The organism is Paenibacillus sp. FSL R10-2788, from assembly GCF_038003885.1.
Taxonomy (GTDB): domain Bacteria; phylum Bacillota; class Bacilli; order Paenibacillales; family Paenibacillaceae; genus Paenibacillus_AQ; species Paenibacillus_AQ odorifer.
Genome location: NZ_JBBOQA010000001.1, coordinates 3,921,092 through 3,978,762, shown reverse-complemented (window position 1 = coordinate 3,978,762; position 57,671 = coordinate 3,921,092). Strand labels below are relative to the sequence as shown.

Genomic DNA, 57,671 nt, shown 5'->3' with positions numbered 1-57,671 from the left:
CTATGATCAAGTGGATGATTATTTGCAGTGGCTGCGAAGACAAACTAATGCTAACTCGGATATCACTGATTTAGGCCTTGATTGCAACGCCTCAACGGTTGCCCGCCCCTGGCACTTGCCGGAAGCGATGCATCCCACGAATTGGTGCGTGACCGAGTCGCTAGACTTTTTGCGAAGAAGTGACCCTGGGAAACCATTTTTCTTATGGTCTTCCTTCGTTCGCCCGCATTCCCCATTGGATCCGCCACAATGTTATCTAGATATGTACAAGGACTTGGAATTTCCCGATCCTCCAATCGGAGACTGGGTGGACGAGAGTGCGGCCTTAACCGGAGCTAAGGATCCAACTTCTTCGTTCACTAATTTGCCAAAGCGCAGATTGGATCGTGCCCGTGCGGCGTATTACGCGCTAATTACGCATCTTGACGACCAAATTGGGAGGTTGATCAATGGGCTGCAGGAGTATGGAGTTTTAAATGAAACTTTGATTCTATTTACTTCTGATCATGGTGAAATGATGGGGGATCACCATTACTTCCGCAAATCTCTTCCTTATGAAGGAAGTGCTAAGATTCCTTTCATAGTGTTTGATCCGGGAGAAACGCTTGGACTTCTTGCAGGCTCCCGGCCTGATTCCATTGTAGAGCTTCGCGATATTATGCCCACATTTCTTGAAGCTGCTGGCGTCCAAATACCAGTTCCAGTAGAAGGGCAAAGTGTGTTGCCGCTGTGCAGGGGAGATCAGACATTATGGCGATCTTATATTCATGGGGAACAAGCCTATGGAGAAAAGTCCCACCACTTCTTAACGGATGGAAGAGAGAAATTTATTTGGTATTCTCAGACAGGGGAAGAGCAGTATTTTGATCTAGCGGCAGACCCCTCAGAGAAGATTAATGCGATAGGCTGTACTGATAAATTTGAGCGTATAAAAGAGTGGAGAGAGCGTCTTATTCACGAGCTGGAGGGACGAGAGGAAGGGTTTGTAAACAACGGCGAATGGATTGCCGGACGCCCAATATCTCATATTCTAAAGGCATCCCAATTGGGGAAATAATCATAACATAGGGCAACCAGAACTCACAGGTTGCCCTACGTCTGTTACGGATATAAAGAAAGGTTAGTGAATTTACCAGCTACTCCGGCGTTCAGGCAAAGGGTCCTGATCTTGAATCATTCGATGGACGAGCAATTCAACCATCGAATGGCGAATATCACTATAATCGGGATCTTCAAAACGATTGGAGTTTTCATGAGGATCCTCTTTCAAATCATACAATTCGCCGTAGGTCTCACCTGCGAAAATCACCAGCTTATAACGTGTTGTACGCAAACACTTAGCGTTAATGCCGCGGTCATGAGCAATATAAGCGGTCAGGGCAGAATTGCGCACATGGGACTCTCTTCCAGCCAGCACCTCCATCTGTGACACACCTTGAATTCCGTAGGGAGTTTTGAGACCTGCGGCTGCAAGCAGTGTGGGGACAATATCAACATGTTCCATCAAAGCAGGGACCCGTTGCCCGGAAGCAATCCCAGGACCGCGTACGATCATCGGGATTCGTGTTAACCCTTCATAAAACCATGGCCCCTTGTAAATTAGTCCATGGTCACCGAGCAGTTCTCCATGATCGCTGGTAAAGAGGATGACTACATCATCGTACATTTCTTTTTGACGCCAAGCTTTTATAATACGTCCGATCTGCGCATCAATGAAGGTAATCATCGCATAATAATTTCGGGTGAGCCGTTTCATATGCGCTTCATCAAGAGAATGCTCCTCACCGCCACCAGGCCAATATCCTCCCTGACTCTGACGCAGCAGATGTGGAGGACGAAGATGCACGTCATCTGCTTCTCTGGCTGGAGATGGAATGTCAGTGTCAGCGTACATATCCGCGTAAGCTTTTGGAGGGTCAAAGGGGTGATGTGGATCGACGAAACTGGTCCATAAAAATAGCGGTTGCTCGGTTTTGTGGGCGAGGATAGCATCGATACTCCGTTCAGCAATCCAATAAGTCTGATGCAGCTCCGGAGGGAGTTCGCTCTCCCACACATCGTTTTGAGCATTAGAAGCTCTGTAATGGTCCTTGCTGAAACGCTCTGCCACTTCAGGGTTACGCTGTCTAAGCCACTCCATATATTCCCCGATACAATTATCTTCCGTAATATGATGTTCATCAAATCCGTAGTACGTTCCATCGGAAGCTCTTCCGCGGTCACGATAAGCAGGCTCTTCATATTCTTGTGAAAAGTTCCCCTTCATCTGAGGGCGGAAATGCATCTTTCCTATACCGATGGTTTCATAATCCGCTTTCTTTAAATGATCGCATAAGGTAAGTTCGTCTTCTCTGAGTGTGGTACCGATGTTCCAGGCACCATGAACATGCGGATACCTGCCTGTAAAAATGGAAGAACGTGAAGGCGTGCAAACGGGACTAGCGCAGTAAGCGCCAGTGAAGAGTGTGCCTTCCGAAGCAAGCTGGTCAAGTTCAGGTGTCAGTACGGAAGCGTTTTCGATACCTAGTGCGTCCGCGCGCATTTGATCTGTGGTAATTAACCAAATATGAGTTCTTTTTGACATCCGTAATAACCCCCTATGAATATAGTGTATAGCATCACAAAAGCCCCTAGCAACCAATGAATTCTCCATATATTTCATTAGAATCGTCCATATGGGTTGATATTTTTATTACCTATAATTAAATAGTCTATCTCAATGTTGGAGGAGAAATTATATGCGGAAGTTATCCATATCAGGGGATCATTTTATATTGGACGAACAACCCATCCGGTTGCTTTCTGGTGCGCTTCATTATTTCCGGATCGTTCCGGAATATTGGCAGGATCGTTTGCTGAAGCTGAAGGCTTGTGGATTGAATACTGTTGAAACCTATATTCCTTGGAATTTACACGAACCAGAGGAGGGGAACTTCAACTTTGCTGGATTTGCTGACATCGAGGCTTTCGTTAGACTTGCCGGAGAGCTTGGTTTGCACGTGATTTTGCGGCCAAGTCCTTATATTTGTGCGGAATGGGAATTCGGTGGATTGCCAGCTTGGTTACTTGCGGACAATAACATACAACTGCGTTGTAATGATAACGTCTATTTATCTAAGTTGGATGCCTATTTCGATGAGTTGCTTCCACGTCTGCGGCCCTTGTTAAGCACTAACGGTGGGCCTGTGCTTGCCCTTCAAGTAGAGAACGAATATGGAAGCTTTGGTAGTGATAAGACTTACCTGAATGATCTAAAAGCAGGAATAATCGCCCGCGGCATGGACGTTTTGCTGTTTACTTCAGATGGAGCTGAAGATCATATGCTCCAAGGCGGTATGATTGACGGAGTGTTCGCCACTGTAAATTTTGGTTCACGGGCAAAGGAAGCCTTTGCTAAACTACGTGAATATCAGCCTACGGGACCGTTGATGTGTATGGAATTCTGGAATGGATGGTTTGACCACTGGATGAAACCGCATAATACACGCCCCGAATCTGAAGTAGCGGAGACTTTGGATGAAATGCTGGCTTTAGGAGCCTCTGTTAACTTCTATATGTTCCATGGGGGGACGAATTTTGGATTTATGAATGGGGCAAATCTTTTTGACAAATATGAGCCCATCGTAACCAGCTACGATTATGATACGCTGCTGGACGAATCCGGTAAGCCAACTGCAAAATTCTATGCAGCACGAAAAATAATTGAGAAATACGTAACGTTACCGCCACTGGAATTACCGCCGTTATTAAAGTCACAAGCTTATGGTAAAGTGTTGATGACAGAAGCAGCACCACTGTTCACTCAGTTAGACGTTTTGTCTACCCCAGAACATAGAGCATGTCCCGAGCCAATGGAGAAACTGGGTCAGAATCATGGGTTCATCTTATATTCGACGAGGATCAGTGGACCCCGCAGCAGTATGGAGCTCGTCCTTCAAGAAGTACGTGATCGTGCGCTTGTATTCGCGAATGGGGCCTTTGTCGGTACAGTTGAACGCTGGGATCCGCGAGGAATTCCATTAGAGGTTCCAACGGAGGGACTGCAGATCGACATCCTTGTGGAGAATATGGGGCGTGTAAATTATGGCCCGCTGCTTTGTGATCCAAAAGGCATAACCTGTGGCGTTAGACTCGGCTATCAATTCCTGCATGATTGGACCATTCATTCTTTGCCTTTAACCAATCTTAAGGGATTATCATTCACACCGATAGATTGCGAGCAACGTCAGCAGCCTACTTTTTACCGGGGGAGCTTTCAAGTCAGTAAGTCTGAGGATACTTTTTTGCGGCTGGACGGATGGAGTAAAGGTCAGGTTTTCATAAACGGCTTTAATTTAGGGCGCTACTGGGAGCAGGGTCCAACTAAAACACTATACTTACCAGCGCCGCTTCTGCGTCAAGGTGATAACGAGCTTATCTTATTCGAACTACATGGCGTAATGGAGCCAGTGGTTACTTTTGTAGATACACCGGAGCTCACATGATATTTAACGGTTGAGTAAGTATCATGATTCTATAGTACGGGTCTGATGATTTTTAATATATAATCAAAACAGCCCAACAATTTATAGGAACTGAAAATGCACGATTAGGGTGGGTTAGAGGAGGATTTTAAATGAGCTATGATTTGATGGCATTTGAGACGTCTAAAGCACCGCAAGAGAGAGCAACGTTTATGGAGTGGTATGAGCAGCAAGTGCAGTGGTCGGAAGACCATGCCTATAACGATCCATCGGTTTTATCGGAGGCGCTGCAACGCTTTTATAGTGAGTTGTCTGAGCAATTTCCTAATATGAATGTAGAGGACGAGATTTTTGAGGCGATGGAGGAAGCCGGAACGGATAACCGGTTAACTGACTACTCGCTTGGCTCATCCGTCATCTATGCGGCTTTTGCGTATTCCGTAGCTGACGAAGCTTATACGGCGATGCGGGAGTTGGCTATAAAACATAAAGTTGGATTTTTTGATGTAAGCAGCAACGAAGGTGATATTATTTTTCCTTGAAGCAATATGATTTAGAGTGTAGACAACTGGTTGCTCTCCTAGTTGTGAATGAAGGGGCAACCAGCATGTTTTTTATCTTCTTTACTCTACTACAGACGGAATAATACACTCCTTAATCAGAGGCCAGCGGTCACGAGGCTGAAGTGTGAATTCTGAGGCGATGGTTACGACAAGATCCTTTTCTGGAATGCAGCAAATGACATTACCACCATCACCTAACGCTGAGTAGGTGTAAACCCCGTCTTCTTCGCGTAGCCACCACAAGTAACCGTAATGATTAGGGTTCATCGCTGTTGATTCCTCAATCCATGTCTCCGAAATGATCTGATTTTGCTCCCATTGTCCACGGTTCAAATATAATAAACCAAAACGCGCCATATCGCGTGGAGACAACGTAAGTCCCCATCCTCCTGTGGTGATACGATTTGGGTCTTCCACCCACCCCTTCACATTTACCCCAAACAAATCATCGAACCCAAATGAGCTCATCTCATAATCCGGGATTTCATTCATTCCGATAGGTTTAAATAAACGTTCGTTGGCGAACTCACGGGCACTTTGTCCAGTGCTGCGCGTGATGATGGCAGAAAGCAGATGTGCTCCAGCGGTAGAATATTTGAAATCCCCAATTGTTCCTTGTTGGCCTAGCATATCCAGCGTATATTTTACCCAGTCAGGCTGCATACACATTTGCTCCAGCGGTTCGTGCCAATCTGCAAAAGCATAAGGTGCGGTCATCGTAAGGAGATGGTGCAAGGTGATTTCTTGTTTTTGCGGATCTTGAGCAGCGTTTGGAACATAGTCCGGGAAAAACTCCAGTACCTTTTGATCTGCATTGTTAATAAAGCCAGCATCTATGGCAATGCCTATGAGCGCGGATATGATACTTTTTGTTACAGAGGCCACATGATGTGTGTCATTCGGGCCAGCGCCATTATAATATTTTTCATAAGCGATAGTTCCACTTCTTATCACAACAATCCCGTTGATATTGCTATACTCGGATTTGATCCTTGATTCTAGTTCTGAAAGCAAATCAGCATCCATTCCCAAGTTTGCGGGGGCTGAGATTTGCCAATCTGAAGTTGGATAATTGTTTTTGAGCATGAAAGTAACTCCTTTATGAATTTTTTTTCTTTACTGGAAAATAGACCTCGGTAACCAGATCCTCAGGCACAGCGGCTTGTATCGGGTCCGTTACATATATTTCATAGGGCGAATTCACCATTTCATAACCTTCATTTTCTATCCATTCTCTCAGCTTTGCATAGACCGAGGTCAATTCTGAATAGGCGCCTTTAAGAACAGATCTCGCACAAAGAGCATCAGGCAAATCTCTTGTACCTTTTACAACCTCTTTTATGGGGAGAGCAAACTCTGTATCATTTCCGGCTGGATTATATTCACGGCTGTGATAAATTGTTATTGGCGTACCGAGCAAAGTGAGTTTTTCAGTGGCGATTTTTTCATAAAGCCCGCTAAAATAATGTCCATAACCTAGCGCATAGTCATCACTGCTCAACATCTGACGCGTAAAAAGAATATTCATAGGCTGAGTTTCAACAAGCTCTACTTTTATCTCATTCAGGTAGGACATCATGGGGATACCTTTCTCCAAATTTAATACATCAATATTGATTTGTTTTAAGGTGTATTCATAAGAACTTATTTTCTCCTGTATTTCTTTTTTCTTCAGATTAAGGGCTGAGTAGAGCTTCTCTTCTGAATGATCCTGTTCCCATTGCAAAATGTCTCTGATTTCTTCCAGCGAGAAATAATAAGCTTTTAGACGATTGATAAAAAGCATTTTTTTAAGTTGTTTGATGGAGTAATACCTATAACCGTTCTCAGGGTTAATCTCATCGGGATGAATTAATCCGATCTCATCATAATATCGAAGCGTCTTCGTAGAAACTTCGCATATCTTCGAGAATTCTCCAATCGACAGCAAAAAGTCATCTCCTTTTTTCGTTTGAATTAAGCTTCCAAGCTAAAACATCGATGTTTGGTTCTAGATCTACTTAACACCTTACCCTAAGGTCAAAGTCAACAGCAAAATAGTGAACCGATTCCAAGGTTACGACAATATATAGGTAAATGGCCATTCAGAAAGGAGTAGCCAACGGGGCTACCCTTATTTATTAGAGTGTATCATTTTAGCTAAAGCCTTCAAATATTTCCCATAAAACTTCTAGAACATGTTAAGATTTTCACAAGAAAAGATTATAGGAATGGAGAGGAGAACATTTTGTCTAGAAAAAAATACGTATCTTTATTCGTTTTGTTTATCGTCCTGTTATCGGGTTGCGAAAAAAACAATGCCGATATATCCAATAATACAGATGTAGATGTAACTGATGATCAAGAATATAACTTGCTGATTACGAATAACAGTCCGTTATTTTTAAAAAGTGTAGTTGTTACCGTTGATGAAGGAAATGACGTTCAAATTAACTCTTTGATCGACAGTAATATTAAGCATGGTGGGGTAGCAAAGTTCCCCATAGATAATGGAAAGCATTTATTTAAGGTTACACTCAATCCGAAAGATAATTACTCGGTCAGTAAAGAATTTAAGGAAGAATTTAAAGCAGGAGAGATTGTTGAATATCAGATCCTAATAGAACAAAACGAAGTATCTATTCAAAAGATTAAGGATATTAAATAGCAGACTCAATTATAGCAATGAAAAAGCAGGTGGACTAGCCACCTGCTTTACCGATCACCACACTTTAATATAATTTTTGCCCTTATTCAAAAGTGTAAGAGGTCCTAAAGTGCTTTTATTCTCTTTCTTGTTATCCAGAAAATCTGTATCCAGAATTATATTGCTGCCATCCGGATTCTCAAACTCGGCATCCACGATGCGCACCCGCGGCAAAGTCTCAGTTGAATGTACCTCACCTAAGAAGTTAACGAAGCTTTCAGGCAGATCAATAGAAAGGAATCCTTCATCTCCTTGATCTACAATAAAGAAGTCTGGACCAAAGCTTTCCTCAACCAGCTTTACATTCTCTCTTTCGAAAGGCTCAGCACCGTTTAAATAAGCGTTGTTATTAATGAACATAGGCTGTTCAGCGAGTTCAAACTCCTCAAGATCACCGTGTAACTTATGGACATTCTCGATATACTCCGCCAAAGAGGTGGTGTAGTTATTGAAATGTGACGTTCCCACGCCTGTCCATCCGTCTTTTCCAACAATGATATTGTTGTAGAACCGATCGTCCCCACCATAAATAAGTGAGAAACCGGCAATTTTTGTACTATGCGGAAGATGATATTGCGTGGACCGGTTTAGTACCTTTCGATGAACCATCCTGCCGCCGATCAGATTGTTGATATAGGCTCCACCTTGGGCTACATTCTCCAAAGCATGTTTAGCTGTCAAGATATTATGGTCAACAATGTAAGGGCCATGGCTTACTTCTATAAACAAATCCCGGTGATTTTGATAGAACAGATTTTTACTGATTCTTGTCCCTTGGGTCTGCCAATCCAGCCATAAACCTAAAGTACAATCGTGAATCCGGTTATGGTGGATGTGAGTATCGATCGGTGCGTGAAGCTTGATCCCGGCAATTTCGTGGCCCCAGAATTCCCGTTTTATCGCAATGTTGTAAATATGGTTATGATGAATTTCGCTGAAAATACAACCTAAGTGGCCGACGATGGCATTTTGGCCGCAATCATAAATGGTATTATGGCGGATAAGATGTGAACCGATCGATTCTTTGCTCCAGCCCTGACGCTCAGCAGTAAAGACGGATTCAAGCTGATATTGATATCCGGGTTTGTCTTTTCGAATGGTACGGTAATTATGGCCTGTGGAAGCTTCTTTGCCGATACTGATAGCGCTGCATTTGGCATCGTGAATGATATTATTTTCAATAATCCAGCCTTTGCTCCAGTTAGTGCCCAGCAGTCCGGGCTGGTCTGCCGTTGGAGGTGCCCAAGGTGTTGCCGCATGCGCCATTTCAAAACCTTTTACAGTAATATAATCAATCCCGGTTTCTTCAGGGTAGAAACAAGATCTGCGTACATTGATTTCTACCAGTTCTTTGTTCGGGTTGGCACCTTGGAAATTAGCGTAAATCGTGGTGTGGTCAGGGCTTACTTTGGCAAACCAAACATAGGTCGTCTGTTTTGGATTTTGGACCGGAACCATCTCATGTGTCCAGAGATCCTTGAACTCCAGCTTTTCGACGGGAGCTGCCAGTTGATCATACTGACTGACCTCATAAAAAGACATGCCATTTAGATATACATCGCCTAAGTGTCTTGTCTCCTCTATAGTGACGAGCCAATCGCCAGACACTTCCTCAACATACGGATTAAAGCTGCCAAAAAACGTGTTCGGCAAGATCACTTTCCAAATATGATTCTCAACCTGCTGCCAATCTTGTATATGTTCAGAGCCTTTTATGACAACCTGCTCGTCTTCAGCGGCTTGATAAATAATTCTTCTTTGTTCGCTTAATCCTTTGTATCTCGGTTTTACCCATTCGCGATATATCCCTTCATGAACGATAACCTTATCCCCAGCCACAGCTGCTGAAGCCGCTTTATTGATGGTTAAAAAAGGATCATGTTGAGTACCTTGACCTTGATCTGAACCAGTTTTTGATACGTGATATTCCATTGTCCTATAACCTCCGCTTAGTTGACTTTATCCAATATTATAGGAAATAACGTTGTTAGTTCTATACTTTATATAGTACACTTTAAGACAAAATTAGTGTTTTCGTGAAGGAGAATCTACTTGTGGCCCTTTTTTGAAAAACATGGTGTCGGCGAAAAAGATTACTTTAAACTCATTCCCTTGAAAAACTATCATTTTCCACTTCATTTTCATCGGGCATTTGAGATTATTTATGTCAACGACGGGCAGTTATCTATCACCATTGATGGGAAAAGCTATCAGGTGCAGAAAAATGATCTGGTTTTTATTTTTCCTAATCAGATGCATGAATTTGAGACGATTGATTTTTCGGAGATTATGGTGATCCTTTTTTCCACAGAATTGATAGGTGATTTTCACATGAATTATAAAAGCTTTATTCCAACTGACAATGTCCTCCATGCTGTGAATGAACCTGATTGTTCAAAGCTGGATTCGATTTATAGCCAGAAAAGTTTCCTGTATGGTGTATGCGCGGGGTTGATCTGTCAGACATCATTTGCTCCGGTCAAACAGTCCCCGCAAACAAAGGTGCTCTATAAAATCCTGCTTTTTGTAGAACAAAATTATTCTGCCGATTGCACATTAAAAGCTGTAGCAAAACATCTGCAATATGATTACCCGTATTTATCAAAGCTGTTTGTCCAGCTGATGAAAATACCCTTCACAGATTACTTGAATCACTATCGGATCTCACACGCATGTTATATATTAAAAAACTCGAATGTGACTATTGGTGAAGTCGCCAACCTTTGCGGCTATAGCAACTTACGGTCATTTCATCGGAATTTTCAGAAAATCACCCATCAATCGCCGAAAGGGTATCGGGTTTCCAATCCGCCTGATAAGAAAATGAACTAGAAGACTTTAAGACGGTAGGGAAGAGGATAAAAAGAACTCCAAAACCACGAGTATAGTGGTCTTGGAGTTCTTCTTTTTTTATTGTTGCATCATAATTCTGTAAATCAGCATGGCTGCTTCGGCACGTGTGGAATGGGCAGTTGGTGTAAGCTGCTGCTGAGAGTCTCCTTTAATGAGACCTGCTGATACCAGCGCCGCAATATCATTTGCCGCATAATTAGAAATTTGATTATGGTCAGTGTAGCCGTCTAATGCAGAGGAAGAGGTCGTATTCGATTTCCATACCTCTGCAGCCTTCAATGCCCTAGCTGCCATAACAAACATCTCTTGTCTGGAGATGGAATCATGAGGGTGGTAAAGACCGTCGGTTTGGCCCGTAACGACCCCTAATTTCTGAGCAGTCATAAGTCCCTCATAAAAATAATCGTTAGGTGACACATCAGCAAAGCTATTTCCTTCTGCTGCGGATAGACCTATAGCTCTAACTAATAAAAGTGCGAAATCTGCACGTGTAATAGTCTGTTCGGGTCTAAACTCTGTTTCCGTTACACCATTAATGACACCTTTTGATGTTAGTACTTCTACAATAAACTTCGCCCAATGAGAATCTGTTATATCCCTGAACGTTTTGTGATTGTAAACGGCGGCGTATTGTCCAGATGAATTTGTTGTTGAGAAAATAGCTTGCTTCTTATCTGAATCATAATTCCCGCCTAATACCGGTTGGATGACTCCGTACTCATTGACGTTCCACACTACAATAAAGGTGTTGCTCAATGGAGGTACAGCTTCTAGATAAGGAAGCCCAATTTGTATGGCTGAATTTAAGCTCTCTAATTGAACTGTTGTACCATCCAAAAGTAGCTCGTAATCAATAAGCAAACGTTCACCCAATCGCTTCTTTAAACTTCCTGTTGTATCGACAGATTTGAGGAGCAAAGTAACTGTCTTCACATTGTCCAGTGTCTTCGCCGGGAATAGATTATCCGGAAGTACAAAGGTAGCTAGTGTTGTATTGATCTCAAGCTGCAATGTGGAAGTTCCAACAAGAAATGCAGCGGCAGGGAGAGTGACTTCAAATGAGCCAACATTTGAGAATTGTTCCTCTACGAGCTGAATTCTTAGGATTTTGTGGCCTGCGGAATTAGGTTTGGCTAAATTGATAATCTTTTGTAAGGAAGATTCAGTCAATATTGCGCTAGCTTTTTCTCCATTCATAGTAGTAGGTATCTCAATCCTTACGCTACCGTCCAAATGGAGTATAGTAGTGGCCGAATCTCCAACCGATGATCCGGAACTGCCTGAGCTCACGGCAGCCGTCGGACTCGGAGAAGCCGTTGGACTCGGTGAGGCAGTCGGACTCGGAGAAGCCGTCGGACTCGGTGAGGCAGTCGGACTTGGAGAAGCCGTCGGGCTCGGAGAAGCGGTCGGGCTCGGAGAAGCGGTCGGACTTGGAGAAGCCGTCGGACTTGGTTCCGGTCCATCAAAAGGAATGAACTTCAAGAAATCGCCCCAGATTATATTCCCGTCAGCATCCCGAGAGTAATTGACTACAGGATTTAAGCTGACAAAGTTAGAATCGGTCAGTTCTAAACCTGATTTATTCGCCGATCGCGTACCGTCAAACATGAAATTATTGTCCGCAGCTAAAGAAGCTGGATATTGGTCTATTGCAATGTTGGCAGTTCGGTAAGATAAGAAACCGTCAATCGTAAAGTCAGCAGTAATGTGATCATAAGTGGTGAAGCTTATATTACCACGCATATTGTTAAATCCGATGTTGTTGATGGCGATCACACCTGGATTACTATTGCTTGTAAAACCATAAGCGCCATTACCAAAGGCGATTGAATCGCGAATGGTATGTGTGACATGAATGCCTTCGCCACCAAGCTTGAAGCCATTTTTATCACCGGCACCTACGGTTCCGTCTGTTAAGAACCCATTGTTGAAGGCGGCGCTGTGCTCAATCAGCACTGAACCTATCGCTCCTGAGCCTGCTTTCGTATATAAGTCCCAGCCATCGTCGATATTGTTATGCGCCAGACAACCTCTAAAAATATTACCAACACCCGCAGTCAATTTTGCCGCAAAGCCATCGGCATTATTGTCGGATGGATCACGGTTGTCGAAAGAGGTACTGTTGAGAATTAAGTTGTAGGAAGCCCATTCACTGATTTCTATCGCGGTACCATCTGTTCGGCTGATTTGTAAACCAGTGTCACCATTCGCATAGAAACGGCTATTTTCAACGATGTTATAATTGCCTCCCACTGTAAAGCCCTTGGTATTCCCAGCTGAGCGAGTGAAATCAAGTCCCTTCACATGCCAATAGTTTCCGCTCAAGAGAACGCCTTCTGTTTTTTTGTCAAAATCAAAGATAGGTCTTGCTCCTGGTGCTGCTTCTATATACTTTTTGGCGGAGGCTTTACCAACATTGTACTTTTTAATCTCAAGTGGTGATTTCCGCACATAACGACCCTCAAGCACAATAATATGCTGACCTGGTTTAACGAAATCAATCGCAGTATCGATATCAAGTGGGAGATTGATCGTTCCATCTCCGGAGCTTGATCCGGTGGGCGATACGTAGATCTCATCATCTTCGTTATAACTTTTTAGGGTGACGGTAAAGTTGCTGATAATCTTCTCATAAGAGGTCAAATACTGAGTATCATCTGGTAAAAAAGTAATGCTAAAGTTCGTATCTCCTTGATCAAGAAGTCTCGTGGGAATAGAAAGACGTTTACCAGCTATTGCCTCGATATCCTGAGCGATGATCGTAGAACCTTGCTTCAACGTCACCGTTCCGTTGACATTAGAGCGCACAATCATTTGGTAAGCTGGATCTGAGGTTTTACTTAGTGAAAGTATATTTAAGCTAGGTGTGACGGGAGTCGCAGGTGGTTCTATTTTAGGAGAATCTGTAGCTGCTGAAGTGACTGTTAATTGAATATTGCTTACATTAATTGTGGCTAAACGAGCGGCATAGAATCCGACGTACATTTTTGAATCCTGTACGCTAAGAATGTCTGGTGTGAAATGAATAGCTTGCTGGCCATTATTGAGCTGTCCTGTAAAACCACTATTCGTCTTTGCTAACGTTAAATGGTAAGGTGCTGCAGGAACAGTATTGGCAGGTGCCGGACGTTCTTTTTGAAGCATGATGGTTTGAATCCCTTTACTGCCAGTCCCATCCGTTTTTTCAACTCCAGTGCGGACAAAAAGCTGTGTGCCCAGATCGCTTTTCGTCCCACCGCTATAACCACCGAGGGCAGCTATATTGGATGCAAAGACGCTAGAATTTCCTTGTGTGCCGATGACGTCACGTGCCATAATGCCAAAAGATTCTTGCCCGTCATATGGATTTTTTGCAAAAGCCAACACTTGGACATCCGCAGACAGCACGAAATTATCTTCCGAAGCATCTAGCTCGGTGTAATAGAAGGTAATGCCGTCATGATCTTCGGTGACTTTACCGCCGCCTTCCAAAGCGATCAGCTGGGCGGATCCATCCTCGTTGACAATCGTCTGATTGTTAGCAGCTGAAGTGGACTGACCGAATTGAATGCTTTTCCAAATGGGATCCATCTTTTCTTTTACTGTAACGGAATACGTAATGGGCTTAATAGAAGAATCGGTAGGGAGTATACCAATTTCATACAATCCAGCTGCCTGATTGTCGAACTTGGAAGTGTCGAGCGTATAGCTGTTTAGCTTCTCTCTATCTGAATTATCATACACTTTGGATACGAGCAGATTTTTGCTGTCAAAGTTGTCGTTAATAAAAAAGGTAGTTTTAGGATAGCTGGTGACTTCGATGCCTACTAGTTTTTTAACGTTGACCTTAACTTGAAAAGAGGTTATTAAGCCTTTATGCGCAATTGTGATTTTTTTATCGCCAGAGTCGTGGTGTCGAGAGGAGAGACTTTGTATTCATTGTTCAACAGCCGAATCTGTGTACCATCACTGTAATGAGCATAAACCACAAGTCCTTCTAGTTTGAGGGAGTCACCGATATAGTAGAGTGTTTGTTTAGGTTCATTTCGAATTTCTAAAGCGGATAACGTCGCTGCTTTTACTTCCACATTAAAGGTCGTTGTGATTGCCGGCGCCTCTGTTGAAGTAACGGATACCGCTGTGGAGCCTGATTGCGTAAATAGATACGGTAATAAATCGCTGACCGGTTGTCCGTTAATGGAGAGGGAATAAAGATCACTGGTCAGTTCTTTGGTCAAGAAGCCGTCATTATAATTGGCAACAAGAACAAGACCTTCTGGATCGAACGTATCCCCTGGATAATATACGGTTTTAGCTGGATAATACTTCACTGATAATGAGGTCATAGATAATGGAACGATTTGCAAAGGAATGCTCACGAAAGCACCGTTGTAGTTAATGGTTATGATATTTTCTCCAACCTTGCTGCTATCAAAGCCTGTAACAATATAATCCGTAGAAGACAAAACGGCCTCACTCTCATCAGAAAAAATAGCCTTAACGACTAATCCAGTCAAATCAAGGGATTCACCAACCAGATAAGTGGTTTTCGTCATTGCGCTGGTATCAGCGGTTAAGCTGGTTACGATTTTGGATTCAAGCTGGATGTCTATGTCACTGAAAGTAACAGTTGCATCTCTAGCTACATAGATTCCGGCAAAAAGAGTATCTGTGAACGTATCGTCCAGTGTTATGATTTCGGTCTGATCACCCACACTTAATCGATAAGTATCTCCTGATTTTTTAATACTTAGCGAATATACAGCTCCTGCGGACGGGGCTTGGATATCGCTAAAAGGATTTAACTTCACTTGGGTGTCTTTTTTATAAAAACCTTTCATTACCTGATCCAAAGCACCCACCGCCGCATAGTTAGAAGTGGTTGTGCTTGTATCTCCGTTCGTCCTAATACTGTCGCGGAGCATAAGACCGAAGGATTTCTGGTTAGGTGTGCTGACAGTGCTATTGCTATTAAAAGCAATCACTGAAGCGGTCGCTTTCAGTTCAAAGTTCGCATCCACAGGAATCTCTTTCGAATAAAAAGATATTCCCTCATCGCTGCTGGAGATTTTGCCACCGTAGGTCGTCATCGTTACAGAGGTTGGACTTTCAATTATAGGTTCGGGGTTCTTAGCTGGACTAGTATTGCCTCCAAAGGTGCTGAAGCCCCAAGGTCCTAGCTCGATTTGACCTTCTTGACTGAATTGAATATTACGGAACGTAACCGTAGTATTTCTAGCGGTGTAAAGGCCCGCATATTGAATGGAGCCGTCAAAGCTTTCGATCGTTTTGGTTTCATTGCCGATGCGGACAATATACAGATTTCCGGTCTTTTTGATGCTTAATTCGTAATTCTCTCCTTGGGCAGGGCGATTAACGTTATCAAACACGTACCCAAGTTTCTGTAGGCTTGTATTTTGCAATTTGTGAAACGCTTTCATTTCTTGATCCAAAGCACCCACGCCGACGTAATCTCCAGAGTAGGCTCCGAATTGGTTATCCCACACATTGCCGCGCAGCATTATTCCGAAGGAAACTTGGTTATTGGCTGTCCAAGCATCCACGTGAGCCGTTGCCTTCAACTCAAAATTAACACTTGGATCAACCTCTTTAAAGTAATAAGCGATACCTTCCGTGCTGCCCGATACTTTGCCTCTATCGTTCGAGCTTCGCAGTGTAGCTGATCCATCCGTGTTCTCCGTAATGCCAAAGTTGGCTGCAGTAATCTTGTCTTGCCCCCCAACATCACCAAATACGCTGCCTTGCCATTCACTTTGAATGTTAATCATTCCTTCATAAGGATCAGGTGCTTCCTCTGCAAACATCGATAACGGAAAAGAGGAACACAAAAGCAGGAAGGTTACGAGCATGGCTAACAAACGTTGTTGTTTTCTCAATGATTAAAACCTCTCCTTATATGATCGATTTTGACCAAAGCTAAGCTTGATCATCCGAAATTATACGTTATCACTAAAGCGTACAGCTATAATCAATACGCCATATAACGCTGTTTATGCAGTAGGAGAGGGAGAATCTGAGTTAATGACACCCGGTTTATGCCTTTGCTTCTGCTACTTATGTGGAGTTTTCGGAGCTTGGTGTTGGTGGTTAGCACGCTGGCGTGGTGTTTACGGGCGCCGAAACTGCCGATAAGTACGTTCGCAGTGGAAGTCCGTGACCTTTTGAGCCTAAATTACTTCCGCGGTTGTCGTTACGGACCGTAATGCAGCTATTTCGCATAATTCGCTCATTTTCCCTGAGTTTCGGACTGCATAGCTCTTAATGAGCTGAAAAAGTGTATCTGAAGGGTGCTTTTGAGTAAATAGCTGCAACTGAGTCCGATAGCGTGGTGAAATCGAAGATAATTGGCAAATAGGGGCTATACGGTCCGAACGTAGGGAGTTGAGTGGTTACAGACTTAGGTATTCTACAAAATGCTTAGTTTGTGGAAAAATCAAAGCCAAAATACGGGCTTGGCTGTGGGTAATTCCTTCCGCGGTTGTCGTTACGGACCGTAATGCAGCTATTTCTGCTAATTCGCTCATTTTCCCTGAGTTTCGGACTGCATAGCTCTTAATGAGCTGAAAAAGTGGATTTGAGGGGTGCTTTAGATTAAATAGCTGCAACGGAGTCCGATAGTGTGGTGAAAACGAAGAAAATTGGCAGATAGGGGCTATACGGTCCGAACGTAGGGAGTTCAACTGGCGAGAGTGTATTAATGGATGGCAAACAGATTAAAACTGGCTTACGAAGTGAACCAAATCATCTAAATATTGCTCAACAACAATATGTCGTGGGAAAAAGACTGCGGTCAAATATGTTCTTAATGGTGATGAGGCATTCTTTTTTGAGAGCATAGAGTGATCAGCATCAGGAAGATAGAAGACGGAGAGTAGGTTTTTAGGAATTTTTTCACGGTAAATACGTTCGGTTTCCTCAACATCTACATTTATATCTTGCCCGCCAAGAACTAAGTGGACAGGAGTAGTGAAGTTTTTTAAATCCTCACTCGCATCTGACTGATAATTTTTAGAGAAAAAACCCCATTTTTCTTTGGAAATTAAATCGTCCGATTGTGCAATTCGCAAGTAACTTTCATATGACGCCTGTTCCTTAAGTAGCAGTAGGATTTGCGCGTTATAATCTTCTCTCTTTTTTATCTCCTTTTCCGAAAAACCTTCTAAAATCATCTCTTGTCTGGTATTGTATTGTCCTTGAGAAATCCATTGAATGGCGGGGGATACAAGAATACTGAAGGCGAGATCAGGCACTTTTTTAACAATCTTGGGAATCACCCAGCCCGCCTGACTTGCTCCCCACAAACCAATAGCTTGGGCATCAATCATAGGTAAGGCTTTAGCCCAGTTAATCGCATATATAGTTTCTTGTGCTCTATCCTCCATGCTTTGCTCTAGCCAGTTCCCTGAGGAACCCCCAATACCTGGTTTGTTAAGAGATAAGGAAGCATATCCGGCAGAGGCGAGCTTTTCCCACAAAGGTTTATATCCATCATCGTAAGTATCATTAACTGGGCCATCCCCATGAACAAAAACTACCAGTCCGACGGTTCCAGAGTAGCTTTCGGGCAGAACTAAGGTTCCTGTTAGTTGACCTTGAGGCGTATCAATTTCAATTTTTTGCTCAGTCATTGAGAAAGAATGTTGCTGTAGTACGAACAAGACCGCTGCAATTAACAACGAAATGGTAATCATCCAGACAGTTAGCTTAATTTTCTTTTTCATTCATTGATCCCCCAGATTGTAGCGATGTTTTTCTTGTCATGTAATGCCAAATAGGCTCTTTAAAAAGTAAATGTCTTACCGCGCTATAGTTAGATTTATGGATCTCAAAGTTCAACTGCTGGTACATATTAATGGCTCGTTTATTCTTGTTAGCAACATGTAGCGTTAATTTTTCAACCTTAGAATGACTGTTTACAAAATCCGCCGCCCAACCCAGCAACTCTTTGCCAATTCCCTTATTGCGGTGACTGGACCGAACAGCCAAATGAGCCACATAACACTCTTTTGCTCTAGGTTGATAATCCAAAAAATATAACCCAAGGATTAACTTACAAACATTTAAGTATCCAAATTTCTTGAATAGCTGCAAAAAGGGAGCCCGATTTAGTGGTTTAATTGATCCTTTTTTAAGGGAGAGCGTATCCTGCCATTTTAAGTAGATAGTGCCAACCACTTCTCCGTTTTCATAAGCGATTATTTGTTTAGATGATAAGGAAGAAGAATCTTGTTCCCAAAGTCTTATAAGTAGATCAGCAATTTCATTGTCCTCGAGAGAGAGGAGAGAGTGAAATTTCCCGTGAAATGCATCTACCAATAGCCTGCTTACAGCCTCACGATCTTGTTCCTGGTAATGGGCGATGATAACCTCGTTTGTACTCATTTAGTAGTATCAGCTAGGGCATGCTCGATTTGAATTTGAAGCTCATAATGAAGCTTGTCGTTGTTAAACATGGATAGGTACGATTTTTCCAGAATGATGATTGGTCCCAATACCATGTAGTGATGCCCATTTAAAAAGTGTTCCAGCTTGGCAATTTCATGATCTACATCCTGATCGTCTGTTACAAAAAATGCTTTATAGAGATAGCACCCTTTTTCTAAAAAAATGTCAGGGGCGGGAGTGGTTTCAATGGTTTCAAAGCATAAGGTTACTTGTTCAGAATCGTATACATAATGCAAATCTGTTTCAAATAAATGATGGTTCTGCGGTCTTTTTTCATATAAACTTCGTGCAGTTAGTGTTTCGTTATCCTCTAGCACCAACCACTTTTTCAGATAACGATTGTCCACATGTTTAATTTGATAATCCCCCTCCATGTTGCCATAATCTGCATGTTCTTTTAGTACCTTTTGTATAAATTGTTGCAGCATTATTAATTGGTTTATTTCTGAGTTGATTTTGTTTAGCGATTTCTCTAACAGCTGTTGGTAGTCATTCGTTGCGGATTTATTCATACTTTGGTTAATGGTACTGACAGGGATGTTTAATTTGCGGAGCAACAGGATATGTGCCAATTGATAGATCTCATCGATGCCGTACATCCGGTACTGATTATTGTCTATATAGGATGGAAACAGGATTTCTTTTTCTTCAAAATATCGAATCTGGTGGATAGATACATTCATAAGTTTTGATAGTTCTCCAATTGTAAGGTACGGATTCAAGGGCGGTGCTCCTAACTGTAAGTTATTTGATAAAATAACTATAAACCTTAGGTCAGACCTAAGGTCAAGCGTCGATTAAAATACGGGATAAGCAGAGCACTTTTTTTCTAAATAATGATTAGTAATAGTAATGGGTGGTATTGAAAAAGACTTAGATTTTGGAAGGACAATGCGGGGGTGCAACGGATTAGATTCATGATCATTTTTTTGTATGAGCCTTGCTGGTATGACCTTAGAGTTGCCATTACGGACCGTAATGCAGCTATTCGTACATTTCCGCTCGTATTCCAAAAGTTAGGGACTGCATAGCTCTTATTAGCTGCAAATCGACTCAAAATGGGGTGGTTATGAGCATATAGTTGCAACTGAGTCCGATAGCGTGGCGAAAACGAAGATAATTGGGAAATAAGAGCTATACGGTCCGAACGTAACTTTGTTAATCAAACCAAACTAATCAAAACAAACTAATCAAATCAAATCATCACATTCTAAGCTGATAGCTTCGATTCCGTTCTTTTCCACCGACGATCTCTAGTAGCTGCTGTTCAACTAACTCATGTAAAACACGTCGGGCATGACGATTAGTGACTCTAAGATGATGGGTGAGTTCAACAGGTGTGAAAGGACGCAGAAGACGTCTTGCGAAACGAAGTGTTTCAGCTTCTAACCAAGTTAATGAAGAGGGCACGTCTGAAGCCATGAATTTGCCGATGAATGCGAGTACTAGTTGTTGACATAGCTGAGGCTCGTCCGTGATTGAGGGATAGGCGATGGATAGGAAGGTCCAACCGTCTAGCGATAATAAGGAATGGCGTCTACATAAATCTTTGAATCGTCGTACATCAAGATCTCTAGCATGCGGACCGTAGCCTTGAATCTCAATTCCGCCCTTTGCTCCACCTGGCATATAGGCCAGATCAAGATAACGATAACCATTGTTGAAATCGCGCACTTCCCATTCGGGGAACAAGTAGTTGAAGTTTCCTACAGCAGGAAACCATACCGCACGTAGAAATTCGACTGTTCCATAGCCCAACCCTTTTGCAAGAAGCTCCTGTCTGCGGGGATTGTTCTCCTTATCCAAGTTGATCTGTAACCATTCCTCTAGTTGCTGTTCGAATCTGGACATTTTGTGTATCCTCCTTAAGTAATTTTTTTTGAAAAAAGAAAAAGCCGCTCCCATACAATTCCTCCTGAGCTTACCCAGGATAGAGATTGTATAAAAGCGGCGTGTTCTTCACGACCTATAGTTGCTATTATAACGAGTGCTGAGGATTTCTTCAATGAGTTACTGTGTATAAGGATGACGAATCCAAATAGGTTTTAGATGAAGGAAGCTAGCAGGGTGAACGAGCTGAATTTGCTGAAGTTAATAGTTACTCTAAAAGCGGATTCTTCCCCCGCGCGGCCGCATGGCTTTTCTAGGACGATCATCATGTGGTAACTGATCCGCAAAAATGGATTACGTGCTCTGCGCAATATCATTATTCATTTTCGAACGTTGCGGACCGTATTGCAGCTATTCGTACATTTTCGCTCGTATTCCAAAAGTTACGGACTGCATAGCTCTTATTAGCTGCAAATCGACTCAAAATGGGGTAGTTATGAGCGAATAGTTGCAACTGAGTCCGATAGCGTGGCAAAAACCTCATTTTTCAGCAAATAAGGTCTCCTGAGTCCGCATGCGCGCGGTGTAAGTATTCAGAGTTCCCAACGACGTCAGAATTGTCTATCTAGTCCAAGTCGTCAGATTATCATTGTGTCCATGTCTTCCATGTCCCAAAGTCGTGTAACTCCAGCATGAACGGACCGTATTGCAGCTATTCGTACATTTTCGCTCGTATTCCAAAAGTTACGGACTGCAAAGCTCTTATTAGCTGCAAATCGACTCAAAATGGGGTAGTTATGAGCGAATAGTTGCAACTGAGTCCGATAGCGTGGCAAAAACCTCATTTTTCAGCAAATAAGGTCTCCTGAGTCCGCAAGCGCCCGGCAGATACATTCGAGTTGCCAAAGTAGCACAAGTCGCCCAACTGGTCCTTTCATTTCGTCAATTAAACTCATCATGCTCATACCGTCGTCCTACTCATCGTGCTCATTTCGTCATCCTACTCATCGTGCTCACACCGTCATCCTACTCATCATGGTCATATCAGACCATCTTTTCATACAAGTCCCGCTTTTTCAGAAAAAAATCCTAATAAAGGCCCATTACTTTGTCGAATTGTGAAGGAAATCAGAAAATTTTATAGAATTATCTATGTTCATCTAAACTTTTTACTCTTCAACACGTGTTGCAGGATGGCCCTGGTGATTGCTGCAGCTTTACTCTTCCATAAAAGGGGCCGATACGATGCTCAAAAGGACATTACTTATCTATCTGATTGGTTTAATTTTATTATCTGCGATTCCTCTATCCATTCTTATGGGTCACGATAAACAAGGGAGTCACCTGCAAGTGCAGCATGGAGTCATGGATCTCGCAAATTGGGATTACGAACAGGATAAGATTATCAAGTTAGACGGTGAATGGGAGTTTTATTGGAATCACTTATTAACTCCTGAGCATTTTAGGGCGGGTAGCGCAGATATACCTGCTTCTTCAGCTTGGATGGAGGTGCCCTCCCGGTGGAACGGCAACATCGTTAATGGAAGCCCTTTACCCGCCTTCGGTTCCGCCACCTATCGGATGGTTCTAAAAAACCTGCCCGTAAGTGGGGTATTCGCCTTGAAAAAAACAAATATCCGCTTTTCAAGCAGGATTTTTGTTAATGGACAGTCAGTTATTGAGGATGGTAATCCTGCTGCTAATGAAGCTGATTATCGGTCAGGAAATATCCCGCAGATTGGGCTTTTTTCGTCTGATAAGGGAGATGTAGAAATCATAATTCAAGTCTCCAACTTCGATTATGTAAATGGGGGCATTCCGGTTTCTTTATCCTTTGGTGAGGAAGCAGCAATGATGGAGGTTCAGCAGAAGAGTACGGCCCGTGAATTTAGCACCGTTGCTATTTTAGGCACACTTGCCCTTATCTTTTTTATCTGCTTTGGGGCAGCGTCCTTATACCGTAAGCAGGATTACTCTTTACTTGTGTTTGCGACTATTTGTTTGCTGTTTGCGATATATCATGGGTTGATCGGTGAGCGTTCACTCTTACTCTTTTTCCCTAAACTTTCGTTCATAATGCTCTACAAAGTAAAGGATATAAGCTCCATCTCCTGCTTTATTGTGCTCGCAATATTTTTTTACCAAATGCACAAAAGCATAATATCTTTAAAATTTACTCAAGCCATAACGATTGTTTTAGGCAGCTTTATAATTCTGGTCGCCATCCTGCCGATTCGTTCTTACACGGTCATTTATCCGTATGTGATTATTTTATATGAGCTGATGTTAATTTGGATGTTATGTAGAGTGGCCACCCTGTATATCAGAAGCGCAGAAGTAAATAGAATCAAATTGCTGCTGATGTTTATGGCGATTCTAGCTATTAATCTATATTCCATAGATATTATTCTGTTTGCTCTATCTATAAAAGAGAACCTTTGGCTCGGACAGTTTTACATTGTGGCTTTTAATATCATCATGATCGTGCTGATTGTTCTACGTTTTTTTGAAGCCTACCATACCATAGACGAGATGAAAAACCAGTTGATTGGGCTGGATAAAATTAAAGATGAATTCCTTTCCAACACCTCACATGAACTAAAAACACCTCTAAATGCCATAGTGAACATTACAGCTACGCTGCTGGATGGGGTTGAGGGTCCAGTTAATGAAAAACAAGCGCAGAATCTAGCGATCGTAATCGGGAGCGGCAGAAGATTAACACATATGGTAAATGAACTACTCGATTATTCCAAAATGAAGTACGGAGACATCACATTATACAAAAGCAAACTGGATTTGAAAGCCGTTGTTGATTCCGTCATTGGCATTCATTCTTTTCTGCTCGGAGAAAAGTCGATCCTGCTCGTTAACAGAGTCGCTTCGAATTTCCCTATGGTGAATGCAGATGGCAATCGCCTGATTCAAGTTTTCCACAACTTGGTTGATAATGCGATTAAATTTACGGAACAGGGTGAAATAGAGATTAGTGCCAGAGTTATTCAGGAGTGGGTGGAAGTACGTGTGGCAGACACAGGTTTGGGAATCTCACCGGAAATGCAGGAGCGTATTTTCAAAGCTTTTGAGCAGGTGGATGAGGCGGAGATTCATAGTCATGGTGGAACAGGACTCGGATTAAGTATTACTAAGAAGCTAGTAGAACTGCATGGCGGGAACATAGCTGTGGAATCTACAGTGGGAAAAGGTTCGGTGTTTATTTTTACACTTCCACGGTGGGATAAAGCGGTTAAGCCAATCACGAGACCTACCCTTAAGGCGGTACATTCTTATAAAGAATTAAGTTTCTCCCATGGTGGTTATCCCCTTTATATCAAAGGCGAGATCGATGAGCCCATTTTAGTAGTGGACGATGATTTTGCCAATCTGCAATCTATGATCAATCTGTTTAAGCTAGAGAAATATTCTATTGTGGTTGTTAATCGCGGGCAGATGGCACTTGAGGAGCTAGCGAAAAACACAGATTTTTTTCTGGTGGTACTGGATATTACCATGCCGGACATTTCGGGTTACGAGGTTCTGCAAAAGATTAGAGAGAGATTTACTCCTTTTGAGCTGCCTGTGTTAATGTTGACGGCCAAGAACAGGGTGAGCGATATGAAGATGTCCATGGATAACGGTGCAAATGACTATGTGGGAAAACCTTTTGAAGCTGAAGAGCTAATGGCACGTGTTAAAAGTCTGACCCGATTGAGAGCTTCCGTGAAGACTGCCAAAGACGCCGAAATAGCTTTTTTACGATCCCAGATCAAACCTCATTTCTTATACAATGCTCTGAATTCAATTGCTGAACTATGTGTGGAAGAACCTGAGAAGGCCGAAGAGTTGACACTGCAGCTGTCACAGTATTTGCGAAGCAGCTTTGATTTCAAACAACTGGATTCACTAACGAGTCTGGAGAATGAGATTGAGCTGGTAGAGGCTTATATCAATATTGAAAAAGCACGCTTCGGTGCCAGATTAAATGTGGAATATGATGTGAGAGTTAATACGGATTACCGGATTCCTCCGCTGATTCTACAGCCTTTGGTCGAAAATGCAATAAGGCATGGCCTAATGTCCAATTTGCGGGGTGGCACGGTAAATATATCTGTAAAAGAATTAGAGAATTCGGTGATTAGCTTTATTGTGGAGGATAATGGATCTGGAATGAGTGAGCATAAATTGAAAGAAGTAATGAAGTCAGATGTAGATAAAAGAGGGGTGGGGCTGTGGAATATCAGTCAGCGCATCAAGCTATTATATGGAAAAAATATTCATATTCAAAGTGCTGAAGGATTAGGCACAACGGTATCTTTTGAAATTCCAATACAGCAGCTTAAGCGGATGGGAGGTTAAGGCATGCTGCGAGCGATTATTGTAGATGATGAGGAGTTATCGGTAAAACGCCTGAAGCGGATCTTATCGCAGAGCGGAGAGATTGAAGTCTATGAGACGTTTTTGGATCCAGCGGAAGCCTATGCTTTTGCGAAGGCCAATCCGATAGATGTAGCTTTTTTGGATATTTCTATGCCTGAGACGAATGGGATGAAGCTTTCTAGCCTTTTGCATGAATTGGATGAATCGATAGATGTGGTTTTTGTAACCGGATTTGATGAGTATGCGCTGCAGGCTTTTGACCTAAGTGCAGTGGATTATCTTTTGAAGCCTGTAACTGCGGAGCGGTTGTCTAAGACGTTAGAGAAACTCAAAAAAATGAATCGAAATACAACGGCTGAGCCTACGTTAGAAGTTTTTTTGTTTAATGGTTTAAAAGTGTATCGCAGAACGCAGAACAGAGAGCTAATCAAGCTGAGAAGTCCAAAAACAGAAGAATTGTTTGCTTTTCTGGTTAGTAAAGGAACGGTTAGCCGGGAGGAAATTATCGACACGTTGTGGAGCGGATTGGAGCCTGAAAAAGCATGGAAGAATCTGAACTCGACGCTGTATTATATTCGAAAAGCAATCGGCGCCAATTATATAAAAGCAAGCAGGAACGAAATTCATGTAGTAGAGAGCAGCATTTATTGTGATCTGTATGAATTTGAGCGATTGTTAAAGCAAATCAGGCAAACCTCTGAAAGACATGTTGAATGGATGATTCAAGCAGAAGTTTTATACTCAGGAGCATTACTCAAAGGAAAAGCCTATGAATGGGCTAGTAGCAGGACCCGGAGACTCGAGCATGAATATATAGGATTGCTGGAGCTGGCTGCAAGATTTCATTTAGAGCAGAATCAGCAGCATCAAGCACTACATTATTTTGGAGAAATATTAAAATTAGATTCCTTGCGAGAGGACATCTATCATGAAATCATCAACTTATTAATTGAATTAGGGCGAATGAATGAAGCACAGCGGAAATTTGGCCAATTGGAAGAGATGTTGCAGCAAGAGCTCGGAACAACACCTGATCCTAAACTCAAAGCGTTAATGAAACAGAAGTTATTGTAATGGAAGGAACCTTCGAATGGATGGTTATCGAGGGTTCTTTTTTTGTTTATTTTTTGTTTATCTTAATTTTGTATAATACTCTCGATTATTGTCGAATTAATGACATGATTTATGCTAGAGGGGGAAATAGAGTTTGAAGCCATCATTTATGAAAATAGGCATTAGTATTTCTTTATGTACTGGACTTGTGGTGCAGGGGGTGGGTCCTATGCAAACTCCAATCATAAGTGCAAAAGCTAGTTTCGGTTGGATCGAGAATAGCCCAGCTATAATAACGTCCATCAATGAAGATGACTATTCCAACGCAGGGGTTGAGGTAGCCAGCTTTTTGACAGGAAAAGTATCGGATCCAGCGTCAACAGGGATTGCTGTAGTAGCTTTAGATAATACCAAAGGGGCCTGGCAGTATTACAACACGGTGGGAAGAATTTGGTATAATATCGAGCCGGTGTCGAACAGTAATGCTTTTCTGCTGCTGAAATCGGAGAAAATCCGTTTTGTCCCGGCTAAAGACTGGAACGGAACTGCTTCCATTAGCTTTAAGCTATGGGATACAACAGCATCAGGTTATCAAAATTATCAAAAAAATGCGAATACCACAGTATCTGCCGCGTTCAGCTCAGATCCGGGTATAGCCGTAATTACTGTAAATCCAGTGAACGATGCACCTTATCTGACAGAACTAAATGGTGGGGACTATCTTAGTTTTGACGGCAACGGGGATTATGTGACCTTCCCGGATCAACGGATTTATGGGAATTCTTTTACAGTTGAAGGATTTTTGAAGGTAGATGCTTTTCAGACCTGGATGAGATTTTTTGAATCATCGATCGCAGAGCAGAACCACAATATTTTTGTGGGTTTTAACGGCAAACGGATGAATTTCACTGCCTACACTAATAAGGGAGATATTAATGTCACTGAGGATTTCCCGATTTCTAAATGGGTTCATGTCGCGATTGTTTATGATCACAGTCAGAAAAAGGGACGGATTTATTGGGATGGTGTACTTAAGGCAGAAGGGGCTATGGATTTAAGTACTGTAGGCAACGTTGCACGTCCGAATAACTGGCTTGGAAAAAGCACGTGGAGACAGGACGGAGATTATAACGGTGGAATGAGAGACGTGAGGTTCTGGAGTAAAGCCAAGACCCAAAGTGATATTGTTCGAGAAATGAATGTCGACTTGACAGGCTCGGAGCCTAATCTGGCTTTAAACTATAAATTAGCGAATAGCAATGATGGGAATGTCGCTATTAATACTTCTGGTCTTCCCCTTAAGAACGGTACAATTACTGGGGCAACCTGGAAGCAGGACACAGGTTTTATGGGGAATACTACAACCGATAAAAACAAGTCGGTCTCACGATCCTTTAAAGTCCTCGATGTGGATGGAGATGACCTACAAGTATCAGCTACTTCCTCGAATACGCTCTTAATTCCGAATAATGGACTGAAAATAAGTGGAAGTGGTGAGCAACGAACTTTAGAAATAACACCCGCAGCGAATGCTTTTGGCACCAGTGTGATTTCAGTCAAAGTAAGTGATGGAACATTAAACAACACCTACACTTTTAATGTGACGGTAAACAATACGGGGGATGTAATCGTAACCGGAGTGTCTTTGGATAAACCATCACTGAGTTTAACGCAAGGAGAAGCAGGGGACACACTTAGTGCCGTAGTAACACCTGCTGATGCCACGAACAAAACAGTAAATTGGAGCTCTAGTGATGAAACTGTTGCAACCGTTGTAAACGGAGTGGTAACTCCAGTTGGCGTTGGAACAGCGATCATCACGGTAACGACTACTGATGGAAGTTTTACTGCTTCGTCTGTAGTAAATGTAAGTGCTCCAATCCCGCCGGTTGTGGACGTAACTGGAGTGAAGCTAGATCAGGAGACACTGGAATTAACAGCTGGAGAAGCTGATGGACTCCTAAAAGCAACAATAGAGCCTGCCAATGCAACGGATAAAGACGTGATCTGGAGCTCTAGCGATGAAACAGTCGCGACCGTTGTAAACGGAGTGGTAACTCCAATTGGCGTTGGAACAGCGATCATCACGGTAACGACTACTGATGGAAGTTTTACTGCTTCGTCTGTAGTAAATGTGAGTGCCCCAATCCCACCCGTTGTGGACGTAACTGGAGTGAAGCTAGATCAGGAGACACTGAATTTAACAGCTGGTGAAGCTAATGGAATTCTAAAAGCAACAATAGAGCCTGCCAATGCAACGGATAAAGACGTGATCTGGAGCTCTAGCGATGAGACAGTTGCGACCGTTGTAAACGGAGTGGTAACTCCGGTTGGTGAGGGTACAGCTGTTATTACGGTAACGACGAAAGATGGAAGTTTTAAGGCTTCAACCACAGTTAGTGTAAGTGCTCCAATCCCGCCGGTTGTGGACGTAACTGGAGTGAAGCTAGATCAGGAGACACTGAATTTAACAGCTGGTGAAGCTAATGGAATTCTAAAAGCAACAATAGAGCCTGCCAATGCAACGGATAAAGACGTGATCTGGAGCTCTAGCGATGAGACAGTTGCGACCGTAGTAAACGGAGTGGTAACTCCGGTTGGAGAGGGTACCGCAGTTATTACGGTAACGACCAAAGATGGAAGTTTTAAGGCTTCAACCACAGTTAATGTAGCCGCTCCTAAGCCACCTAGCGTTATCGTAACTGGGGTGACTTTAGACCAGACAGAACTTAACTTAACGGTGGGTGAAGGCGACGGGAATCTACAAGTTACAGTAGCACCTGCTAATGCGACAAATAAAGGTGTAATCTGGAGCTCCAGCGATGAGACAGTAGCTAAGGTTGTTTATGGAGTAGTAACTCCGATTGGTGAGGGAACAGCCATCATTACGGTAACGACGAAAGATGGAAGTTATACGGCTTCTACAACCGTCACTGTGAAGGCTCCTGTTAAGCCAGTTACAGCACCAGGAATTCCAACATCTGTAACTGCAACTGCAGAGAATGGTCAAGCAATCATCACCTTTATACCGCCGGTGAACGATGGAGGCAGCGAAATCATAGGATATATTGTAACTGCTAATCCGGGAGGTTTGACGGTTACGGGAACTGGAAGTCCGCTGACAATCAGTGGTTTGACGAATGGAACAAGCTATACCTTCACGATACAGGCAATCAATAAAGCTGGCATCAGCGAATCCTCTGCTGAGTCCAATGCAGTTGTTCCTAGCACTTCATCTGGTGGTGATGTTGTTGTTCCGTGGCAACCAACCCCATCAGCAACTCCGGCACCTGTGGTCAATGATGCTTCCATCCTAATCAATGGTAAAGCGGAAACAGTGGGAACCGCAACGAATGGTAAACGGAATGAGCAAACGTTAACCACCATTGTGTTAGATCAGAAGAAGCTAGAGGAAAAGCTCGCCACTGAAGGTAAAGGTACGGTAGTTTCTATCGCTGCAAATAGTAAATCTGATGTTATAGTTGGCGAACTAAACGGACAAATGGTTAAAAATATGCAGGGTAATCAGGCAATTCTTGAGATCAAAACAGGAAATGCGACATTTACACTGCCTGCTCAGCAAATTAATATTGACGCTTTGAACGAGCAAATCGGCAAGTCGGTAGCTTTGCAAGATATTAAGATACAGATTGAAATTAGCGCCCCTACAGCCGATAAAGTTAAAGCTTTAGAAGCAGCTGCGCAAAAAGGATCCTTTTCATTAGTTTCCGCGCCAGTTAATTTTACGGCCAGAGGTATCTACGGAGATAAGAGTATTGAACTTTCCCAATTCAATACGTATGTTAAACGTACCATAGCCATTCCTGAGGGGATGGACCCGAACAAGATTACAACTGGAGTGTATGTTGATTCCGAAGGTTCGGTACACCATGTACCTACTAAAGTGGTTGTAATTGATGGCAAATATTTTGCTACTATCAACAGCTTAAGCGGAGGTACTTACTCCGTAATCTGGCATCCGCTTGAATTTAGTGATGTGGCTAATCACTGGGCAAAAGAGGCAGTGAACGATATGGGCTCTCGATTAGTCATTGAGGGAACAGGTAATGGTCAATTTACTCCGGATCAAGCCATTACCCGTGCAGAGTTTGCGGCGATTGTTGTACGCGGTCTGGGACTTGAGATGGAACAAGCTGCAACACCATTCTCAGATGTAAAGACCACGGATTGGTATAACAGTGCGATCAACACAGCATTTGCTTATCAATTAATCAATGGTTTTGAAGATGGTATGTTCCGCCCTGATGAACATATTACCCGCGAACAAGCGATGTTAATTATCGCCAAAGCGATGAAAATTACAGCGCTACAGACTAAGCTTTCTGTTCAATCGGCTGACGTTTTGTTAGCTCCATTTACAGATAGTAGTGAGGTTTCTAACTGGGCGATCAGTGGAGTTACTGACACTTTGCAGGCAGGCATTATCATGGGAAGAAGCAGTAAAGGGCTTGCTCCAAAAGATGATATGACAAGAGCTGAGGTTGCAGAGATCGTGAAGCGGCTACTTGAAAAGTCGGATTTAATTTAATCTACTAAGCTCCAGAATTGTGATGAAGACAGAGGATTCGTTCAAAGAACATTGAACGAGTCCTCTTTTCTTTTTATGGTTAGCCAAGCAGGAGAATGGCTAGTTATCCAGAAAAAATAACTTAGATCGTTTATACGATAATTAGAAAAGAGGCGAAATCTATGGAAATAAATCCAATCATTAATGATGTATTTCAGGCAGCAGAATCAGGCCAGGTAGAACGGCTGAAAGAAATCCTGGAAGCTCATTCGAACCTTGCGAATATGGAGAATAACGAAGGTCTTACACCGCTTGGTTATGCCGCGCATTTTGGTAAAGTGAAGGCTGTTCAGGTTTTGTTAGACTATGGTGCTGACATTGATGCAATGTCACATTCCCGAATCAGCTATATTCCATCCAACACAGCATTACATGCGGCAATTGCTGGTGAGCGAAATATGGAGGTGATCCGGGTTCTTTTGCAACATCAGGCCAAGACCAATATATTTGATAGTGATGGTTATACTTCCTTACATTCTGCTGCTTTTCATACGGATAATGTAGAACTAATAGAGTTGTTAATCGAACATGGCGCCGACATTTCTGCTAAAATTAAAAGTGGTGAATCTGCATGGTCGGTTGCGATTAAGCAGAGTAATCATAATGTTGCAGAATTTCTCCGCGGAAAAGGAGTAGTCTTGAATGAAAATCACAGTGGATGATAAGAATGATTCAACGGTAGCTATAATCTCTGGAGAAGAGATCATTATCAATAATGTAAGGGATGCCTTAGACTTAATGATGAATGTGAAATACCAAGGATGCGATAAAATGCTTCTGAGGAAGGAACAGATTACGGATGATTTTTTCGAGCTAAAGTCTGGAATTGCTGGTGAGATTGCTCAAAAATATACAAACTATCAGATGAGAGTTGCTATCGTAGGAGAATTTACAAGCTATAACAGCAAAAGTCTGAATGATTTTATTTACGAATGCAATCAAGGCGATAAGATGTTGTTCAAAAGTACTGAAGCTGAGGCTTTAGCAGCCCTTCATTTATGCAAATCGTGGAGATGATCCAGAGAGGAGATATATCATGGATGAAAGTAAAATCACATATGAATCGATCGATGCCTATATTTCCGGGTTTTCGCTTGAGGTTCAGGAAATCCTTAATACGTTAAGAAAGGTGATAAAAGAGGCGGCACCGGAAGCAGAGGAAAAAATAAGCTATCAGATGCCTACTTTTGCATTACACGGAAATTTGGTGCATTTCGCTGCTTATCCCAAGCATATTGGATTCTACCCCACACCAAGTGGAATTAATGCTTTTAAAGATGAATTATCAGGCTATAAAGGTGCTAAAGGTTCCGTTCAATTCCCCATTGATAAGCCTATGCCTTATGAATTAATTAGCAAGATTGTAACCTTCAGAGTCTCTGAGAATCTAAAAAAAGTTGAAGCAAAATAAGGCGTCTACTGGTATGAAATAGAGTTGTACGTCTGGCTAGGGCTGGAAGTGTGTATCCATTGTTGATCTTCTTCTTGAAGCTAGTGAACATTTGGATCCTCTTACGAGGCACTTCTTGCCTTTCTATCCTCATTGCGGACGTCGTACGAATGCCAGTATAATATCCTGGGCATAGTCCCCAAACCCACTTCCGAACAGATTTAATCCTCTTTTATTGAGTGCATCCTCCCGAATTTCAAAACGTACACGAATAGGTTCATTAAACGCCAGCTTTAAAGAGCTGATTGTAGTGGAAGATGAGAGAGAACCATTACAGCTGCTGCCCGATTTAGAGACACTCCATGTAGTAAGAGCTCCATATTCAGTTCCACTTCTCCAACGTTCAGGGGTCAGCTTCCCTTTGCGGTTACCGAAATCGGAGGGGCAAGTCCAAGTCCCGACTAACTGGTCATTGATGGATAAGCTGATATCACTGGCCCAATCCTCTCGGAACGAAGGGGCTTCTGAGCATACTTCTGCCGAAATGCGGATTTCATCCAACTCGACGCCTGGAGGCAGGGGGTTGGCAAAATAGTATTCGACATAACCCGCTTCCGCGAACCATAAGAGTGAGGCATCGACTCGTTCAGGCATGTAGAATGCTCTTGGATCATCCTGGGAGCCAATGACGCCACCATCTTTTCCGGCCATCCCACAGGACGGTTGTATGGAGCAGCGGGAGAACATGCCGATGGGCATATGTATTTCCTCGGTTTGATGCAGGCCATCCCCTAGTTTCGAAGGGAGATCGAGATGAATAGAGCGACAGGTAACCGCACAGATTTTTTCGCGATTTGCTCCTTGCGTAGACGAGATAAGATTAACCTGTTCTAATGTCTGCACATTGATAGATATGGTTGGCTGAGCTACACCTAACGTCTCAGCTAATTGACTGACACTCATAGGCTTTTCGCCAAGGGCTTCAAGAATGCGGACGCGGACGTCACCAGACAGTGCTTTAGCTACATCTAAAATGCGTGACGCGGGATAACGTATCGTTTCTTGTGAAATATCATTCATCATATTTGTTCCTTTTCGTTTAGGATGGGTTGAGGTTATTGTACAATGAAGAATGGATATTGTAAAATCATAATAAACATTGCGAAAATCATATACTGGTGCTAAAATGGGCTCAACTTCTTATTTTGAAAGGCTGTGCTCGCCAAATGACAACTTCTATATTAGCTTCTGAGACACTTGAGATTCCTCGATCTGAACACCCTCATCCACATTGGCAACGTCAGGAATGGATGAATTTGAATGGGCAATGGTCATTTAACTTTGATCCGAACAACGAAGGTATGAAGGCGTTATGGTACTCCAATCCTGAAATCGCTTACGATTCAATGATCACTGTACCTTTTTCTTGGGTAAGTCCCTTATCCGGAATTGGCTGCGATCAACAAGGAATCGGCTGGTATCGACGCACCGTGAATGGGCAGGCTATCGACCAACAAACACGATTATTTTTACGTTTTGGGGCAGTAGATTATTCATGTGATGTGTGGATAAATGGAGAACATGTAGGTTCACATCAAGGTGGATATGGTTCATTTGAATTTGATGTTACACCTTACTGGGCAGCTAACAGTGAGAATAATATTGTCGTAAGAGCTGAGGATTTCGATCATGCTTATCAAGCGCGGGGCAAACAAGGATATGGAGAAATCCGTGGAATTTGGCAGCCTGTATGGCTTGAAGCACGCCCCGAAACTTATATGAAAGATGCAAAGTTTGTGACCAGTATAGATGGACAGGTGAAGGTAACTACAAGAATAATTGCGCATAAAACGGGTTCGGCAGATTTTACGCTGCAATTCGCTGATCATTCCGTTGTTCATACAGAGAAGCTGCAGCTTATAGCGGGGGAGAACGAATGTAAGCTGTCTATCGATATTCCCAATCCGCATTTGTGGAGTCCAGAAACTCCTTATTTATACGAAGGTGAACTGCAGCTTAGTGGATCGTTTGGTACAGATACAGTCAGCACTTATTTCGGAATTCGCGAAATTCAGACTGCCCGCTTTGACGATCGTGATTATCGGTGGATCACCTTAAATGGCAAGCCGATATATTTGAACGGCACTCTTGATCAGTCCTATCACAAGACAGGTTATTTCACCTATCCAACGGATGAAGACATGCGGGATGAAATTTATCTAATGAAACGTTTGGGACTAAACATGGTGCGAATTCATATCAAGCCCGAAGAACCCCGTAAGCTGTATTGGGCGGATAAGCTGGGCATTCTTGTTATGGAAGATATGCCTTGTTTCTGGGGTAATCCAGATGACAAAGCCAGAGCCTCCTATGAGAGTGAAGCCCTTGAGGTGATTGAACGAGATTATAATCATCCATCTATTTTTTCGTGGGTTATGTTCAATGAGACCTGGGGTTTGAAGACAGATGCTCAGAAGGCTGGCCTCACAAGTGATGTACAGCAGCAGAGTAGTTATCTTAAAGAGACACAGGAATGGGTGCGGGAGAAATATCGCTGGGCGAAGCAGCTTGATCCGACTAGAATTGTTGAGGATAACTCGCCGTGTAATTATGATCATGTGGAATCGGATATTAATACATGGCACTTTTACATTAATGGTTACGAGCAGCTGCAAGCCCACTTAAATGAGGTTGTAGATAAAACATTCCCAGGGTCGGAGTTTAACTGTATTGGCGGCAACGTACAGTCTGATGCCCCTCTAATGAACAGCGAATGCGGTAACGTGTGGGGGATAGAAGGTGGTGCAGGGGACAGTGATTTGGCATGGCATTACCGCTATATGATGAATGAATTCCGGCGGCATGATAAGCTATGTGGATTCGTATTTACTGAATTCCGTGATGTTACGAATGAGTTCAATGGTTATTACCGGCTAGACGGGAGCGATAAGGATTTTGGATATGGGGATTTTGTTCCCGGGATGACGATTGCGGATCTGCATTCTCCAGATTTTATCGTGATAGATGCTCCTCCATGCCAGACAGTAGAAGCAGGGCAGAGTGTTAAAGTACCTTTGCTAGGTTCCAGCTTCGCGGACAGCTATCACGGTCATAATTTGAAGCTGAAATGGGAACTGTGGTACGACAATTTGGGGACTCGGGTCACTGCGCAAAGTGGACATATGTCTGTGAAATGGGATAACTTTGGAAATACTATACTTCCTTCTTTGAACATAACAATGCCTGGTCAGGAGGCGGCTGCAATACTTGCTGTTTCTCTGATTAATGAGAAGGGTGAAGCGATCACGCGGAATTTCATTACTTTCGATGTAAGAGGCGGTAATAACGCTGTATTGTTTAAAGGTGAAGGAGAATTTATTCAAATTCCAGTGGGAGCATATACCGAATATAACTTTAAGCATCAATGGGATGCTATCCAAGGATCTAAGATCAATGGTGCTGGGCAAGGTCAGTATGTATACGAGGTTACACTGCCAGATGCAGCAGATAAATCAATGATTGGTGAGATCGAGATCATGTTCGAAGCAAGTGCTAAACGATTGCTGGCGCGGCATGTTGAAGGTACGAAGCTTAATGATATGGGCCTTGATCTTATGCATGGGGCAGATGCGAGGGTGGAATATAATCCGAATACGTATTATATGACGGATGAAGAGCGTCATCCTTCCAGAGTGAACGTTCTGGTGGATGGGCAGCGGATTGGTTCTTTCTATTTACCGGATGATCCGGCAGATAGCAGAGGGATTTTGTCTTGGCATTATCAGCCAATAGCGAATAAGCTGGATGAGGCTGGATCTTACGGCTACCTATGCAAGGCAAGTGTACCGGGGCAGTTAGCAGCGAAGCTGGATCGCAATCGTGTTTTTCGTTTGGAGCTGCAAGCAGAGGAGGGCGGATTAGCTTTGTATGGCCGTAATGCAGGTCGTTATCCATTGGACTTGTTGATTCGTTATCGCTAAATAACCTCGATGTGCAAAAAAAAGCAATCCCTGCTAAGAAGCAGGGATTGCTTTTTTATCGGTACTGCAAGGTATTATTAAAGTTCTTTATCATTAATGCTGTTTAACCAGCTTTCAATCTCCCCAATGACCGAGCTAATGCAGCCATCTTCAAAAGGTGAAGTCAGGCCCGCAAGTTCAACTAGCTTGATAAAGGATTTGCTTCCTCCGGCTTGACATAACTCCAAATAATCACTCCAAGCGGATTTGAAATCTTCATTTGAGCGTTTCCAGAACTGGAAGGCACATAGCTGTGCTAGTGTATAGTCAATGTAATAGAACGGGGAAGCGAAGATATGGCCTTGCTTATGCCAAAATCCACCCTGTTCCAGATAAGCATTACCTTCATAATTGCGGTGCGGCAAATATTTTTTCTCGATTTCTCGCCATGCTTGCTTACGTTCAGCAGGGGTTGCTTCAGGATTGCTGTAAACAAAATGCTGGAATTCATCTACAGTAACTCCGTAAGGAATAAACTGAAGGCTATCTGCCAAATGATTGAAACGGTATTTGTCTGCATCCTCTTCAAAGAACAATTCCATCCATGGCCAAGCAAAAAACTCCATGCTCATGGAATGGATCTCACAGGCTTCATAAGTAGGAAAAGCATATTCGGGTACATTAATATTTCGGCTTTCATACACCTGGAAGGCATGCCCCACTTCATGGGTCAAGACATCAATATCCCCTGAGGTTCCATTGAAATTCGAGAAAATAAAAGGTGCCTGGTATTGGCTGAAGTAAGTACAATAGCCGCCGCCTTGCTTTCCTTTTTTACTTACTAAATCCACTAGATTGTTATCCAACATAAAAGTAAAAAATTCATCAGTTTCCGGAGAGAGCTCTTTGTACATCTTTGATCCGTTAGCTACAATCCAGTCAGGATCTCCTTTAGGAGTGGCGTTGCCAGTCTTGAAGCTGAAGTTCTCGTCATAAAATTTCAAGGCATCCAGGCCTAGACGTTCAGTCTGCCGTTTCTTAAGCTGTTGGGAGACGGGTACGATATGCTCCAGAACTTGTTTGCGGAAGTTGGCTACCATGTCGGCGTTATAATCGGTCCGCATCATCCGGTCATAACCTAGCTCCACAAAGTTGCTGTAACCAAGCTTTTTAGCAATGCGGTCACGGACTTTAACTAGCTCGTCATAGATTCGATCAAATTCACTTTCATGTTCAGACATAAAATCATATCTGGCTTGTGAAGCACGTTTACGCATATCACGGTCCGTGGACAATTCAAAAGGAGTAAGCTGAGTCAGTGTGCGTTCTTCGCCTTCGAATGGAATCTTAGCGGACGCGATAAGCTGAGCGTATTCTGTAGAGAGTTTGTTCTCCAATTGTAAATCTTCGATGATTTCTGGACTAAAAGTACGCAGAGCTACTTCTGCAAGCTGAAGCAGCTGTGTGCCCCATTCTTGTTCGAATTCGGCTCTGTATTTGGAATTGACGAGTGCTTTGTAATAGTCCGTTATGTATTCCTGAACGATAGGCCCAATTTCGTCCATGAATTCCTGTTCAGCCTTGTAGAATTCATCTGTTGTATTGATCGAATGGCGAACGCTAACCAATGTCTGCAGCGTGTCAAACTCATTGCGAAGCTTGTTAATAGCGGTAACGGAAGCCTTTTGCACTTCTAATGGCTCGGTGTCATTGAGATCTTTAAGCAGGTTGTTAAAATCCTGTTTGAACTTCTCTACATCCGGGCGCTCATAGCGATAATCATTAAATTTCATTAACTATTCAACTTCCTTTCTATACCAGATAGTCTCTATTATATATTCTGAACAGCAATTTACGATAGACCTGTGTTAGCTGTTTTTGAATAAAAAAAGAACAAATGGACAAAAGTGTAAAAACTTGTTAGATGAAATACGGTTTGATATTATCTAAGAATATAGTAGAAATGCAATTTATGAGCGCATCCGTACAATGTAATGAAGCGAAAATAGGAGGCTCGATATAGATGAAACCCCGGATTACAGTAATAACACTAGGTGTGGACGATCTGGAGAGGGCTTTGATTTTTTACAGAGATGGATTAGGATTCCCGACCAAAGGGATCATTGGGAACGAATTTGAACATGGAGCAGTTGCCTTTCAACAGCTTATCTATTACTAAGCCTTTATTTAACCCGCATTCGCTGAATACGGGTTATCTCTGTTTATATATGAATATTTGTATTTTTCCACTTTACACCATACATCCTTCCTCCCTCTTTTTTTGCAGCACCAGCACAAATGTCGACAAACTTAATATATCATGATATATTATTATGTATAAGATGAAAAAATTAGAGTCAGGAGATAACGAAAGTCATGAGTGAGACAACATCATCCAAACCGATGTATGAAAAAATATTTGATGAAGTGAAGCAACTTATCCTTAATAAATCTTATGGACAAGGCGAACGGGTTCCCTCTGAGAAAGAACTGGCTGAAGCCTATAATGTTAGTCGGATTACGAGTAAAAAAGCTCTGGAAATGCTCGCCGCGGAACAATTAATTGTGAGAAAACCTGGAAGAGGTTCATTTGTGGCTGATCCAGCAGTCGATTACATGGAATCAGCGATATCTCCGGGGACGGTCTCCGACGGAACTGTTTTCAATTCCTTTAACCATGAGGAAAAGACGATCGGTCTGGTTATTACCGACTTTGGCAACAGCTATGGCACAGGCTTGATTTATGGCATGGAGCAGGCTTCACGTGATAATGATTGTTTTCTGGTTTTAAGAAGAACCTTTGGGGTCCCGGAGAACGAAGAGAAGTCTATTCAGAAGTTGCTCAGCTTAGGTGTAGATGGTCTGATCATTTTTCCGGCTCAAGGCGAATTTTTTAATGCTGAGATTCTAAAATTGGTGATAGGGCGCTTCCCGCTAGTTCTGGTAGATCGCCATTTAAAAGGAGTGGCAGCAGCATCGATCAGTACTGATAATATGCAGGCTGCACTCAAAGGTACGGAGTATTTATTTGATCTCGGGCATACTCACATCTCCTTTCTCTCTCCACCTCCAGCGGATACCACAGCTCTTGAAGAGCGGGTAGAAGGATTTATTCAAGCGCATGCAGAGCGGGGGATAGCTGTAGACAAGGGATTGTGGGTCAGCGATTTGACCTCAACACTACCGGATTCCTTCAACGATGAGAATATTGAACATGACATTTCACGGCTTATTTCTCATTTGCAAAAGAATCCAACAATAACAGCGCTTTTTGCTGTGGAATATAATATTGCGCTGCTGGCTAGAACTGCGGTCCAACGACTTGGGCTACGGATTCCAGAAGATATTTCGATCATTTGCTTTGATAGTCCGCCAACTCCACTCGGTTCGGGTTATGCATTTACCCATTTACGGCAAAATGAAGAAGAGATGGGGCGACTCGCAGTAGAAAATGTATTGCGAATTATGAACGGGCAAAGTGTGTCCAATAAGATAATGCTGGAAGCTGAGTTGATTTCTGGTGAATCAACAAGCTCTGCTAAACAATCCATCTCTAAATAGAAATTTGGGTTATTATCCAAATTAAACATATATTAGTTGTTATGAAAACCTATCTTTATGGATGGGTTTTTTTATTTATTTTAGAAATATATTTATCTTTATAGATGTATTGATATATTATTATAATAAATAAACATATTGACATACCAATTACATGACAATATACTAATCAATGAAAGCGCTTCAAAGCTCAAAAGAAAAAGGGGGTATTATAACTGAAAGCAACTAGAGAAATACCCGAGTCGATGCAAAAACTGGCATCTAGCGTAAAAGCACAGCTGAGTGATCGTCCGAAATTAGCCGACATGTTCGAGAAATGTATGGCTAACACCTGGAACACAACCTTAAAACGAATGCCAAACGGAAGCACTTTTGTTATTACCGGGGATATTCCAGCGATGTGGCTACGGGATTCCGCCGCACAGGTCAGACCTTTCCTAATCCTTGCCTCCGAAGATGAAGAAATTGCAGACATGATTGAGGGACTTGTACGTAGACAATTTACTTACATCCAGCTTGATCCTTATGCTAACGCATTCAATGAAGAAGAAAGTGGGCATGGTCACCAAGAGGATCTGACAGAGATGAGCCCGGGAGTCTGGGAAAGAAAATATGAAATTGATTCGTTATGTTATCCAATCCAACTGAGTTATCTGCTCTGGAAGAATTCGGGCCGCACAAGTCAGTTTAATGAGTCATTTGTAACGGGCGTAGAAAGAATCATAACATTATGGACTACCGAACAGAACCATGAGCGCGATTCAAAATATCTTTTTCAACGGATGAACTGTCCGCCCACGGATACGTTAGCTCGAGAAGGCAAAGGGACGTTGACGGCTTATACCGGAATGACTTGGTCTGGATTTCGTCCTAGTGACGATGCCTGTGAATATGGGTATTTGGTTCCAGCCAATATGTTCGCGGTGGTTGTTTTACGATATGTGTGTGAAATTGCCCGTGAGATTTTAGGTGATCAGGAGTTGGAAAAGAAAGCTAGGAAACTATCTGACCAGCTTAATAAGGGAATAAGTGAGTATGGAATTGTAGAACATCCAGAGTATGGGGCGGTCTATGCCTATGAAGTAGATGGTCTGGGACAGGTGAATATTATGGATGATGCAAATGTACCGAGTCTTCTCTCTATTCCCTATTTGGGTTATGTGAGTGCTGATGATCCTATCTATAAGAATACCCGTGAACTTATTTTAAGTAGCACTAATCCCTATTTTTTCGCAGGAAAAGAGGCTGCTGGCATTGGAAGTCCGCATACGCCAAATCGGTATATCTGGCCCATAGCTTTAGCGATACAGGGAATGACATCTGTCAGCATAGAGGAACAGGAGGTCTTACTTCAGCTGCTGGAGAAGACGGATGCTGGAACTGGATTTATGCATGAAGGGTTTCATGTGGATAATCCTGATGAATTTACACGTCCATGGTTCTCTTGGGCAAACATGATGTTCTGTGAGCTTGTACTCATGCGCTGTGGTAGGCAAATTAAGCGCGGTTGAGACCAACAAGGTTTTTATAATCGACTCTAAAGGGGATAGAGAACATGAAAAAATGGCTGGTTACCTCCATTGTTTTGGTAATGACTACTACTCTTGCTGCGGGCTGCGGTGGTAATAACGGATCTGCGGACAAAGAGACCGGAAACACAAGCAAAGCTGGGAGCAGTACCGGGAAAAAGACAGAGCTTACCTTCTGGGGAGATTGGGGCGGTGAGGGGCAGAAGCAATTCGAGACCATGGTGGATGCTTTTAATAAATCGCAGGATAAAATTCACGTAAAATATGTGCTGCAACAGGATATGATTACCAAATTCCTAACTTCTGCGACCAATGGTGGCACTCCCGATGTACTGTTTTGGGACCGTTGGAGAACTTCGCTGTATGCTCCGAAAAATGTACTGCATCCGGTAGATGAATACTTAACGCGTGACGGCATTTCCGAAGATGATTTTTACAGCGAATCGCTACGGGAGCTTTCATACGATGACAAATTATATGGGCTGCCGCTTACGGTAGATGCACGTGCTCTTTTCTATAATAAGAAGCTGCTCGCAGAGGCTGGACTTCAGCCTCCAACAACTTGGGATGAGCTAGAGGCAGCGGCTACGAAGCTAACCAAATGGAATGGAAATAAATTGGAGACCGCAGGTTTTTCTATGGGAGATTTGGGACTTTTTAATATGTATCTCCAACAGGCTGGCGGCACCATGCTTACAGAAGATGGAAAGACCAATTTTAATAATGAGCAGGGCAAGCAAGTGCTTGAGTTCTGGGATCGTCTGATGAACAAGGATAAGGTATATAAAGTAGGGTTCGAACTTGGACTTGGTGAAGGGCAAGATGCTTTTGTCACAGGTAAAGTGGCTATGCTGTATTCCGGTCCGTGGATGCTCAGCACCTATAACAAATATGGTAAAGATCTGGATTATGGGATCGTTCCTCCTCCGGCCGGACCAAATGGTGATAAAGGCAGTGTCATGGGTGGATTTGGTCTAGTGATTCCAGAAGGCTCCAAACATAAAGAAGAGGCATGGGAGTTCATCAAATGGTGGACAGCGAACAAGGATAACGCGTTGCTCTGGGCAAAGACGAGTCTAAACCTGCCGGGTTATAAGCCATCGATGGAAGATCCATTTTTCAAGGATGATCCAAAGTGGCAGCCGTTTCTGGAAACGTTGGAGTTCGCCAAGGTTCGTCCGAACCACCCTGGATATTCCGTAATGGAGACTGATGCTTTGGCCCCTAATTTGCAGCTTAACCAGCAAAACAAGATGAGCATTGATGAGACCTTAAAGAAATCGCAAGAAGAGGGCGACAAAATGCTGAAGGATAATGAAGTAGTGAAGTAATAAGTAAGACATTTGAAGTGAAGGGAGGTTTCGCCTCCCTTTTGCTTAGGAGGGGGTAGCTGAAATGGCTTCCATCAGAAAGCTAGAGAAACATCAGGCGCGGACGGCTTATCTGTTTATTACACCCACGGTATTGCTGTTTACAGTTTTCACGGTCATCCCCGTGGTAATGGCGCTATATTTAAGCTTTACCAACTACGATGTACTTAGTAGAAACGATTGGATCGGTTTTGATAACTATCGCCGTTTGATAGAGGACAGTTTGTTATGGAAAACATTCCGAAATGTATTTCTGTATTCCATCATTTTCGTTCCATTTAATATTCTGATTTCGCTTCTCCTCGGGATTCTACTTAGTCGATCCTGGCGTGGGGTAAAGTTGTTCCGCACACTGAATTATCTGCCTACCCTTACATCCGCTGTTGCTGCAGCTACGGTATGGATCTGGCTTTTGCATCCTGAATTTGGTTTGGTTAACGGATTGTTGTCTTATGTTGGGATTACAGGTCCGGCTTGGTTATCCGAGACACGAACGGCGATGTTGTCCATTATTATGCTTACCCTCTGGCAGTCGGTAGGTTCTAATATGATTATCTACTTGGCAGGTCTGCAAGGCGTGCCTGACTATTTGTACGAATCTGCACGGCTGGACGGTGCTAATAAGCTGGCTTGTTTCCGGTTTATTACTTGGCCGCAGCTGCGACCAACGACCTTTCTTGTCAGTACGATGTCAATTATTGGTGCGTTGCAGTTGTTCGACCAAGCTTTTGTGCTGACGCAGGGTGGTCCGGCGAATATGACAAAGACCCCGGTTTATCTGATCTATCAGCAGGGCTTTAATCAATTGCAAATGGGGTATGCGTCTGCACAAGCATTTGTGCTTGCTGTGGCGATTCTCATATTCTCACTTATAAACATGCGGATCACAAAGGCGGAGGAGTCCATTGTATAAGCCGGGCTTGCCATGCAGAAGGGGGATAGAGGTATGGATACTAGCGGAAGTTCGTTATTAAAAAGAAGCTTAAGTAAATCTATCTATTATATAGTGTGCATTGTTATTGCCATCGTAATGTTTCTACCTTTTTATTGGAGTGTTCTTACATCCTTGAAGCCTGACGAAGAGATATTCGCCATGCCCATCCGGTGGTTTCCTTCACATTTGACCTTAGAACACTATCGTAAGGCATTTACTACGGTTCCGTTTGCGCTCTATTTCTGGAATTCGCTTGTACTTGCAGTAGCGGGTGTACTGGCGAATCTGTTCTTTGGTTCCATCAGTGGATACGCGTTTGCAAAGTTGAATTTTAAGCTCAATAAGCCAATATTCCGCGTGCTGCTTGCGGCGATGATGATACCAGGCATTGTGACGATGATCCCCACGGTTTATGTTATGCGCCATATTCCTCTTTTTGGAGGCAATGATATTTTTGGTAGCGGGGGTAACGGGCTGATGAACTCATTCTGGGGGATTATTCTTCCGGGCGCTTCAGGAACCTTTGCTGTGTTCTTTATGCGGCAATTCTTTCTCACCTTGCCTAGTGACATGATGGAAATGGCCCGGATCGAAGGCTGTGGAGAGTTTAAAATATTTTGGCGGATTTATTTGCCGTTGACTAAACCAGCGTTGGCTACTTTAAGTATCTTTACCTTCCAAGCGGGCTGGAACAGTTTCTTATGGCCAATGATTGTGCTGAATGATCCCAACAAAGCAACGATTCAAATGGGACTTCAAGCTTTTTCTTATAATTTTCAAACAGACTACGGTCCAATGATGGCTGGTGCGCTAGTAGCGATCTTGCCGATATTGGTGTTGTTTTTAGCGCTTCAGCGTTATTTTGTACAGGGAATAGCCTTTAGTGGTATTAAGGGTTAATGCAACAAAAATCGAACCAGGGAGAGAGTCTATATGAACCAATTGGAGATAGGGATTTGGGAGGCACGGGCGAATCAAGCACAAGCTGCGCTGGATTCATTCTTCTGGAATGAAGCGATCAAAATGTACAATATAGAAACACCTTGTCCAAATGGAGAATGCAACACGATTTTTCATTATTGGTGGATGGCTCATGCTGTGGATGTATTGGTAGATGGACTACAGCGGACTAGAGAGAACTGGTATGCCGAAAGGCTTTCCGCACTTCATGAAGGTCTGCTTCAGCGAAATGGTGGAGTATGGCCAAACGAGTTGTATGATGATATGGAATGGATGGCTCTCGCGTGGCTTCGTGCATATCAAGCAACAGGAGTGGAAGGTTATAAAGATACAGCCCTTCTTTTATGGAATGACATTCAGACAGGCTGGAACGAGCATATGGGCGGTGGGATTGCTTGGCAGAAGTCACAGTTGGATTATAAAAATACACCAGCCAACGCACCGGCAGCTATACTTGCGGCACGCTTGTATCAAGCTTTTGGTGAAGCTAGCAATCTTGAATGGGCGTTAAAAATATACAGATGGCAAAAAGAGCATCTGGTAGATCCGGCAACGGGTTTTGTATGGGATGGCATGAATCGCACTGGCAATGGCCAGATCGATAAGGATTGGAAATACTCCTACAATCAAGGCGTCTTCATTGGCGCAGCAGTTGAACTGTACCGTATTACTAAAGAGCAAGAATATTTAGAGGATGCTCACCTAACCTTTGCCGCCGCAGCACATGAACTTGCTGACTCTCAGGGAGGTGTGCTGCCAGATGAAGGGAATGGTGATGCGGGACTGTTTAAAGGGATCCTGATTCGCTATACAGCTGAATGGGTTAAAGCTGATTCTGCAGCAGTTGATGCTGTTGATTTCCTGCGTGCGAATGCAGAATGTCTCTGGGAACAAGGAAAGTCAGAGGACACAGTGTTGTTTGGCACAGATTGGACTTCGTCCTCTGCTGTTGTAATTCAGCTCAGCTCCCAGCTTAGTGCGATCAAGCTGCTGGAGAAGATGGCTGAATTAACTAAGGAACAGGTTTGAGGTGAGTTCTTAATGACACAAGCAAAGGAAGCCATAGAAGGGGTCAGTTGGCAGGAAAAGTCCGAGTGGTTCCAACAATGTCTACTACGTAATTATTATAATGCTGAGACTGGGATCATGAACCAATGGTATCCCAGAGAGTACAACGTTGCGGGGGAAAACTTTTATTATTGGTGGCAGGCTCATGTCATTGATATTTTAGTAGATGGTTATGAGCGTAGTGGAGATCCTGTGTATTCCTTGAGAATTAAGGAGCTAAGTCAAAGTCTGCAAGCTTATAACGGGGGGACTTTCAGGCATAATTACTATGATGATATAGAATGGACAGCATTGGCGTTGCTGCGTGCTTATCGGGTTACAGGATATGAAGCCTATTTAAGTGCTGTGCTTGATCTATGGGAGGATATTAAGACGGCTTGGAATGAACAGTTGGGTGGAGGTCTGGCGTGGAAGAAGGATCAGCTCGATTATAAAAACACTCCTGCCAATGCACCTGCCGTTATCCTTGCAGCCCGGTTATATGAACTTTTTCATAAGCAAGAGGATCTGGAGTGGGCATTCCGTATCTATGAATGGAACAAGACATATTTAGTGGATTCTGCGACTGGTTTTGTGTGGGATGGGATGAATAGACGCGGGGATGGCCAGATCGATTACGATTGGGAGTTTACGTACTGTCAGGGAGTGTTTCTAGGCGCTGGCCTAGAGCTTTACAAGAATACGGGTAATGTTCATTACTTAGAAGATGCGAATCGAACGGCTAATACTTGTATTGATCGGTTATGTGATCCGGTTAATCTGATACTGCCTGATGAAGGCATTGATGATACGGGTTTGTTCAAGGGTATTCTGATTCGTTATTTGGTTCAGCTCTGTAAAGAATCTCCTGAAAATATCCGTATTCGCGAGGTCGTATTGGCCAATGCAATGCAGTTATGGGAAAAAGGTCTGGATAAACAACTGGGTCTGTGCAGTTCATCGTGGGAAGTGAAACCGGAGCTTCCGGTTCAGCTGAGCATTCAACTCAGCGGCTTGATGCTGCTGGAGGGTGCGGCGGCACTGGCGAACGAGTAGCATATAAAATATAAAGACACCTCAAGAGAGGTGTCTTTTTGTTGTTTGAATAACTATCTACAATTAGAAGATTCGATGCTTCCAGCCATTTAATTTAGCGATAGCCTCAATATAATAGTAGTCTCCATAGATCAGGGATACATCAATGAAGGAATCGCCACTGCCAGTTCCGTGCAATAAAATCGCTTCATGCTCCGGCTGCTCCCAGGTTGCGTAATTTTCAGTCAGTGAGCGCAGAATTCGCTCCGCTGCATTTGCATATAGACTTTTTTCGCCTAATGGTACGATATCTGCAAGCTCTAATAATCCTGAAGCGGCTATAGAGGCTGCGGAGCTATCTCGGAACATCCGTGTGTCATCCTCTAGGCGGAAATCCCAAAAAGGGACTTGATCCTCGGGTAAAGCAGAGATGAAATAATGTGCGATCCGTTTAGCAGTGTTCAGGAAACGTTCATCTCCAGTGTGGCGATAAGTATTGATGAAGCCGTACAGTCCCCAAGCCGTTCCACGGCTCCAAGAGGATTCAGCCGAGTAGCCTTGACCGCCAAAATTCTCAATATAAGCACCTGTCTCTGCATCAAAAGAAATAATATGTTTGGTGGATCCATCCTCACGTATGCCATATTGCATCGTCGTCTCGGCGTGGTTAATTGCAATATGCTTATAGCGGGGATCACCTGTCACTTTGCTGGCCCAGAACAGCAGGGAGATATTTAACATACAGTCGATAATTACCCAGCCGTATTTATCTTCATTCCATGCGCGGATGAATTTGCCTACAGGATTATAGCGGGCAGCGAGGAAATTCGCCGCTTCAATTCCTCTGCGCAGGGCATCTTCGTCACCTGTAATTGTATGTTTGATTACAGCTGTCGGTAGGAATTGGAATCCCACATCGTGATGCATCTCAACCGTTGGTTTAATAAACCATTCCTCCAAGGTACCGTCCCAATGCCAAGCGGCCTCCTTGTAAAGGTCTTTTCCGGTCATATCATGCATGATCCAGAGGAGTCCAGGCCAGAACCCTGTAGTCCACCAGTCTGAACCGATATCATCAAATTTGCCATCTTTTCCGGCGAAATGCGGGCACTTATCACCGATCTGCTCTATCATACGTTCTACTTTTGTATCGAGTCTACCCATGATCTCTTGCCAATAAGGGTTTGTCATTGTTACTGCCTCCAGTGTATTTAGGATGTTATGAGTATAGCTTTCTAAAGTTCAGGAAAGTTGTGTTTTGATATAAGGAAATGTTTGATTATTGTCATGTTGTAACAGGCTTTTAATCTATAACTGACAAAATACAAACATTTCTGCATAACACATTAAAACTTTATCGGTGTTAGAAGCGATACAATCTAAATGAACAGGAGGATGGTAAAGTGGATGATTTACAAGTATATAAAGCACCTAAAGATTTCCCGGGACGTGAGGATTATAAGGTCAGAGTACGGCAGCCTGAAGGAGAATGGCATAGCTTGTTTATTTACGAGGTTAAGGTAGATATGCATGAGGTACGTCCTGCATCCATGGCTTATTTTGATCTGGAAGGTACAGTAGAAGTTGAAGTCACCTGTCTTTATACGGAGATTGATTGTGTGAACATTGCTCCGGCTTCGCGAGAGGTCACTTACGAACATCATGGAAATACCATTTTGTTTAAGCTAACGGGTCCGCAAAAGTTATCGATTGAGATCAACGGTGATATTTTTCGGAATCTGCATTTATTTGCTAACCCTAAGGAGAAGGATGCCCCTCAACCAGAGGATGCTAATGTCCTAGTAGTCCAACCGGGTATACACCGGAAACCTGATCTTTTACGTCTGCTGGAAAATGCCGCTGCTGATCCTCGTGAAAAGAGGAAGGTGCTTTATTTCACTCCGGGCACACATTATATAGAAGAAACAGTATTGCCGGTCCCTTCGGAAACCACGGTGTATCTTGCCGGAGGTTCAGTGCTTGTAGGTTCCTTGGTATGCGAGGGAGTTCATGATGTATCCATTCGTGGTCGCGGTGTAATTTATCTTGCGGATTTTCATCGATTCTCGGCCTTTCGAGGGATACGAATTGTTTTTTCACGATCTATAAATGTGGAAGGTATTACCGTGATTGATCCGCCACATTATAGCATTTTCATCGGGCAGTCTGAGCAGATTGTGATTGATAATTTCAAATCGTTTAGCACTCGCGGTTGGTCTGATGGCATTGATATCATGTCTAGTTCTGAGATTAGAATCCGGGATGTTTTTATGCGTAATTCTGATGATTGTATTGCTATCTATGGCTCAAGATGGGATTTTTATGGGGATACCCGCAATATTAGCGTTCATGATTCTATTCTGTGGGCGGATGTTGCTCATCCATTGATGATTGGCACTCATGGTGACCATGAACGGAATGGTGACGTAATTGAGTCTATTGTTTTTGCGAATATTGATATCTTGAATCATCACGAACCGCAAGAGAATTATTGGGGGGCACTGGCGATTAATGCCGGGGATCGAAATAAGGTGTGTAATGTTCTATATGAAAATATACGTGTGGAACGTATTGAGCAGGGGCAGCTAATTGATGTGCGAGTGGTCTATAATAAGGACTACAATCCAGAGCCGGGGACAAGCATCCGGGACATTACATTTCGAGACATCAGCTATAGCGGGAGGGCGAACCCTTCACGAATTTATGGATATGACGAAGAGAGAGCTGTTGAAAATGTGACCTTTGTCAATTTAAGGATCAATGGTGAACTGATGGACGCCCCCCGCCCAGAGCTGATAGATATTAATCATTTTGCTAAAAATATACTCTTCGTTACTGAAAAAAATACGGTTGTGTAGATTAGATCTAATTACTTTTTCTATATTTTAACGGCGTCGTCCCTAGGACTCTTTTGAACAGTTGATTGAAATAAGAGGCATTTGGAAAACCAACAGTGATTCCGATTTGCTCCACAGGCAGGTCTGTCGTTCCTAACAAGCGGCAGGCCTGTTTGATCCGGCGGGCAGTCAGATAATCAACAAGCCTTCCTCCGGTTTCCTGATGAAAGATTCTGGAGATATAGGATTTGGACAAGTGAATCTCCTCAGCCAACTGATCCAGATTAACCTCCTCATGATAATGCTCTTCGATAAAACTCATGATTTTCTCAGAATAGCGCAAGGTTCGCCGTTCTCCTGATTGGAATACATGCTGATCTTCAGTTCCTATACTGCTCAATAATTGAAGAATTAACAGTGAAATGTCTTCGGTATCCTCAGTCAGACTGACTTTTTTATTGTGATTATAATGCTCCAGAATCCACTCCACAGACTCAACGTGGTCCTTAAGATCAAAGGCACAATGTGTATTTTTTCCTTGCCAAAGCGCTGTGAATAAAGCCTTTCTTTTCGCAAAACCCTCCAGCAGGTGCTCAGCAACATGTGGATCAATGTAGAAGATGGTTCGTTCAAAAGGACACTCGGGAGAAACCTCAGAATAGATCCGGTGCAGCTGATAGGGCTGGAAAAAGAATAACATTCCCCTGCGAATATCGTACATCTGCTGATTCACAACAACGTTTCCCTGTCCGCCATACACGAACATGACTTCGCAGCATTGATGCCAGTGATAATAACCTTTGTAATAGTCGTCGGTATATATTTTATAATCCCAAATCAAGGTCTTATGTTCTTCAAAAACAACAGGTTCGAACAGCTGCTTCATAGGCCCTCCAAGATGACAAAATATAAACATTTTCTTATATCCCATTATAACTTTAATTATTATGAAAGCGATACAATAAATACGTTAAACTATGAAAAATCCGGTAGTGGAGGGTAACATTATGACGCGAAAAATTGTTAATCCGGTGTTGGCAGGTTTTCATCCAGATCCGTCTTTTATTAGAGTAAGGGATGATTATTATATCGCAACATCTACTTTTGAATGGTTTCCAGGTGTAGAAATCCATCATTCCAAGGATCTAGTCCATTGGCATTCCATTTCACGTGTTCTGACAGAAGCCTCACAAGTAGATCTGCGTGGTAACGTAAGTTCTGGTTCCATTTGGGCACCAGCGCTTTCTTATGATCAAGGCGTGTTCTATCTGCTATTTACAGATGTGAAATCTCGCAAAAGTGTATATAAAGATCTGCATAACTATTTAATTACAGCGACTGATATCATGGGTCCGTGGAGTGAGCCGGTTAGACTTAATGGCAGCGGGTTTGATCCATTTTTGTTCCATGATCTGGACGGGACCAAATGGCTGCTTAATATGCGTTGGGATTTCCGTAAAAATCACAATAACTTCTCTGGCATCATTATGCAGGAATATGACCCGGAGACTGGCAAATTAACGGGACCTATCCATGAAATTTATAAAGGGACACCTATCGGAGTGACCGAAGGTCCGCAATTGTACCAGAAGGATGGGTACTATTACTTACTGACAGCTGAAGGGGGCACCGGCATCAACCATATGGTTACCTTAGCTAGAAGCCGAAGCCTCACAGGTCCTTATGAGACTGATCCGGATTTCCCGATTATGACCACGGCGCATGATCTGACCTACCCGTTTCAGCAAGCAGGTCATGGATCGCTCGTAGAGACTCAGAATGGGGACTGGTACATGGCACATTTATGCACACGTCCGATTCCGGGAACGTCAACGATGAATCCGTTAGGCCGGGAAACTGCTATTCAACGCTGTGAATGGACAGAGGATGGCTGGTTGCGATTGGCCCACGGAGGGAAGCTGCCTGCATTGGAGACAGTGGCTCCTGAACTGCCTATATTCACTTTTGAGGAGCTGCCAAACAGAGATGATTTTGATGGAGAGGTTCTTGGATTTCCATACCAAAGCTTGCGTGTGCCCTTTGATGAATCTTGGGTTAGCTTGAAGGAACGCCCAGGGTTTCTTCGTCTGCGCGGTAGAGAGTCGTTAGCTTCACTGCATGATCAGAGCTTAATTGCCCGGCCGATTCAACATTTTGAATGCTCAGCGACAACCTGTCTGGAATTCGAGCCGGATAGCTTCCTGCAAATGGCTGGACTAGTCCTCTATTATGATGACAGTGATTACTATTATTTGCGTGTTACCGCAGATGAGATCCGTGGAACTAGTTTGGGCGTTGTGCTGTGTAGAGGTGGCAAATACGATGAGATTTCCTCTATGCAGCTATCTGTGAAGAATTGGGATCGTTATTATCTAAAGGCGGAAATTCATGGACGTGATCTGTTGTTTTATGCCTCTCCAGATGGGGTGAATTGGACAGCTGTCTGTACTCCCTTAGATTTTGGCACGCTTTCGGATGAATATGGCGGTAAGCTCGGCTTTACCGGTTCCTATGTCGGGGTATGTGCTCAGGATTTGGATCAGCAAGCGAAGCCGGCTTATTTTGACTATTTTGAATATAAAGCTTTATAGGTGTTCAAAAAAACCATAACATTCTTCATATTCTATTTTAGGATAAAATGTTAATTTTTACTTATCTTACATAGAAAGGGATGTTTGTGATTTTGAAAAAGACTTATAAAGTCGTATTAACCTGCACACTCTTGCTGAATCTGGCCCTGTCCTCTGCTGCAATGGCCGCACCCATCGACGTCGACGTGAGTAATTTGAAAGAAGTCCAAACTTCTGGACCGGAAAAGGCTTGGGTTGGAGAATGGAAAGGCGACGATACGATTATTGTGGACACACAAGGAAATGTTACTACTGTTGGAGAACTCAAAGAGTCTTCAAGCTTTGTGCCCCCAGCAGATGACAACCTTATAAATAATGAATTGTTGGCACCGGAGCTAATAACACCTACTTTTGAACCTGATTCTCCGCAAGCAACCCTATCTTCCGCTTATGGTCATGCATGGCCGTATACAGCCGAAAATAGCTATGGAATTAACTGTTATGGTTATGCCTTAAGATTTCCAGGGGCAATCAACCCTGGTGATGGAGACGGGGTCTCAAATGTCAGAGATCCTGCCTATTTTACTAATGTGTATTATACTGCTGGTCTTGTGGTTCAAGATGGCAATACGAATCCTTTATATTTTAAGCCGGGTTGGCGGATACTTCCGGGCCGAACTGCAGCGATTAATTCCGATGAACATCGTATTGCACTTAGAGTGGGGTGGATCGACTCAAATGGGAATGGTAAAGTCGATATTCCTGAGGATAACGTTGATTACCACTTCATGCTTCAAAATAGCTCAGGTTTATGGTCAGAGAAACATGGACATCAACCTTCTCAAAACACAGCAATTTCAGATCCTAGCAATTTCGTCTGGAGCAATGGCTCTCATTATGGTTTTTACAATAGCGTGACCGTTTATATTGCTGCAAAAATATTTTAGAATTTCATAAACATTACGTATGGAATAGCGATAGTCTTTTTTTGAAGATTATGGCTATTCTTTTTTAGTTTCGAATTGTTTATGGGATGATGTATACACTTTTTAACTTTGGTATGATACAATTAAATTGTACACAAATTAAATAAAGGTGGTTATTTTGATGGTATGGGTAGCTAATATTATGGTCGGTGTTGTTGCGTTAATACATATCTATATTGTTTATTTAGAAATGTTCGCTTGGTCAAAGCCAAAAGGGCTTCGAGTCTTTGGAATGACACAGGAAGTTGCGGATGCTTCTAAAACTCTGGCCGCGAATCAAGGGTTATACAATGGATTTTTGGCGGCAGGTTTAATTTGGGGATTGGTTCATCCGAATGTAAATTTCGGCCATCAAATTGAAATCTTCTTCTTGGCAACAGTTATTGTGGCGGCATTATATGGCGGACTGACGGTGAAAAAGTCTATTTTGTTTATGCAAGGTCTTCCAGCCTTAGTTGCATTAATCCTCGTGGTTTCGATTTAAGATAACTTAGAAGTAATGGACTTTAGTAGGGTTTCTACTCGCATACATGCGTGGTGGAGCCCTTTTTTGCGTAAGATTAAGAAATTATTGGGAAAGGATATGCGCTGGTTTAAATGCAGAAATTATGAATAGGTGTACTAAAGAAACAGCAAAGAAGTGGTATATTAATATGTTTTAGGTAAAGGTGCGGCCTTTAGATAAGATGAAAGGGGGACTTTAGCAAACCTATTGCATGCTTGTGTGGGCTGAAAGAGTAGACGAAATGGCGTTTAATCTGAAAGTTCTAGACTTTAAAAGTAAAACCTTATCATAAAAAAGAGCTGCTTCCCAGCAGGGATCACCTGTCGGGAAACAGCTCTTTTTATGACTGGTTTAAATGAGGCTATTATTTAATAGAGGCTGCATAAATCGCTTCTACAGATTTGGAGAGGAGCGCGTTAAACTCTTCTTCTGATTGTCCAGCGCTTAGTCCCTGCGATAACGCACGTGAGAAGCTGGCAATCAGCCCTTGATTATGGGCGAGCTTATCGTTTGCTTCTGCTTGTGTGTAACCGCCTGATAAAGCGACAATTCGCAAAACGTGAGGATCATCCATTAATTCGCGGTAGAAATTATTCTCCGTTGGAATGGAGAGCTTAAGCATGACCTTCACGTCTTTGCCCAGCGTAGACAATTGGGCCGATAGTTCTTCTTTTAGCAGCTTCTCTGAAGCTGTTTTATCAGCAGTGTGGATATCAACTTCCGGTTCGATAATAGGAACGAGTCCCGCTGCTAAAATCTGCTTGCCGATTTCAAACTGCTGTTCTACCACCTTTTTTATACCGGCAGGGTTAGCCTCTTTAATCACCGAGCGCATTTTTGTACCGAAGATGTTACGTTCGTTGGCCCGCTTCAGAAGATCATTCAAGCCGGGAATAGGCTTCATTAGTTGTACTCCGTCCTCAGGGTCGGCAAGCCCTTTATCGATTTTCAGGAAAGGCACAATACCTTTTTTCTCCCACAGAAAATCGGCAGTATATTGACCGTCTATAGAACGATCCATTGTGTTCTCAAATAAGATTGCACCCAGTATATGCTTAGAATCAAATGCAGGGCTCTTGATAATGCGCGTTCTCATCTCGTGAACCAACCCATACATTTGATCTTCATTAGTGTAACTGTCCTCTGCAACACCATATTGCAGCAGCGCTTTTGGTGTACTGCCACCACTTTGATCCAAGGCAGCTATAAATCCCTGTCCCGTCCGAATTCGTTCCCATTGCTCCATATTCATGAAAATTCCTTTCGTGAACTGAATGAAAATTCTTATGTTCATTAACTATAACACTTAATGTACCGGCTCTAAACAAATGGCATTGTAAACTTGGCAGGTAACTAGTTCGTCATGAGTATTTTTTGAATCTGCGATATAAGGACTTCCGGATCTGATTGATCCATGGGGATGACGAGGTATCTACGCGTAATGTCACCTGAGTCCGGATTAGCCAAGATAGACGATACTACATCATCGTTCGGACTGTATTGCAGCTATTTGGTGTTTTTGGAGCATTATTCAGAAGTATCGGACCGCAAAGCTCTTATTGCCAAGTTTTTGCTCCAAAGAAGAGTGGATTTGGTCGAATAGCTGCATCCGAGTCCGATAGCAGGGCAACATGGCCTAAATCTGCGAAATAGCGTCTCCTGAGTCCGGACCGTCGATGGCGAGGACGAGTAGCCTCAGCAGACGATTAAGAATCGACATATAGCGTCATCTGAGTCCGGATTAGCCAAGATAGACGATACTACATCATCGTTCGGACTGTATTGCAGCTATTTGGTGTTTTTGGAGCATTTTTCAGGAGTATCGGACCGCATAGCTCTTATTGCCAAGTTTTTGCTCCAAAGAAGAGTATATTTGGTCGAATAGCTGCATCTGAGTCCGATAGCATGGCGAAATGGGCTAAATCTGCGAAATAGCGTCTCCTGAGTCCGGACTTTCGATGGCGAGGACGGTAGCCTCAGCAGACGATTAAGATCGACGTATAGCGTCATCTGAGTCCGAACCCATAGTTAGTGTGGACATAAAGCCTCAACTGACGAGTACGAATCGACGTCTGAGGTCACCTGAGTCCGGACTAGCCAAGATTGACGATAATACACACCGTAACGGACTGTATTGCAGCTATTTAGTGTTATTGGAACATTTTTCAGAAGTTTCGGACCGCATAGCTCTTATTGGCAAGTTCTTGCTCCAAAGAGGCGTACATTTGGTCGGATAGCTGCATCTGAGTCCGATAGCATGGCGAAATGGGCTAAATCTGCGAGATAGCGTCTCCTGAGTCCGGACCATACATGGTGTGGAGATAAAGCCTCGGCAGACGCGTGCGAATCGACGTTTGAGGTCAACTAAGTCCGACTAGCCACTATTGACGATACTACATCATCGTAACGGACTGTATTGCAGCTATTTAGTGTTTTTGGAGCATTTTTCATAAGTTTCGGACCGCATAGCTCTTATTGGCAAGTTTTTGCACCATAGAGGCGTACATTTGGTCGAATAGCTGCATCTGAGTCCGATAGCATGGCGAAATGATCAAAATCTGCGAAATAGCGTCTCCTGAGTCCGGACCATACATGGTGTGGAGAAAAAGCCTCGGCAGATGAGTAAGCATCGACTTATAATGTCCCTGAGCCCGAACCCATAGTTAGTGTGGGCATACAGCCTCGGTTGATGAGAACGAATCGACGTTTGAGGCCACCTGAGTCCGTCCCCTCCATGGTGTGGACATGCAGCCAACGCAGACGAGTGAGAATCGACGAATAAGGTCTGTTAGGTCCAATCTCGCAGCAGTCGGAGATGCGGGCAAACATAAATGTTACTCCAAGCAGAAACTAAAGACGCTCTATGCGAATCTTAAAGTGATCCCCCAAAGCGCACACCTAGCAAACTTCAAGACATCCACAGGGTTCACCTAGCAAACCTCAACTCGTTCCCAAAGGTACTCTTTACAACATATTGTCCTCTTGGGAAACTCCAAGTCATTCCGAAATGCTGAGTGAAAATTCCTTCGAAGTATTCTCTGATAATATTCCTCGAAGTAGTCACTTTTTATGCTTAATTCCCAAACTTGGAATCAAATCGCATAGTCTTCTTCGAGGCGCGACAGACCAATCCAGTCAATTACTTAAAGTTAGTTTGAAACACAGTGGAAGGATGATCACATTTAGGCGACTGGGAATTTTGATCATGTTATAAACAGCTTTGTATGAAGAATTTTAAATCAGAGTGTGTAAAGTTAGAGCACCTAAACCCATGCTGGGAGCGGGTTGTTAACTTGCTCGCGGATTATTTCCTAGTAATTTAATACGAATAATCCAATAAGATAATTGGTGTGACATTAATCATAATTACCAATTTGAAGCTTTGTGAAAATAATAACTTTTCGTAAATGTCGAAATGAGGTTGACGAATAAAAATATCAGTCGTATGATTGATTCTACTGAGTATGCTAGTAATTAAAAGTAAGTTAATAAATAATATATAATAGCGGGAGGAATGAAAGTGGAATCATCAACATTTGTGCTTTTTGGCGCTACAGGAGATTTAGCAAAACGTAAAATCTATCCTGCACTATATAACCTCTTTTTAGATGGTCAAATTTCAGGCCCTCTCTCAGTGATTGGATTAGGAAGAAGAGAAGTTTCAACTGAAGCTTTCCGTAAGCAAGTCCTGCAATCTTTGCAGACATTTTCTAGACAGCCGGCAGTAGAATCTCCACAGTTGCAGGTTTTCTTGGAAGCTTTTGAATATAGCGTTCTAGATGTAGGTAATACAGAGGATTATTTGAAGCTCCTGGAGCATGTTAAACGTCGTGAGCAATTGCTTAACATTCCGGAGAATCGGATGTTCTATTTATCGGTGGGTCCTGAGTTTTTCAAGGAAATTGCCGCCAATATTCACTCCAGTGGTCTGGGATCGACGAAGGGCTGGAAGCGTCTGATTATTGAGAAGCCTTTTGGTACAGACTTGCAAACAGCAAGAGAGTTAAATGACAGCTTGAATGCCGTATTTGCAGAAGAAGAGATTTTCCGAATTGACCATTTCTTGGGTAAACCAATGGTTCAGAATCTGGAAGTTCTAAAATATTCAAATCCTGTACTTAGAGCACTGT

Annotated in this window: 39 protein-coding genes and 1 pseudogene (2 of these 40 running past the window's edge); 25 read left to right on the top strand and 15 right to left on the bottom strand. The window is 42.9% G+C overall.

The features are described 5' to 3' along the window. Positions 1 to 1,057, top strand: partial view of an arylsulfatase gene (locus tag NSQ50_RS17595; protein ID WP_076225207.1) — the 3' portion only. The gene continues 443 nt to the left of window position 1, outside the view; only the last 1,057 of its 1,500 coding nucleotides appear in the window; its start codon lies off the left edge, out of view; its stop codon occupies positions 1,055 to 1,057. Between the two features lie 72 nt (positions 1,058 to 1,129). Here NSQ50_RS17595 and NSQ50_RS17590 read toward each other — a convergent pair whose 3' ends face one another. Further along, complete coding sequence (locus NSQ50_RS17590; RefSeq protein WP_076098970.1) at positions 1,130 to 2,584, bottom strand: sulfatase family protein; 1,455 nt, start codon at positions 2,582 to 2,584, stop codon at positions 1,130 to 1,132. 154 nt (positions 2,585 to 2,738) lie between these two features. Between NSQ50_RS17590 and NSQ50_RS17585 the strand changes: the two genes are divergently transcribed. Next, positions 2,739 to 4,484: a glycoside hydrolase family 35 protein gene (locus tag NSQ50_RS17585; RefSeq protein ID WP_076225206.1), complete on the top strand. Its 1,746-nt coding sequence runs from the start codon at positions 2,739 to 2,741 to the stop codon at positions 4,482 to 4,484. 131 nt (positions 4,485 to 4,615) lie between these two features. Next, on the top strand, positions 4,616 to 5,005 hold the full coding sequence (locus tag NSQ50_RS17580) for a hypothetical protein (RefSeq protein ID WP_076225205.1): 390 nt from the start codon (positions 4,616 to 4,618) through the stop codon (positions 5,003 to 5,005). An 81-nt stretch (positions 5,006 to 5,086) separates the two neighbouring features. Here the strand turns inward: NSQ50_RS17580 and NSQ50_RS17575 are convergent, their stop codons facing one another. Together NSQ50_RS17575 and NSQ50_RS17570 are read right to left on the bottom strand one after the other, a co-directional pair. Continuing rightward, entirely contained in the window at positions 5,087 to 6,112 is a 1,026-nt protein-coding gene (locus tag NSQ50_RS17575) for a serine hydrolase domain-containing protein (RefSeq protein WP_038571710.1), read from the bottom strand. 13 nt (positions 6,113 to 6,125) lie between these two features. Next, positions 6,126 to 6,956: a MerR family transcriptional regulator gene (locus NSQ50_RS17570; protein WP_076225204.1), complete on the bottom strand. Its 831-nt coding sequence runs from the start codon at positions 6,954 to 6,956 to the stop codon at positions 6,126 to 6,128. A 297-nt stretch (positions 6,957 to 7,253) separates the two neighbouring features. Between NSQ50_RS17570 and NSQ50_RS17565 the strand changes: the two genes are divergently transcribed. Then, positions 7,254 to 7,673, top strand: a complete 420-nt coding sequence (locus tag NSQ50_RS17565) for a hypothetical protein (RefSeq protein WP_036688177.1) — start codon at positions 7,254 to 7,256, stop codon at positions 7,671 to 7,673. Between the two features lie 54 nt (positions 7,674 to 7,727). Here NSQ50_RS17565 and NSQ50_RS17560 read toward each other — a convergent pair whose 3' ends face one another. Continuing rightward, positions 7,728 to 9,644 carry a right-handed parallel beta-helix repeat-containing protein gene (locus NSQ50_RS17560; protein WP_076225203.1) on the bottom strand — a complete coding sequence of 639 codons (1,917 nt, stop codon included), beginning with the start codon at positions 9,642 to 9,644 and terminating at the stop codon, positions 7,728 to 7,730. Between the two features lie 120 nt (positions 9,645 to 9,764). Between NSQ50_RS17560 and NSQ50_RS17555 the strand changes: the two genes are divergently transcribed. Next, positions 9,765 to 10,544: an AraC family transcriptional regulator gene (locus tag NSQ50_RS17555; protein WP_038571704.1), complete on the top strand. Its 780-nt coding sequence runs from the start codon at positions 9,765 to 9,767 to the stop codon at positions 10,542 to 10,544. Positions 10,545 to 10,622: 78 nt separating this feature from the next. Here the strand turns inward: NSQ50_RS17555 and NSQ50_RS17550 are convergent, their stop codons facing one another. From NSQ50_RS17550 to NSQ50_RS17525, 6 genes are all read right to left on the bottom strand, one after another. After that, positions 10,623 to 14,288 (bottom strand): S-layer homology domain-containing protein, encoded by a 3,666-nt coding sequence (locus NSQ50_RS17550; protein ID WP_076225202.1) that lies wholly within the window; start codon positions 14,286 to 14,288, stop codon positions 10,623 to 10,625. 122 nt (positions 14,289 to 14,410) lie between these two features. Next, entirely contained in the window at positions 14,411 to 16,441 is a 2,031-nt protein-coding gene (locus NSQ50_RS17545) for a bacterial Ig-like domain-containing protein (RefSeq protein ID WP_076225201.1), read from the bottom strand. Between the two features lie 837 nt (positions 16,442 to 17,278). After that, the gene (locus NSQ50_RS17540; RefSeq protein WP_036688171.1) at positions 17,279 to 18,286 is read right to left on the bottom strand and encodes an alpha/beta hydrolase family protein; all 1,008 of its coding nucleotides are present in this window, start codon (positions 18,284 to 18,286) and stop codon (positions 17,279 to 17,281) included. Then, the gene (locus tag NSQ50_RS17535) at positions 18,270 to 18,947 is read right to left on the bottom strand and encodes a GNAT family N-acetyltransferase (RefSeq protein ID WP_036688169.1); all 678 of its coding nucleotides are present in this window, start codon (positions 18,945 to 18,947) and stop codon (positions 18,270 to 18,272) included. The genes NSQ50_RS17540 and NSQ50_RS17535 overlap by 17 nt, the downstream gene beginning before the upstream one ends. Further along, complete coding sequence (locus NSQ50_RS17530) at positions 18,944 to 19,732, bottom strand: MerR family transcriptional regulator (protein ID WP_036688167.1); 789 nt, start codon at positions 19,730 to 19,732, stop codon at positions 18,944 to 18,946. The genes NSQ50_RS17535 and NSQ50_RS17530 overlap by 4 nt, the downstream gene beginning before the upstream one ends. Before the next feature lie 481 nt (positions 19,733 to 20,213). Continuing rightward, positions 20,214 to 20,861: a hypothetical protein gene (locus NSQ50_RS17525; RefSeq protein ID WP_036688165.1), complete on the bottom strand. Its 648-nt coding sequence runs from the start codon at positions 20,859 to 20,861 to the stop codon at positions 20,214 to 20,216. A 1,224-nt stretch (positions 20,862 to 22,085) separates the two neighbouring features. Between NSQ50_RS17525 and NSQ50_RS17520 the strand changes: the two genes are divergently transcribed. The 6 genes from NSQ50_RS17520 (at position 22,086) to NSQ50_RS17495 (ending at position 32,269) form a co-directional block, all read left to right on the top strand. Then, positions 22,086 to 25,196, top strand: a complete 3,111-nt coding sequence (locus NSQ50_RS17520) for an ATP-binding protein (protein WP_340949636.1) — start codon at positions 22,086 to 22,088, stop codon at positions 25,194 to 25,196. Between the two features lie 3 nt (positions 25,197 to 25,199). Then, positions 25,200 to 26,291 carry a response regulator gene (locus NSQ50_RS17515; protein ID WP_036688106.1) on the top strand — a complete coding sequence of 364 codons (1,092 nt, stop codon included), beginning with the start codon at positions 25,200 to 25,202 and terminating at the stop codon, positions 26,289 to 26,291. A gap of 133 nt (positions 26,292 to 26,424) precedes the next feature. Next, on the top strand, positions 26,425 to 30,819 hold the full coding sequence (locus NSQ50_RS17510; RefSeq protein WP_340900641.1) for an Ig-like domain-containing protein: 4,395 nt from the start codon (positions 26,425 to 26,427) through the stop codon (positions 30,817 to 30,819). Positions 30,820 to 30,980: 161 nt separating this feature from the next. Continuing rightward, positions 30,981 to 31,520 (top strand): ankyrin repeat domain-containing protein, encoded by a 540-nt coding sequence (locus tag NSQ50_RS17505; RefSeq protein ID WP_036688102.1) that lies wholly within the window; start codon positions 30,981 to 30,983, stop codon positions 31,518 to 31,520. Continuing rightward, positions 31,501 to 31,875, top strand: coding sequence for a DUF4180 domain-containing protein (locus NSQ50_RS17500; protein ID WP_036688100.1), 375 nt, complete (start codon positions 31,501 to 31,503; stop codon positions 31,873 to 31,875). The genes NSQ50_RS17505 and NSQ50_RS17500 overlap by 20 nt, the downstream gene beginning before the upstream one ends. A gap of 19 nt (positions 31,876 to 31,894) precedes the next feature. Next, positions 31,895 to 32,269, top strand: coding sequence for an iron chaperone (locus tag NSQ50_RS17495; protein ID WP_036688098.1), 375 nt, complete (start codon positions 31,895 to 31,897; stop codon positions 32,267 to 32,269). A 129-nt stretch (positions 32,270 to 32,398) separates the two neighbouring features. Here the strand turns inward: NSQ50_RS17495 and NSQ50_RS17490 are convergent, their stop codons facing one another. Continuing rightward, positions 32,399 to 33,331: an ArsR/SmtB family transcription factor gene (locus tag NSQ50_RS17490; protein ID WP_235219558.1), complete on the bottom strand. Its 933-nt coding sequence runs from the start codon at positions 33,329 to 33,331 to the stop codon at positions 32,399 to 32,401. A 143-nt stretch (positions 33,332 to 33,474) separates the two neighbouring features. On the opposite strand from NSQ50_RS17490, the gene NSQ50_RS17485 reads away from it, so the two are divergent. Further along, complete coding sequence (locus NSQ50_RS17485) at positions 33,475 to 36,228, top strand: glycoside hydrolase family 2 protein (RefSeq protein WP_036688097.1); 2,754 nt, start codon at positions 33,475 to 33,477, stop codon at positions 36,226 to 36,228. Between the two features lie 77 nt (positions 36,229 to 36,305). Here the strand turns inward: NSQ50_RS17485 and NSQ50_RS17480 are convergent, their stop codons facing one another. Further along, on the bottom strand, positions 36,306 to 38,000 hold the full coding sequence (locus NSQ50_RS17480) for a M3 family oligoendopeptidase (RefSeq protein WP_036688094.1): 1,695 nt from the start codon (positions 37,998 to 38,000) through the stop codon (positions 36,306 to 36,308). Between the two features lie 230 nt (positions 38,001 to 38,230). Here NSQ50_RS17480 and NSQ50_RS17475 point away from each other — a divergent pair. The 8 genes and pseudogenes from NSQ50_RS17475 to NSQ50_RS17440 form a co-directional block, all read left to right on the top strand. Further along, positions 38,231 to 38,374 (top strand): annotated as a pseudogene (locus NSQ50_RS17475) (VOC family protein); the annotation flags it as partial. 209 nt (positions 38,375 to 38,583) lie between these two features. Then, entirely contained in the window at positions 38,584 to 39,768 is a 1,185-nt protein-coding gene (locus NSQ50_RS17470) for a GntR family transcriptional regulator (protein WP_036688093.1), read from the top strand. Between the two features lie 245 nt (positions 39,769 to 40,013). Further along, the gene (locus NSQ50_RS17465; RefSeq protein ID WP_051491558.1) at positions 40,014 to 41,279 is read left to right on the top strand and encodes a glycoside hydrolase family 125 protein; all 1,266 of its coding nucleotides are present in this window, start codon (positions 40,014 to 40,016) and stop codon (positions 41,277 to 41,279) included. 44 nt (positions 41,280 to 41,323) lie between these two features. Beyond that, a complete protein-coding gene (locus tag NSQ50_RS17460; RefSeq protein ID WP_036688089.1) occupies positions 41,324 to 42,628 on the top strand; it encodes an ABC transporter substrate-binding protein in 1,305 nt (434 codons plus the stop codon). 64 nt (positions 42,629 to 42,692) lie between these two features. After that, positions 42,693 to 43,580: a carbohydrate ABC transporter permease gene (locus tag NSQ50_RS17455; protein ID WP_036688088.1), complete on the top strand. Its 888-nt coding sequence runs from the start codon at positions 42,693 to 42,695 to the stop codon at positions 43,578 to 43,580. A gap of 33 nt (positions 43,581 to 43,613) precedes the next feature. Further along, on the top strand, positions 43,614 to 44,501 hold the full coding sequence (locus NSQ50_RS17450) for a carbohydrate ABC transporter permease (RefSeq protein WP_036688085.1): 888 nt from the start codon (positions 43,614 to 43,616) through the stop codon (positions 44,499 to 44,501). A gap of 33 nt (positions 44,502 to 44,534) precedes the next feature. Further along, the gene (locus NSQ50_RS17445) at positions 44,535 to 45,590 is read left to right on the top strand and encodes a glycoside hydrolase family 76 protein (protein ID WP_256717135.1); all 1,056 of its coding nucleotides are present in this window, start codon (positions 44,535 to 44,537) and stop codon (positions 45,588 to 45,590) included. Between the two features lie 12 nt (positions 45,591 to 45,602). Next, positions 45,603 to 46,664: a glycoside hydrolase family 76 protein gene (locus NSQ50_RS17440; RefSeq protein ID WP_038571673.1), complete on the top strand. Its 1,062-nt coding sequence runs from the start codon at positions 45,603 to 45,605 to the stop codon at positions 46,662 to 46,664. Between the two features lie 63 nt (positions 46,665 to 46,727). On the opposite strand, the gene NSQ50_RS17435 is transcribed toward NSQ50_RS17440, so the two are convergent. Beyond that, a complete protein-coding gene (locus tag NSQ50_RS17435) occupies positions 46,728 to 47,834 on the bottom strand; it encodes a glycoside hydrolase family 88 protein (protein ID WP_051491557.1) in 1,107 nt (368 codons plus the stop codon). Positions 47,835 to 48,046: 212 nt separating this feature from the next. Here NSQ50_RS17435 and NSQ50_RS17430 point away from each other — a divergent pair, with 212 nt between their 5' ends. Next, on the top strand, positions 48,047 to 49,501 hold the full coding sequence (locus NSQ50_RS17430; RefSeq protein WP_036688077.1) for a glycosyl hydrolase family 28 protein: 1,455 nt from the start codon (positions 48,047 to 48,049) through the stop codon (positions 49,499 to 49,501). A 7-nt stretch (positions 49,502 to 49,508) separates the two neighbouring features. Here the strand turns inward: NSQ50_RS17430 and NSQ50_RS17425 are convergent, their stop codons facing one another. After that, positions 49,509 to 50,366, bottom strand: a complete 858-nt coding sequence (locus tag NSQ50_RS17425) for an AraC family transcriptional regulator (RefSeq protein ID WP_051491556.1) — start codon at positions 50,364 to 50,366, stop codon at positions 49,509 to 49,511. Positions 50,367 to 50,487: 121 nt separating this feature from the next. On the opposite strand from NSQ50_RS17425, the gene NSQ50_RS17420 reads away from it, so the two are divergent. From NSQ50_RS17420 to NSQ50_RS17410, 3 genes are all read left to right on the top strand, one after another. Continuing rightward, positions 50,488 to 52,071 carry a glycoside hydrolase family 43 protein gene (locus tag NSQ50_RS17420; RefSeq protein WP_076225259.1) on the top strand — a complete coding sequence of 528 codons (1,584 nt, stop codon included), beginning with the start codon at positions 50,488 to 50,490 and terminating at the stop codon, positions 52,069 to 52,071. Positions 52,072 to 52,163: 92 nt separating this feature from the next. Further along, the gene (locus tag NSQ50_RS17415; RefSeq protein WP_036688074.1) at positions 52,164 to 52,997 is read left to right on the top strand and encodes a hypothetical protein; all 834 of its coding nucleotides are present in this window, start codon (positions 52,164 to 52,166) and stop codon (positions 52,995 to 52,997) included. A 160-nt stretch (positions 52,998 to 53,157) separates the two neighbouring features. Next, positions 53,158 to 53,520, top strand: a complete 363-nt coding sequence (locus NSQ50_RS17410; protein WP_036688073.1) for a DUF1304 domain-containing protein — start codon at positions 53,158 to 53,160, stop codon at positions 53,518 to 53,520. 385 nt (positions 53,521 to 53,905) lie between these two features. Here the strand turns inward: NSQ50_RS17410 and NSQ50_RS17405 are convergent, their stop codons facing one another. Beyond that, complete coding sequence (locus NSQ50_RS17405) at positions 53,906 to 54,793, bottom strand: fructose bisphosphate aldolase (RefSeq protein ID WP_076225261.1); 888 nt, start codon at positions 54,791 to 54,793, stop codon at positions 53,906 to 53,908. A gap of 2,268 nt (positions 54,794 to 57,061) precedes the next feature. Between NSQ50_RS17405 and zwf the strand changes: the two genes are divergently transcribed. Further along, positions 57,062 to 57,671: the 5' portion of a glucose-6-phosphate dehydrogenase gene (zwf, locus tag NSQ50_RS17400; RefSeq protein WP_076225283.1), read on the top strand. Its footprint extends 926 nt past the window's final position; the window shows 610 of its 1,536 coding nt (coding positions 1–610); the start codon lies at positions 57,062 to 57,064; the stop codon falls past the right edge of the window.

What these genes read in the sequence shown, in the direction of transcription:
- NSQ50_RS17590 (WP_076098970.1), bottom strand. Translation starts at nt 2,584, where the DNA reads ATGTCAAAAAGAACTCATATTTGGTTAATTACCACAGATCAAATGCGC.
- NSQ50_RS17585 (WP_076225206.1), top strand. Translation starts at nt 2,739, where the DNA reads ATGCGGAAGTTATCCATATCAGGGGATCATTTTATATTGGACGAACAA.
- NSQ50_RS17580 (WP_076225205.1), top strand. Translation starts at nt 4,616, where the DNA reads ATGAGCTATGATTTGATGGCATTTGAGACGTCTAAAGCACCGCAAGAG.
- NSQ50_RS17575 (WP_038571710.1), bottom strand. Translation starts at nt 6,112, where the DNA reads ATGCTCAAAAACAATTATCCAACTTCAGATTGGCAAATCTCAGCCCCC.
- NSQ50_RS17560 (WP_076225203.1), bottom strand. Translation starts at nt 9,644, where the DNA reads ATGGAATATCACGTATCAAAAACTGGTTCAGATCAAGGTCAAGGTACT.
- NSQ50_RS17540 (WP_036688171.1), bottom strand. Translation starts at nt 18,286, where the DNA reads ATGAAAAAGAAAATTAAGCTAACTGTCTGGATGATTACCATTTCGTTG.
- NSQ50_RS17535 (WP_036688169.1), bottom strand. Translation starts at nt 18,947, where the DNA reads ATGAGTACAAACGAGGTTATCATCGCCCATTACCAGGAACAAGATCGT.
- NSQ50_RS17525 (WP_036688165.1), bottom strand. Translation starts at nt 20,861, where the DNA reads ATGTCCAGATTCGAACAGCAACTAGAGGAATGGTTACAGATCAACTTG.
- NSQ50_RS17520 (WP_340949636.1), top strand. Translation starts at nt 22,086, where the DNA reads ATGCTCAAAAGGACATTACTTATCTATCTGATTGGTTTAATTTTATTA.
- NSQ50_RS17515 (WP_036688106.1), top strand. Translation starts at nt 25,200, where the DNA reads ATGCTGCGAGCGATTATTGTAGATGATGAGGAGTTATCGGTAAAACGC.
- NSQ50_RS17505 (WP_036688102.1), top strand. Translation starts at nt 30,981, where the DNA reads ATGGAAATAAATCCAATCATTAATGATGTATTTCAGGCAGCAGAATCA.
- NSQ50_RS17500 (WP_036688100.1), top strand. Translation starts at nt 31,501, where the DNA reads ATGAAAATCACAGTGGATGATAAGAATGATTCAACGGTAGCTATAATC.
- NSQ50_RS17495 (WP_036688098.1), top strand. Translation starts at nt 31,895, where the DNA reads ATGGATGAAAGTAAAATCACATATGAATCGATCGATGCCTATATTTCC.
- NSQ50_RS17490 (WP_235219558.1), bottom strand. Translation starts at nt 33,331, where the DNA reads ATGATGAATGATATTTCACAAGAAACGATACGTTATCCCGCGTCACGC.
- NSQ50_RS17485 (WP_036688097.1), top strand. Translation starts at nt 33,475, where the DNA reads ATGACAACTTCTATATTAGCTTCTGAGACACTTGAGATTCCTCGATCT.
- NSQ50_RS17480 (WP_036688094.1), bottom strand. Translation starts at nt 38,000, where the DNA reads ATGAAATTTAATGATTATCGCTATGAGCGCCCGGATGTAGAGAAGTTC.
- NSQ50_RS17470 (WP_036688093.1), top strand. Translation starts at nt 38,584, where the DNA reads ATGAGTGAGACAACATCATCCAAACCGATGTATGAAAAAATATTTGAT.
- NSQ50_RS17465 (WP_051491558.1), top strand. Translation starts at nt 40,014, where the DNA reads ATGCAAAAACTGGCATCTAGCGTAAAAGCACAGCTGAGTGATCGTCCG.
- NSQ50_RS17460 (WP_036688089.1), top strand. Translation starts at nt 41,324, where the DNA reads ATGAAAAAATGGCTGGTTACCTCCATTGTTTTGGTAATGACTACTACT.
- NSQ50_RS17455 (WP_036688088.1), top strand. Translation starts at nt 42,693, where the DNA reads ATGGCTTCCATCAGAAAGCTAGAGAAACATCAGGCGCGGACGGCTTAT.
- NSQ50_RS17450 (WP_036688085.1), top strand. Translation starts at nt 43,614, where the DNA reads ATGGATACTAGCGGAAGTTCGTTATTAAAAAGAAGCTTAAGTAAATCT.
- NSQ50_RS17445 (WP_256717135.1), top strand. Translation starts at nt 44,535, where the DNA reads ATGAACCAATTGGAGATAGGGATTTGGGAGGCACGGGCGAATCAAGCA.
- NSQ50_RS17440 (WP_038571673.1), top strand. Translation starts at nt 45,603, where the DNA reads ATGACACAAGCAAAGGAAGCCATAGAAGGGGTCAGTTGGCAGGAAAAG.
- NSQ50_RS17435 (WP_051491557.1), bottom strand. Translation starts at nt 47,834, where the DNA reads ATGACAAACCCTTATTGGCAAGAGATCATGGGTAGACTCGATACAAAA.
- NSQ50_RS17425 (WP_051491556.1), bottom strand. Translation starts at nt 50,366, where the DNA reads ATGAAGCAGCTGTTCGAACCTGTTGTTTTTGAAGAACATAAGACCTTG.
- NSQ50_RS17420 (WP_076225259.1), top strand. Translation starts at nt 50,488, where the DNA reads ATGACGCGAAAAATTGTTAATCCGGTGTTGGCAGGTTTTCATCCAGAT.
- NSQ50_RS17410 (WP_036688073.1), top strand. Translation starts at nt 53,158, where the DNA reads ATGGTATGGGTAGCTAATATTATGGTCGGTGTTGTTGCGTTAATACAT.
- NSQ50_RS17405 (WP_076225261.1), bottom strand. Translation starts at nt 54,793, where the DNA reads ATGAATATGGAGCAATGGGAACGAATTCGGACGGGACAGGGATTTATA.